Annotated in this window: 53 protein-coding genes and 2 pseudogenes (1 of these 55 running past the window's edge); 21 read left to right on the top strand and 34 right to left on the bottom strand. The window is 66.8% G+C overall.

The features are described 5' to 3' along the window. On the bottom strand, positions 1–141 hold the 5' portion of the coding sequence (locus ACTIF6_RS18425; RefSeq protein ID WP_086124740.1) for an RNA-binding protein. The gene continues 162 nt to the left of window position 1, outside the view; 141 of the gene's 303 nt are visible here — the first part of the coding sequence; its start codon is at positions 139–141; the stop codon falls past the left edge of the window. A 252-nt stretch (positions 142–393) separates the two neighbouring features. On the opposite strand from ACTIF6_RS18425, the gene ACTIF6_RS18420 reads away from it, so the two are divergent. Then, entirely contained in the window at positions 394–3,363 is a 2,970-nt protein-coding gene (locus tag ACTIF6_RS18420; protein WP_439589383.1) for a sensor domain-containing protein, read from the top strand. 94 nt (positions 3,364–3,457) lie between these two features. Here ACTIF6_RS18420 and ACTIF6_RS18415 read toward each other — a convergent pair whose 3' ends face one another. From ACTIF6_RS18415 to ACTIF6_RS18400, 4 genes are all read right to left on the bottom strand, one after another. After that, complete coding sequence (locus ACTIF6_RS18415) at positions 3,458–4,816, bottom strand: glutamine synthetase family protein (protein ID WP_439589382.1); 1,359 nt, start codon at positions 4,814–4,816, stop codon at positions 3,458–3,460. A 5-nt stretch (positions 4,817–4,821) separates the two neighbouring features. Beyond that, on the bottom strand, positions 4,822–5,880 hold the full coding sequence (locus ACTIF6_RS18410) for a cupin-like domain-containing protein (protein WP_439589381.1): 1,059 nt from the start codon (positions 5,878–5,880) through the stop codon (positions 4,822–4,824). Then, positions 5,877–7,121: an acyltransferase family protein gene (locus ACTIF6_RS18405; protein WP_439589380.1), complete on the bottom strand. Its 1,245-nt coding sequence runs from the start codon at positions 7,119–7,121 to the stop codon at positions 5,877–5,879. The genes ACTIF6_RS18410 and ACTIF6_RS18405 overlap by 4 nt, the downstream gene beginning before the upstream one ends. Before the next feature lie 102 nt (positions 7,122–7,223). Continuing rightward, positions 7,224–10,202: an L-glutamate gamma-semialdehyde dehydrogenase gene (locus ACTIF6_RS18400; protein ID WP_439589379.1), complete on the bottom strand. Its 2,979-nt coding sequence runs from the start codon at positions 10,200–10,202 to the stop codon at positions 7,224–7,226. 106 nt (positions 10,203–10,308) lie between these two features. On the opposite strand from ACTIF6_RS18400, the gene ACTIF6_RS18395 reads away from it, so the two are divergent. Together ACTIF6_RS18395 and ACTIF6_RS18390 are read left to right on the top strand one after the other, a co-directional pair. Next, positions 10,309–10,782, top strand: coding sequence for an Lrp/AsnC ligand binding domain-containing protein (locus tag ACTIF6_RS18395; protein ID WP_439589378.1), 474 nt, complete (start codon positions 10,309–10,311; stop codon positions 10,780–10,782). A 50-nt stretch (positions 10,783–10,832) separates the two neighbouring features. Beyond that, entirely contained in the window at positions 10,833–11,372 is a 540-nt protein-coding gene (locus ACTIF6_RS18390; protein ID WP_439589377.1) for a DUF3617 domain-containing protein, read from the top strand. Here the strand turns inward: ACTIF6_RS18390 and ACTIF6_RS18385 are convergent. Beyond that, entirely contained in the window at positions 11,356–12,072 is a 717-nt protein-coding gene (locus tag ACTIF6_RS18385) for a YggS family pyridoxal phosphate-dependent enzyme (RefSeq protein WP_439589376.1), read from the bottom strand. The genes ACTIF6_RS18390 and ACTIF6_RS18385 overlap by 17 nt on opposite strands. A 39-nt stretch (positions 12,073–12,111) precedes the next feature. Here ACTIF6_RS18385 and ACTIF6_RS18380 point away from each other — a divergent pair, with 39 nt between their 5' ends. From ACTIF6_RS18380 to ACTIF6_RS18370, 3 genes are all read left to right on the top strand, one after another. Further along, on the top strand, positions 12,112–13,155 hold the full coding sequence (locus ACTIF6_RS18380; protein ID WP_439589375.1) for a type IV pilus twitching motility protein PilT: 1,044 nt from the start codon (positions 12,112–12,114) through the stop codon (positions 13,153–13,155). Between the two features lie 22 nt (positions 13,156–13,177). After that, positions 13,178–14,314 carry a PilT/PilU family type 4a pilus ATPase gene (locus tag ACTIF6_RS18375; RefSeq protein ID WP_439589374.1) on the top strand — a complete coding sequence of 379 codons (1,137 nt, stop codon included), beginning with the start codon at positions 13,178–13,180 and terminating at the stop codon, positions 14,312–14,314. A gap of 103 nt (positions 14,315–14,417) precedes the next feature. Continuing rightward, positions 14,418–15,320 (top strand): NAD(P)-dependent oxidoreductase, encoded by a 903-nt coding sequence (locus tag ACTIF6_RS18370; RefSeq protein ID WP_439589373.1) that lies wholly within the window; start codon positions 14,418–14,420, stop codon positions 15,318–15,320. Between the two features lie 5 nt (positions 15,321–15,325). On the opposite strand, the gene ACTIF6_RS18365 is transcribed toward ACTIF6_RS18370, so the two are convergent. The 3 genes from ACTIF6_RS18365 to ACTIF6_RS18355 are packed head-to-tail and all read right to left on the bottom strand — an operon-like array spanning position 15,326 to position 17,025. Next, positions 15,326–15,973, bottom strand: a complete 648-nt coding sequence (locus ACTIF6_RS18365) for a BON domain-containing protein (protein ID WP_439589372.1) — start codon at positions 15,971–15,973, stop codon at positions 15,326–15,328. Next, the gene (locus ACTIF6_RS18360) at positions 15,970–16,590 is read right to left on the bottom strand and encodes an SIS domain-containing protein (RefSeq protein WP_439589371.1); all 621 of its coding nucleotides are present in this window, start codon (positions 16,588–16,590) and stop codon (positions 15,970–15,972) included. Before ACTIF6_RS18360 ends, ACTIF6_RS18365 begins: the two co-directional genes overlap by 4 nt. 27 nt (positions 16,591–16,617) lie before the next feature. Next, entirely contained in the window at positions 16,618–17,025 is a 408-nt protein-coding gene (locus ACTIF6_RS18355) for a YraN family protein (RefSeq protein ID WP_439589370.1), read from the bottom strand. Between ACTIF6_RS18355 and rsmI the strand changes: the two genes are divergently transcribed. Next, positions 17,025–17,942, top strand: a complete 918-nt coding sequence (gene rsmI, locus ACTIF6_RS18350) for a 16S rRNA (cytidine(1402)-2'-O)-methyltransferase (RefSeq protein ID WP_439589369.1) — start codon at positions 17,025–17,027, stop codon at positions 17,940–17,942. The two genes, ACTIF6_RS18355 and rsmI, sit on opposite strands and share 1 nt — an antisense overlap. Positions 17,943–17,945: 3 nt before the next feature. Here rsmI and ACTIF6_RS18345 read toward each other — a convergent pair whose 3' ends face one another. Continuing rightward, on the bottom strand, positions 17,946–18,296 hold the full coding sequence (locus tag ACTIF6_RS18345; protein ID WP_439589368.1) for a hypothetical protein: 351 nt from the start codon (positions 18,294–18,296) through the stop codon (positions 17,946–17,948). 144 nt (positions 18,297–18,440) lie between these two features. Here ACTIF6_RS18345 and ACTIF6_RS18340 point away from each other — a divergent pair, with 144 nt between their 5' ends. The 5 genes and pseudogenes from ACTIF6_RS18340 to ACTIF6_RS18320 all read left to right on the top strand — a co-directional run bounded on the left by ACTIF6_RS18340 (position 18,441) and on the right by ACTIF6_RS18320 (position 21,292). Then, positions 18,441–19,061, top strand: a complete 621-nt coding sequence (locus ACTIF6_RS18340) for a DUF502 domain-containing protein (RefSeq protein WP_439589367.1) — start codon at positions 18,441–18,443, stop codon at positions 19,059–19,061. Between the two features lie 66 nt (positions 19,062–19,127). Beyond that, positions 19,128–19,757 carry an intradiol ring-cleavage dioxygenase gene (locus ACTIF6_RS18335; protein ID WP_439589366.1) on the top strand — a complete coding sequence of 210 codons (630 nt, stop codon included), beginning with the start codon at positions 19,128–19,130 and terminating at the stop codon, positions 19,755–19,757. 51 nt (positions 19,758–19,808) lie between these two features. Beyond that, positions 19,809–20,834: a metal-dependent hydrolase gene (locus ACTIF6_RS18330; RefSeq protein ID WP_439589365.1), complete on the top strand. Its 1,026-nt coding sequence runs from the start codon at positions 19,809–19,811 to the stop codon at positions 20,832–20,834. A 155-nt stretch (positions 20,835–20,989) separates the two neighbouring features. Beyond that, a pseudogene (locus ACTIF6_RS18325) lies at positions 20,990–21,109 on the top strand (aquaporin); the annotation flags it as partial. A gap of 48 nt (positions 21,110–21,157) precedes the next feature. Beyond that, positions 21,158–21,292 (top strand): hypothetical protein, encoded by a 135-nt coding sequence (locus ACTIF6_RS18320; RefSeq protein WP_439589364.1) that lies wholly within the window; start codon positions 21,158–21,160, stop codon positions 21,290–21,292. A gap of 4 nt (positions 21,293–21,296) precedes the next feature. Here the strand turns inward: ACTIF6_RS18320 and ACTIF6_RS18315 are convergent, their stop codons facing one another. From ACTIF6_RS18315 to dinG, 3 genes are read right to left on the bottom strand one after another with little or no spacing between them, the layout of a single operon-like run. Continuing rightward, complete coding sequence (locus ACTIF6_RS18315; RefSeq protein ID WP_439589440.1) at positions 21,297–22,796, bottom strand: phospholipase D family protein; 1,500 nt, start codon at positions 22,794–22,796, stop codon at positions 21,297–21,299. A gap of 58 nt (positions 22,797–22,854) precedes the next feature. Further along, entirely contained in the window at positions 22,855–23,325 is a 471-nt protein-coding gene (locus ACTIF6_RS18310; RefSeq protein WP_439589363.1) for a CopD family protein, read from the bottom strand. 23 nt (positions 23,326–23,348) lie between these two features. Beyond that, on the bottom strand, positions 23,349–25,634 hold the full coding sequence (gene dinG / locus ACTIF6_RS18305) for an ATP-dependent DNA helicase DinG (RefSeq protein WP_439589362.1): 2,286 nt from the start codon (positions 25,632–25,634) through the stop codon (positions 23,349–23,351). Between the two features lie 226 nt (positions 25,635–25,860). Here dinG and ACTIF6_RS18300 point away from each other — a divergent pair, with 226 nt between their 5' ends. Further along, positions 25,861–27,237 (top strand): PQQ-dependent sugar dehydrogenase, encoded by a 1,377-nt coding sequence (locus tag ACTIF6_RS18300; RefSeq protein ID WP_439589439.1) that lies wholly within the window; start codon positions 25,861–25,863, stop codon positions 27,235–27,237. Positions 27,238–27,260: 23 nt separating this feature from the next. Here the strand turns inward: ACTIF6_RS18300 and ACTIF6_RS18295 are convergent. From ACTIF6_RS18295 to coxB, 4 genes and pseudogenes are all read right to left on the bottom strand, one after another. Beyond that, positions 27,261–27,977: pseudogene (locus ACTIF6_RS18295) on the bottom strand (cytochrome c oxidase assembly protein); the annotation flags it as partial. 47 nt (positions 27,978–28,024) lie between these two features. Then, positions 28,025–28,354: a hypothetical protein gene (locus ACTIF6_RS18290; RefSeq protein ID WP_439589361.1), complete on the bottom strand. Its 330-nt coding sequence runs from the start codon at positions 28,352–28,354 to the stop codon at positions 28,025–28,027. After that, complete coding sequence (gene ctaD, locus ACTIF6_RS18285) at positions 28,351–30,888, bottom strand: cytochrome c oxidase subunit I (RefSeq protein WP_439589360.1); 2,538 nt, start codon at positions 30,886–30,888, stop codon at positions 28,351–28,353. The genes ACTIF6_RS18290 and ctaD overlap by 4 nt, the downstream gene beginning before the upstream one ends. Next, positions 30,881–31,549: a cytochrome c oxidase subunit II gene (coxB, locus tag ACTIF6_RS18280; RefSeq protein ID WP_439589359.1), complete on the bottom strand. Its 669-nt coding sequence runs from the start codon at positions 31,547–31,549 to the stop codon at positions 30,881–30,883. The genes ctaD and coxB overlap by 8 nt, the downstream gene beginning before the upstream one ends. Before the next feature lie 84 nt (positions 31,550–31,633). Between coxB and ACTIF6_RS18275 the strand changes: the two genes are divergently transcribed. Further along, positions 31,634–32,119 carry a DUF2231 domain-containing protein gene (locus ACTIF6_RS18275; protein ID WP_439589358.1) on the top strand — a complete coding sequence of 162 codons (486 nt, stop codon included), beginning with the start codon at positions 31,634–31,636 and terminating at the stop codon, positions 32,117–32,119. Positions 32,120–32,136: 17 nt separating this feature from the next. Here ACTIF6_RS18275 and ACTIF6_RS18270 read toward each other — a convergent pair whose 3' ends face one another. Continuing rightward, positions 32,137–32,550: a CopD family protein gene (locus ACTIF6_RS18270; protein ID WP_439589357.1), complete on the bottom strand. Its 414-nt coding sequence runs from the start codon at positions 32,548–32,550 to the stop codon at positions 32,137–32,139. Positions 32,551–32,666: 116 nt separating this feature from the next. Here ACTIF6_RS18270 and ACTIF6_RS18265 point away from each other — a divergent pair, with 116 nt between their 5' ends. The 3 genes from ACTIF6_RS18265 (at position 32,667) to ACTIF6_RS18255 (ending at position 35,219) form a co-directional block, all read left to right on the top strand. Then, positions 32,667–33,764, top strand: coding sequence for a patatin-like phospholipase family protein (locus ACTIF6_RS18265; protein WP_439589356.1), 1,098 nt, complete (start codon positions 32,667–32,669; stop codon positions 33,762–33,764). Positions 33,765–33,807: 43 nt separating this feature from the next. Further along, complete coding sequence (locus ACTIF6_RS18260) at positions 33,808–34,431, top strand: BRO-N domain-containing protein (protein WP_439589355.1); 624 nt, start codon at positions 33,808–33,810, stop codon at positions 34,429–34,431. Positions 34,432–34,781: 350 nt separating this feature from the next. Further along, positions 34,782–35,219 (top strand): PRC-barrel domain-containing protein, encoded by a 438-nt coding sequence (locus ACTIF6_RS18255; RefSeq protein WP_439589354.1) that lies wholly within the window; start codon positions 34,782–34,784, stop codon positions 35,217–35,219. A 57-nt stretch (positions 35,220–35,276) separates the two neighbouring features. On the opposite strand, the gene ACTIF6_RS18250 is transcribed toward ACTIF6_RS18255, so the two are convergent. The 6 genes from ACTIF6_RS18250 to ACTIF6_RS18225 all read right to left on the bottom strand — a co-directional run bounded on the left by ACTIF6_RS18250 (position 35,277) and on the right by ACTIF6_RS18225 (position 41,582). Beyond that, complete coding sequence (locus ACTIF6_RS18250) at positions 35,277–36,746, bottom strand: aldehyde dehydrogenase family protein (RefSeq protein WP_439589353.1); 1,470 nt, start codon at positions 36,744–36,746, stop codon at positions 35,277–35,279. Between the two features lie 64 nt (positions 36,747–36,810). Next, positions 36,811–37,569, bottom strand: coding sequence for an SDR family NAD(P)-dependent oxidoreductase (locus ACTIF6_RS18245; protein WP_439589352.1), 759 nt, complete (start codon positions 37,567–37,569; stop codon positions 36,811–36,813). Positions 37,570–37,627: 58 nt separating this feature from the next. Beyond that, on the bottom strand, positions 37,628–38,890 hold the full coding sequence (locus tag ACTIF6_RS18240) for a TRAP transporter large permease (RefSeq protein ID WP_439589351.1): 1,263 nt from the start codon (positions 38,888–38,890) through the stop codon (positions 37,628–37,630). Continuing rightward, positions 38,887–39,483 carry a TRAP transporter small permease gene (locus tag ACTIF6_RS18235; protein ID WP_439589350.1) on the bottom strand — a complete coding sequence of 199 codons (597 nt, stop codon included), beginning with the start codon at positions 39,481–39,483 and terminating at the stop codon, positions 38,887–38,889. The genes ACTIF6_RS18240 and ACTIF6_RS18235 overlap by 4 nt, the downstream gene beginning before the upstream one ends. Before the next feature lie 61 nt (positions 39,484–39,544). Further along, positions 39,545–40,522: a TRAP transporter substrate-binding protein gene (locus ACTIF6_RS18230; RefSeq protein ID WP_439589349.1), complete on the bottom strand. Its 978-nt coding sequence runs from the start codon at positions 40,520–40,522 to the stop codon at positions 39,545–39,547. A 217-nt stretch (positions 40,523–40,739) separates the two neighbouring features. Continuing rightward, positions 40,740–41,582, bottom strand: a complete 843-nt coding sequence (locus ACTIF6_RS18225; protein WP_439589348.1) for a fatty acid hydroxylase family protein — start codon at positions 41,580–41,582, stop codon at positions 40,740–40,742. 159 nt (positions 41,583–41,741) lie between these two features. Between ACTIF6_RS18225 and ACTIF6_RS18220 the strand changes: the two genes are divergently transcribed. Continuing rightward, on the top strand, positions 41,742–42,371 hold the full coding sequence (locus tag ACTIF6_RS18220) for a TetR/AcrR family transcriptional regulator (RefSeq protein ID WP_439589347.1): 630 nt from the start codon (positions 41,742–41,744) through the stop codon (positions 42,369–42,371). Here the strand turns inward: ACTIF6_RS18220 and ACTIF6_RS18215 are convergent, their stop codons facing one another. Genes ACTIF6_RS18215 through ACTIF6_RS18170 form a run of 10 tightly spaced genes read right to left on the bottom strand, consistent with a single transcriptional unit; the run spans position 42,372 to position 53,470 of the window. Beyond that, positions 42,372–43,220: a helix-turn-helix domain-containing protein gene (locus ACTIF6_RS18215; protein WP_439589346.1), complete on the bottom strand. Its 849-nt coding sequence runs from the start codon at positions 43,218–43,220 to the stop codon at positions 42,372–42,374. After that, complete coding sequence (locus ACTIF6_RS18210) at positions 43,217–43,612, bottom strand: DUF2390 domain-containing protein (protein ID WP_439589345.1); 396 nt, start codon at positions 43,610–43,612, stop codon at positions 43,217–43,219. Before ACTIF6_RS18210 ends, ACTIF6_RS18215 begins: the two co-directional genes overlap by 4 nt. Positions 43,613–43,642: 30 nt before the next feature. Then, positions 43,643–44,449, bottom strand: coding sequence for an enoyl-CoA hydratase/isomerase family protein (locus ACTIF6_RS18205; RefSeq protein ID WP_439589344.1), 807 nt, complete (start codon positions 44,447–44,449; stop codon positions 43,643–43,645). Positions 44,450–44,483: 34 nt separating this feature from the next. Beyond that, positions 44,484–45,098 (bottom strand): UbiX family flavin prenyltransferase, encoded by a 615-nt coding sequence (locus ACTIF6_RS18200; RefSeq protein WP_439589343.1) that lies wholly within the window; start codon positions 45,096–45,098, stop codon positions 44,484–44,486. Further along, a complete protein-coding gene (locus ACTIF6_RS18195; protein WP_439589342.1) occupies positions 45,095–46,546 on the bottom strand; it encodes a UbiD family decarboxylase in 1,452 nt (483 codons plus the stop codon). Before ACTIF6_RS18195 ends, ACTIF6_RS18200 begins: the two co-directional genes overlap by 4 nt. 21 nt (positions 46,547–46,567) lie before the next feature. Next, complete coding sequence (locus ACTIF6_RS18190) at positions 46,568–48,145, bottom strand: AMP-binding protein (protein WP_439589341.1); 1,578 nt, start codon at positions 48,143–48,145, stop codon at positions 46,568–46,570. Between the two features lie 3 nt (positions 48,146–48,148). Further along, positions 48,149–48,670, bottom strand: a complete 522-nt coding sequence (locus tag ACTIF6_RS18185) for a (2Fe-2S)-binding protein (protein WP_439589340.1) — start codon at positions 48,668–48,670, stop codon at positions 48,149–48,151. Continuing rightward, positions 48,667–49,497 (bottom strand): FAD binding domain-containing protein, encoded by an 831-nt coding sequence (locus ACTIF6_RS18180; RefSeq protein WP_439589339.1) that lies wholly within the window; start codon positions 49,495–49,497, stop codon positions 48,667–48,669. Before ACTIF6_RS18180 ends, ACTIF6_RS18185 begins: the two co-directional genes overlap by 4 nt. Then, a complete protein-coding gene (locus tag ACTIF6_RS18175) occupies positions 49,494–52,463 on the bottom strand; it encodes a xanthine dehydrogenase family protein molybdopterin-binding subunit (protein WP_439589338.1) in 2,970 nt (989 codons plus the stop codon). Before ACTIF6_RS18175 ends, ACTIF6_RS18180 begins: the two co-directional genes overlap by 4 nt. Positions 52,464–52,495: 32 nt before the next feature. Next, entirely contained in the window at positions 52,496–53,470 is a 975-nt protein-coding gene (locus ACTIF6_RS18170) for a Bug family tripartite tricarboxylate transporter substrate binding protein (protein ID WP_439589337.1), read from the bottom strand. 145 nt (positions 53,471–53,615) lie between these two features. Here ACTIF6_RS18170 and ACTIF6_RS18165 point away from each other — a divergent pair, with 145 nt between their 5' ends. The 3 genes from ACTIF6_RS18165 to ACTIF6_RS18155 all read left to right on the top strand — a co-directional run bounded on the left by ACTIF6_RS18165 (position 53,616) and on the right by ACTIF6_RS18155 (position 55,275). Continuing rightward, positions 53,616–54,521 (top strand): LysR family transcriptional regulator, encoded by a 906-nt coding sequence (locus ACTIF6_RS18165; protein ID WP_439589336.1) that lies wholly within the window; start codon positions 53,616–53,618, stop codon positions 54,519–54,521. Positions 54,522–54,533: 12 nt separating this feature from the next. After that, positions 54,534–54,728 carry a hypothetical protein gene (locus ACTIF6_RS18160; protein ID WP_439589335.1) on the top strand — a complete coding sequence of 65 codons (195 nt, stop codon included), beginning with the start codon at positions 54,534–54,536 and terminating at the stop codon, positions 54,726–54,728. 229 nt (positions 54,729–54,957) lie between these two features. Next, positions 54,958–55,275 (top strand): DUF6980 family protein, encoded by a 318-nt coding sequence (locus tag ACTIF6_RS18155; protein ID WP_439589334.1) that lies wholly within the window; start codon positions 54,958–54,960, stop codon positions 55,273–55,275. The last annotated feature ends 188 nt before the right edge of the window (positions 55,276–55,463 follow it).

The raw sequence follows: 55,463 nt of genomic DNA, 5'->3' as shown, positions 1-55,463 counted from the left end.
GATGGCCTGCTTGGTGCCTTCGTGCATGGCGGTGAGGATGTCCAGACGCGTGATGCGCCCGAACTCGCTGCACAACTGGTGCAATGCGGATTTCAGGCTGGCCACATCGCTGTATTGCCTGAGTTCTGCGAGTGTGCTCACAATCAACTCCCTCCAGATTCGGTTCGGCTAAAGCAGAAAGGATGCTTTGGTGGGGCAAGTCCAAAGACTGCCGACAAGAGATGTTAGAGCAAAGACTACAAAATCTAACATTCCCGTTACAAATATCCCCCAAGCACGACCGCCACGTGCAGAACTTCACGGATCACCCGGCACCCGACGCCTCACGCCCACCCATCGCCTCTGTATGCTCAGCCAGATATCCCGCTTGTCCACCGATTCACACAGAGCTCCATGACCATGCGTCCAGGACCCGACATCAACCGCGCTCCCCTGGTCTCTGACCTCGCCTTCGAGCGCACCGGGTCGTTTCCCGCGTTCCATCAACGCGTGGAATTCGATCGGCTGGCCGAGCTGGCAGCGCATCTGGCGGGCACGGGGGCGGCGTTGCTGGTAGACGCTGCGCGCAAGCCCGCCGAGGTGATGGGCGCTCACGGGCTGGCGCCCGATGCGGCTCAGGCCGCCATCGCCGCTTGCGCGGACCTGATGGGTCCTTCCGCCACCGAGGGATGGAAGCGGGTCACCACGGACAAGGACCGCCCCCATCGCACAGACTGGCGCTGCGGCCACTGGCTACCGCTGCCGGCCTCAGCGACTTCTGCACAGACTGGCTTGCTGCTGCTGGATGCCGACACCAGCCGCGACGGCGAGGCTGCCACGCCTGCGCTGCGTGTGCTCGCCAGCCATGCCGCCGGCGTTGTGGCGCTGGCGCGCCGCTGCGAGCAGATCGAGCAATACAACGCCAACGTGCTGCGCGAGAGCGAGAGCCGTCTGAACCTGACCGAGCACACCGCTGGCGCAGGCAGTTGGTCGCTGCAACTGTCCACGCGCAAGGTGGTGCATTCCGACGAGTTCGCCACCATCCTTGGCCTGAGCGATCACGAGCAGGTCAAGGACCTGGAATCCATGGTGCAACGCTACACGCCCGAATGGCGCAGCGGTATCCGCCAGCGGCTGGAGCGCTGCGCGCAGAACGGCGAGTCTTTCGACGAGGAGATTCAGGTTCTGGTCGACGGTGGTACCCCGAAATGGGTGCGCACGGTGGGAACGGCGGTGCGACGCGCGGATGGAGAGATCGCGCGCATCCAGGGCGCGATCCAGGACATTTCGGCGCAGAAGCAGGCCCAGCAGGACACGCTGCGCCTGGCCATGCGCCTGACCACCACGCTCGCCAGCATCACCGAAGCCTTCGTCACACTCGACCGCCAGTGCTGCTTCACCTACCTCAACCAGGAGAGCGAACGTCTGCTGCAGAAAACCACGGCCGATCTGCTCGGCATGGAAGTGTGGCAGGACTTCAGCCCCGGCCTGGCACAACGCCTCAAGGACCAGCTCACCAAGTCGCTGCACACCAACCGCCGCGTCGAACTGGAAGATTTTTTTCCCACGCTGGGCAAGTGGCTGGAGGTGCGGGCATACCCCTTCGCGGAGGGGTTGGCGGTGTACTTCCGCGATGTGACGGAACGCCGCCGCTCGCAGGAGCAACTGATGCTGCTGGAAACCAGCGTCTCACGGCTCAACGACATCGTGGTGATTGCCGAGACCGGCGCAGCCAGCGACGACCAGGAGCCTCGCATCGTCTTCGTCAACGACGCCTTCGAGCAGCACACCGGCTACAGCCGGGCCGAGGTGCTCGGGCAGACGCCGCGCATGCTGCTCGAGCTCGACCCCGCCATCACCAAACTGCGAGAGCTTGCGCAGAGCCTGCAGCAGTCCAGGCAGGCCCGCACCGAGCTGATGGTGCGGCGCAAGAACGGTGCCATGTTCTGGGTGGAACTCGAGGTGGTCTCGGTGCAGGCCACCGCCGAGGACATCACCCACTGGGTGGCGGTCGGGCGCGACATCACGCAGCGCAAGACCGCCGAAGACATGATCCGCCACCTGGCCTTCTACGACGCACTGACCGACCTGCCCAACCGGCAGCTGTTGCTGGACCGCCTGCAGCAGGCCCTGGCCGCCAGCGCGCGCTCAGGCCAGCATGGCGCGCTGATGTTCATCGACCTCGACAACTTCAAGATCCTCAATGACACCCTGGGCCACCACATGGGTGACCAGTTGCTGCAGAAGGTCGCGCAGCGCCTGACCCGAAGCGTGCGCAAGACCGACATGGTCGCGCGACTGGGTGGCGATGAGTTCGTGGTGATGGTCGACGACCTGAGCACCGACCCGGAGGCGGCCGCCTTCAAGGCCACCGCGCTTGCCGAGAAGGTGCTCAACACCCTGCGCGAGCCTTTCCAGCTCACCGGCCACCAGCACTTCGCCACGCCCAGCATCGGCGTCACCTCGTTCAACGGCCAGCAGAGCGACGTGGGTGAACTGCTCAAGCAGGCCGACCTGGCGATGTACCAGGCCAAGTCGCTGGGCAGAAACACGCTGTGCTTCTTCGACCCGGGCATGCAGGCGACCGTGAGCGCCAACGCCACCGTGGGATCCGACCTGCGCGTGGCACTCAGCGAGCAGCAGTTCGTGGTGTATTACCAGCCGCAAGTGGACCGCGTGGGCGTGATCACCGGCGTGGAGGCACTTGTGCGCTGGCAACACCCGCAGCGCGGCCTGATGACGCCGGCCGACTTCATTCCCGTGGCCGAGGACACCGGCCTGATCCTGCCACTGGGCCAGTGGGTGCTGGAAACCGCCTGCGAACAGCTCGCCGCGTGGGCCGATCGCGCACAGACCGCCAACCTGAGCATCGCAGTGAACGTGAGCGTGCGCCAGTTCCGGCACCCCGACTTCGTGGACATGGTGATGGCCGCGATCACACGCACCGGCATCCGGCCGCACAAGCTCAAGCTCGAACTCACCGAGAGCCTGCTGGCCGACCGCATGGAGATCACCATCGACAAGATGGGCATGCTCAAGGCGCTGGGCGTCACGCTCTCGCTGGACGATTTCGGCGTGGGCTACTCGTCGCTCTCGGTGCTCAAGCGCCTGCCATTGGACCAACTCAAGATCGACAAAGGCTTCGTGGCCGACGTGCTCACCGACCCGAACGACGCCGCGATCTCACGCGCCATCATCGCGCTCGCGCAGAGCTTGAGCCTGCAGGTGGTGGCCGAAGGGGTGGAGACGCAGGAGCAGCGCGATTTCCTGGCCTATCAGGGTTGTGATCAGTTCCAGGGCCACCTGTTCGCCAAGCCGCTGCCCATCGAAGCGCTGGACGCGCTGCTGCAGAACCCGACCGCCGGAATGCTGGTTCTTTCATAGACTCGGCGGGCCCGGCGCCGGGCCGCTCCCAAGGCGGGCCCAGCCCCCTTGGGGGCAGCGACCCGCGCAGCGGCGGAGCGTGGGGGCTCATTCCCTAGACGTGTAAAAGAAGAAACCGCCGCTCCCACGGACTGATCACTTCGAAGTACTCGCGGTACTCCACTTCCTTGATCGCGCTGTAGGTCTGAATGAAGTGCTCGCCGAAGAGTTCGACCAGCGGCGCGCAGGCCATGAGCTTCTCTACCGCGTCGTCGAGGTGGCGCGGCAACTGGTGCGGCTGCTCGTAGGCACTGCCCTTGAGCGGCGCCGTGGGCTGGATGGCGTGCTTCATGCCAAGGTACCCGCACGCCAGACTGGCGGCAATCGCCAGGTAGGGATTCACGTCCACGCCGGCCAGGCGGTTTTCCACACGGCGCGCCTCGGGGCCTGAGTGCGGCACGCGCAGGCCGCAGGTGCGGTTGTCGTAGCCCCAGCTCAGGTTGATCGGCGCCGAGGTGAAGCGCGAAAGCCTGCGGTACGAGTTCACATACGGCGCAAAGAACGCGGTGGCCGCCGGCAGGTAGGTCTGCAAGCCGCCGATGAAATGCAGAAAGTGGTCGGAGGCTTCACCGTCGGCGCGGCTGAAGATGTTCCTGCCATCTTCGATGCCGACCACGCTCTGGTGAATGTGCATGGCGCTGCCGGGCTGGCCCTGCATGGGCTTGGCCATGAAGGTGGCGTACATCTGGTGGCGGATCGCCACCTCGCGGATGGTGCGTTTGAACAGGAACACCTGATCGGCCAGCGGCAGTGGATCGCCGTGATCGAGGTTGATCTCCATCTGCGCGGTGCCCATCTCGTGGATCAGCGTGTCGAGCTGGATGCCCTCGGCCTCGCACCAGTCGTACATCACGTCGAAGATGTCGTCGTACTCGTTGATCGCATCCATCGAGAAGCTCTGCATGCCTGCCTCGGTGCGCTTCGTGCGGCCCACCGGCGCTTTCAGCGGAATGTCCTCGTCGGGCTCGACCTGCACCAGGTAGAACTCCATCTCGGGCGCCACCACCGGCTTCCAGCCTTCGTCGGCGTACAGCTTGAGCACGCGGCGCAACACGTTGCGTGGCGAAAGCGCGAACGGCGCGCCATCGAAGGCAAAGCAGTCGTGGATGATCTGCGCCGTGGGCTCCTTGGCCCAGGGCACGGGGCGCAGGGTGTTCGGGTCCGGCTTGAGCAGCATGTCCGGGTCGGCCACCGAGGTGTAGTCCTTCTCCGGGTAATCGCCGGTTACCGTCATGGCGAACACCGCCTCAGGCAACCGCAGCCCCACCGAAGGGTCGTATTTGTGGCGCGGCACGATCTTGCCCCGCGCCTGCCCCGCCATGTCGGGGATGATGCATTCCACTTCGGTGATGCGCTGCTCGTCCAGCCATTGCTGGATGCGCTGGGCGTCGGCTTCCGGGCTGGGTGTGGTCATGGCGGTTACCAGTTGGTGATGCGGGGGTTGGCGAAGGAGTAGTGGTTCGGCACCGCCATGTTGGAGAACGAGAACGAGAGGCTCACGTCGAGCGAACGCACCTGATGCCACCAGCCCAGCGGCAGGAACACGGTCTCGCCGGGTTCCACCACGACGTCGAGCACGGTGGCCTGCGCAAAGAGCGGGTAGCGCGCCAGGTCGGGCTGGTCCAGGTCCACCGGGCTGTAGACGTCGAAATGGTTGTAGAGCAGCGGTGTCTGCAGCGGTGAGATGAAGCGCCAGCGCTTGCGGCCCACGATCTGCGTGTGGCACAGCATGATGGTGTCGTGGTGCAACGGGGTGACGGTGCCGGCCGGCCCGAACCAGAACGACGCACGCTGCACGAGCTGCGATCGGTCGCAGAACTCGGGCAGGGTGCCGATGTCCTGCAGCAACGGCGCGAAGCCGGGTTGGCTGAGCATTTCGTTGTTGGCGGTGAGGTAATAGTCGTTGGTCTCACCACCAGCGAGCACACGGTCCACGAAATCGGCCAGCCGTGACTTGCGCCGGTGATCGAACTTGTTGACCTCGTAGTTCGGATCGGCACTGCGTTCGGATTGCACCTCCACATCGAGGTGGCCAAAGCGTTGGCGCAGGTCCTGAGGCGACCAGCGGGCCAGAGCCGGCCAGTCGCGCGCCACGTCGGTCAGCACCACGGGGCGGCTGCCCATCACGTACTTGTCCAGGAACTCGCCCAGCGGCACGCGACTGCGTTTCTCCACGTGGCCATACAGCGGGTCGAGCTCATGCACGCGCTGCTGATTGGCCACCACCGATTCGAGCTTGGCCTGCAGCTGCTGGAACTTGCGCGCGGCCAGGAAAGCCGGGTCTTCTTCCATGGCACGAATGGCTGGCTCGCATTCGACCGGATCCAGACCCGCCTTCACCATGGTGTCGAGCATCGATTCGGGCGTGCAATCGCGCAGCCGGTTTTCGGCGATCCACTGGCGCCAACTGGCGTCGAGCGGGCGAAAGACGGTCGCGGACTCCAGGGGCCGGGGCGCAGAGGGAATGGTCGAATTCATGTGGGATGGACAAAGGGTGGATGCCCGCGCAACCGGCGCCGCCACGGCACTTCCACGAAGCGGTAACAAAGCACCGAGGCCCCCACCGTCGCCAACAGGCCGATGGCATGAACAAAGGGGGTGCCCAGGTCTCCGAGAAGCCTCATGCTCAACACCGTCACCACCGACCAGTGGATGATATATAGCGAGTAGCTGGCTTCGCCCAGCAGAACGAGCCTGGGATGCTCCAGAAGCGGGCTCAACCAGGTCGGCCCTGACGCCACCGCAAGGATCAGGCCCACGAACGGCAAGATGAAGGACGTGTGCTTGGTGGACACATCGAACAGCCACCACGCGGCACTTGGGCCGCTGTAGTCGGTGTTCATCACGCGCGCCACAATCAACAACAGGCACAAGCCCAGCAAGCCATTGCGCCCCGATGCCGTCTGCAACCCCGGCAGACCCCGGCGAGAAGCACCGGACTGCATCAGCAGGAAGCCATGCCCGGCCAGGCAGCCCGCGAGAAATTCGCTGTAGCGCAGGAGCGGGTTGTAGGTCAGCACCAGGTACTGCGTACCAGCCTCCACCCGCCAGAGGTAGTTCATCACGTAGAGGACCAGCGTGTAGAGCAGCGTGCCCATCAACGCTGCCACCGGCACCGCCCAGAGGTACCAGGCCACGCGCCGTCCTGGCTTGACCAGCACCGCGCAAAGCCATGGAAACGTGGCGTAGAAAAAGAACTCGGCGGCCACGCTCCATGCCGGGGTGTTCCAGAACATCGCAAAGGGCACGGAGGGCACCCAGGCTTGCAGGCCCACCGCGTTGAGCAACCACGAGGCCCAGTAGGTGTGAGCCACTTCGCCGAGCTGGCCCGCCGAGGCCCGCTCCAGCAGGTGCCACGGGGTGTCGAGCAACAGGCCCAGCAGGTAGACGGGATACAGGCGCGCCAGCCGGAAGCGCAGGAACCACCAGACCCGCTTTTCCGAGACACCACCGGCGAACCATTCGCGGTAACGGTAGGTGAGGATGAAGCCGCTGAGGACGAAGAAGAATGTGACGCCGAACTGCCCGCCGACGACCAGTTGCCGCAGCCAGTCGGGCATCGGGCCCAGCAGATCGCGGTAGTGCAGGATCACCACCGCCAGAGCGGCGAAGAAACGCAGGCTGGTCAGCGCCCGCAGCTCTGGCCGCTCGCCGCGCGATTCGCCCCCCGGGACCGGAAGGACGTCACCCCCCTCCGGCCCTCGAATGTGTTGTGCCAAGTTGCCCGCCCCCGAAAAAGGACCAGAAGCCGGGTAACCCCCGCCGCGCCGGCTTCAACGCCCAGCATGTTAACGGGCGCGAGGGCAAGGCACTCAGCCGACTCAGCGGGTGAACAGGCTCACGTTGCCGCCGGCGGCGGTGGTGTTGATGGTCAGCGTCTGTTCGGCGCAGAAGCGCATGAGGTAGTTCGGCCCGCCGGCCTTGGGGCCGGTGCCGCTCAGTCCCTCGCCACCAAAGGGTTGCACGCCCACCACCGCGCCGATCATGTTGCGGTTCACGTAGACATTGCCCACCCGGGCCGCGGCGGCCAGCGCCTGGGCACGGCTGTCGATGCGGGTCTGGATACCCAGGGTGAGGCCGTACCCCAGGGCGTTGATCTGTCCGATCACCGCCATCGGGTCGCCGCTCCAGCGCACCACCTGCAGCACCGGACCGAAGATCTCCTGCTTCACGTCGGCAATCGCCCCCACTTCGAACATCTGCGGGGCAATCAGGTTGGGCATGGCGTGCGACAGCCTGGAAGGGGGCAGCAGTGCGCGGTTCTGTGCATGCAGGCGCCCCAGGTGAGCGCCAATGCCTGTGAAGGCTTCGTCATCGATCACAGGGCCGAGGTCGGTGGCCAGGTCGGCGGGGTTGCCCACCACCAGCTCTTTGGCAGCACCCTGGATCATCTCGATCACGCCGTCGGCAATCGCCTCGTGCACACACAGCAGGCGCAACGCCGAACAGCGCTGGCCCGCGCTGCGAAACGCGCTCTGCACCACCGCATCGGCCACCTGCTCGGGCAGGGCCGTGCTGTCGACCAGCATGGCATTGATGCCACCGGTCTCGGCGATCAGCGGCACGATGGGACCGTCCTTGGCGGCAAGTGCGCGGTGGATGATGCGGGCCACCTGGGTGGAGCCCGTGAACACCACGCCGGCGATGCCCGGCTGCGCCACCAGTGCCGCGCCCACGGTCTCACCGGGTCCGTGCAGCAGCTGCACCGCGCCCACGGGCACACCAGCGGCGTGCAGCAGCTTCACGGCTTCGAGTGCGATGGCCGGTGTCTGTTCGGCCGGCTTGGCCAGCACGGTGTTGCCGGTGGCCAGCGCCGCGGCCACCTGCCCGATGAAGATGGCCAGGGGGAAATTCCAGGGGCTGATGCAGACCCAGGCGCCGCGCCCCTCCAGACGCAGCGTGTTGCTCTCGCCCGTGGGTCCGGGCAACGAAGTGGGTGCCATCAGGCGCTCGGCGTCATTGGCGTAGTAACGCAGGAAGTCGATCGCTTCTCGCACCTCGGAAACCGCATCGCCCCATGTCTTTCGCGCTTCTTTCACCAGCAACGCGCACAGACTCGGCAGTTGCAGCTGCATGGCATCGGCCGCTCGGCGCATCGTGGCGGCGCGCTCGGCAACGGGCGTGTGGTTCCAGCCCGCGAATGCGCGCACGGCACGCTCGCACGCAACCCGCACTTCGTCGATCGTGGCTTCGGGCACGCGGTTCACTGCCGTCATGGCGTGCGCATCCATCAGCGACTGGCGGTGTGCGGCCACGGCGAGGTCCAGGCCCTGGCTGTTGGGTCGGCTCTCGCCGTAGAGGCAGGGCGGTAGCGGGAGCCACGCGGCGTCGGGCGCATCGGGCTGCGACTGTTCCATGGGCGAAACCAGCAACTCATCCATGCCCACCGACTCATCGGCGAGCTGGTGCACGAAAGACGAGTTGGCGCCGTTCTCCAGCAGACGCCGCACCAGATAGGCCAGCAGGTCGCGGTGGGCGCCCACGGGGGCATAGACCCGGCAGCCCACGTGCGGGTGCTTCAGCACTTCGCGGTAGATCCCCTCGCCCATGCCGTGCAGCCGCTGCAATTCGAAAGGCACGCGCTCCTCCGAAGCCATCTGCAGGATGGCGGCAATGGTGCCCGCGTTGTGCGTGGCGAACTGCGGGAAGATGGCGTCAGACGCCACCAGCAAGGCGCGCGCGCAGGCGAGGTAGCTCACGTCGGTGTGTGGCTTGCGCGTGAAAACCGGGTAGGCGGCCAGGCCCAGTTCCTGCGCGCGCTTGATCTCGGCATCCCAATAGGCCCCCTTGACCAGGCGGCACATGAACTTGAGCTGGTGCCGGCGCGCCAGCGCGGTCACGTGTTCGATCAGTTCCACCGCACGCGTCTGGTAGGCCTGCAGGGCCGGGCCGAAACCTTGCCATTGGGGACACTTCTGCGCCACCCGCTTTGCCAGTGCCTCGAACACCGCGAGCGACAGCTCCAGGCGGTCGACTTCCTCCGCATCGATGGTGAGGTTGAGGTTGGCCGCAGCGGCCGCTTCGCACAGCGGCCACACGCGTGGCACCAGCTCTTCGAGCACGCGTTCGTGCTGCGTGTCCTCGTAGCGCGGGTGCAGGGCGCTGAGCTTGATGGAAATGCCGTCGTTCTGGCTGGGGTGAAGCGATGCGTCCGCCTCACGCGCAATCGCGGCAATGGCTTGCTGGTAGCTCGCCAGATAGCGCAGCGCGTCTTCATCGGTGCGCGCGCCCTCGCCCAGCATGTCGAAGCTGAAGCTCAGCTGGCGTTGCGCCTTCTTCGCGGAAGCCGCCTCCTTCATGCCTTCCTCGATGGTCTGCCCCAGCACGAACTGGCGACCCAGCAACTGCACCGCACGCAGCGTGGCTGCCACCACCGTGCGTGCCCCCAGCTTGGACAGCAGACCCGGTTCATTGCCCGCATCGGGCAGGAATTTCTTCGACATGGCGATCGCGGTGGACGACAGGCGCGCCAGCGTCGAGTCGGCCGCGCCATCGAAATCCGCCCGCCCCAGCTGGTCGGCCGTCAGCGCGATGGCGGTCTCGGCATCGGGCACGCGCAGCAACGCCTCGGCCAGGCGCATCAGGGCCAGACCCTCGGCGCTGGAGATCGGGTACTCCTTGAGCAGGCTCTCCATGGCCCAGAACGGCGGCGGGTTGCGGCGCACGGCATGCACCCAGGGCGCGGCCACATCGGCGGCAGCCGACCAGTCCAGCGCCCCCTGGAGCGAGGCAAGCCGGTGGGACAGCACCCCGGTTTCCGGGCGATAGGGCGAGGGAAGGACGTCGGATGGGCGTGGCATGAAAGGCTCCAGGAAATGGCCATGGGTTGTTAGTGTGCGTATGCTGAACGCGAAATCAATGAATTTTTCACCATTGAAATGCCATAAAACTGGATAATCAACATCCATGACTCTCGAGAAAGCCGACCTGGACCGCATCGACCTCAAGCTGCTCAAGCTGCTGCAGGCCGACGGTCGCATCACCAACCTCAAGCTCGCCGAAACGGTGGCCCTCTCGCCCACCGCCGTGCTGGCGCGCACGCAGCGGCTGCAGCGCGACGGCTACATCCTGGGCTACGAGGCTCGGCTCAATCCGCTCAAACTGGGTCGCGGAATGATGGTGTTCGTGGAGGTGCTGCTGGACCGCACCACACCCAATGTGTTCAACGAGTTCAAGGCCGCAGTGCACGTGCGCGACGAGATCATGGAATGCCACATGGTCGCCGGCGGCTTCGACTACCTGCTCAAGACCCGCATGGCCGACATGGCCGCCTACCGGGAATTCGCCGGCAACGTGCTCTGGCAACTGCCCGGTGTGCGCGAGACACGCACCTACGCGGTGATGGAAGAGGTCAAGGACAGCGCACGGCTGCCACTTTGACAAGCCGCCAGCTCGTCGCAAAATACCCGGTACCCCTTTCTGGAGACACCATGATCCGCCACGCTGCCCTGCTCTTCTGCGCCCTAGCGGCCACCCTCGCCCACGCCCAGAGCACCAAGCCCGGCCTTTGGGAAATGACGCAGAAGATGGGTGGCAGCGCGCAGATGGATCAGGCGATGGCGCAGATGCAGCAACAGATGGCATCGATGTCGCCAGAGCAGCGCAAGATGATGCAGGACATGCTCGCCAAGCAGGGCATGGCCATGCCCGCGCCGGCCGCCGGCGGCGGCATGACGGTGAAGATGTGCATCACGCCCGAGATGGCTGCCAAACAGGATCTGCCGGCGCAGACCGAAGGCGAGTGCACCACCACGGTCACCTCGCGCAGCGCCAATGTGGTGAAGATGAACTTCGTCTGCAAGAACCCGCCTTCGACCGGCGAGGGCACCTACACGTTCCAGAGCGACACGGCCTACACCATGAAGATGCTGATGAAGACCACCCACCAGGGCAAGCCGCAGAACGTCACCATGGACGGTCAGGGCAAGTGGTTGTCGGCGAACTGCGGCAACGTCAAGCCGTTGAAGTGAGTTTGTTCGACCGGCTGCCAAAGATCGAGCGGCCGACACGAACCATGGTCGAGCCGGCCGAGATGGCGGCCTCCAGATCGTCGCTCATGCCCATGGACAAGGTATCGATCTCGTAGCCACCTGCACGCAGTTCATCCCACAGCGCACGCGCACGCAGGAACACCTGGCTCTGCGCCTCGACGTCCTCCGTGGGTTCGGGAATGCACATGAGGCCGCGCAAACGCAAGCGCGGCAGCTGGCTCACTGCACGAGCGAGTGCAGGCAGTTCATCGGGAGCGACGCCCGACTTCGTCGAGCCGCCATCCACGTTGACCTGAATGCATACCTGTAGGGGTAGCAACTCGGTCGGGCGCTGCTCGTTCAGGCGCTCTGCGACCTTCAGGCGGTCCACCGACTGCACCCAATCGAAGTGGCTGGCCACCAGGCGCGTCTTGTTGCTCTGCATCGGCCCGATGCAATGCCACTCGATTGAAAAGGGCGCGGGGGACTCGCGCAGCACGAGGATTTTTTCCACCCCTTCCTGCACGTAGTTCTCGCCAAATGCGCGCTGGCCGGCGGCCTGCGCCTGACGAACGGCATCGGGGCCGAAGGTCTTGGAAACGGCCAGCAGCGTGACCTCGTTCACATCGCGGCCAGCCTGTCTACAAGCGCGCGAAACCCGCTCCCGTACGGTTTGGAGATTGCCTTCAATCGTCGTCATAATCAGCCGTCATTACCCAACCACAACACGGAACCCGGGATGGACATCACCCAACTGCTGGCCTTCAGCGTCAAGAACAAAGCGTCCGATCTTCACCTCTCCGCGGGTCTTCCACCCATGATACGGGTGCATGGCGACGTGCGACGCATCAACGTCGAGCCCCTGGACCACAAGTCGGTCCACGGCATGGTGTACGACATCATGAACGACAGCCAGCGCAAGCAATACGAAGAGTTCCTGGAATGCGATTTCTCGTTCGAGATCGAAGGGCTGTCTCGTTTTCGCGTCAACGCCTTCAACCACAACCGTGGCGCCGGCGCGGTGTTCCGCACGATTCCGAGCAAGATCCTCACGCTCGAACAACTCAACGCCCCCAGGATCTTCGGCGACCTCGCCCTGCGCCCGCGTGGCCTGGTGCTGGTGACCGGCCCCACCGGCTCGGGCAAGTCCACCACGCTGGCCGGCATGGTCAACCACTTGAACGAAACCGAGTACGGCCACATCCTCACGGTGGAAGACCCGGTGGAGTTCGTGCACGAGTCCAAGAAGTGCCTGGTGAACCAGCGCGAGGTCGGCCCGCACACCCTGAGCTTTGCCAACGCCTTGCGTTCGGCGCTGCGTGAAGACCCGGACGCCATCCTCGTCGGCGAAATGCGCGACCTCGAAACCATCCGCCTGGCCATGACCGCCGCCGAAACCGGCCACCTGGTGTTCGGCACGCTGCACACCTCGAGCGCTGCCAAGACGATCGACCGCATCATCGACGTGTTCCCGGCAGAAGAGAAGGACATGGTGCGCGCCATGTTGTCCGAATCGCTGGTCGCGGTGATCTCGCAGACGCTGTGCAAGAACAAGGATGGCTCGGGCCGTGTGGCCGCGCACGAGATCATGCTGGGCACCAGCGCCATCCGGAACCTGATCCGCGAAGCCAAGGTGGCACAGATGTACTCGGCCATCCAGACCGGCAACAGCGTGGGCATGCAGACGCTCGACCAGAACCTCTCGGAGCTGGTCAAGCGCAACGTGATCAGTCCGGCCGAAGCGCGCAGCAAGGCGAAGATTCCGGAAAATTTCCCCGGCTGATCAGCCAGGAAGGGCAGGACACATGGAACGCGACCAGGCATCCAAATTCATCAACGACCTGCTGCGCCTCATGCTCAGCCGGACCGGTAGCGACCTTTTCATCACGGCCGACTTTCCGCCCGCGATCAAGGTCGATGGCTCGGTCGTCAAGGTGTCGCCGCAGCCGCTGAATGCCACGCACACCCTGTCGCTGGCGCGCGCGATCATGAACGACAAGCAGGCGGCCGAGTTCGAGCGCACCAAGGAATGCAACTTCGCGATTTCACCGCCCTCCATCGGCCGCTTCCGCGTAAGCGCATTCGTGCAGCAGGGCAAGGTCGGCATGGTGCTGCGGACCATTCCCGCCGTGCTGCCCACCATCGACAAGCTGGGCCTGCCCCAGGTGCTCAAGGATGTGGTGCTCTCCAAGCGCGGCCTTTGCATCCTGGTGGGCGCCACCGGCTCGGGCAAATCGACGTCGCTTGCGGCCATGGTGGACTGGCGCAACGAGCACACGCACGGCCACATCATCACCATTGAAGACCCGGTGGAGTTCGTGCACCCGCACAAGAACTGCGTGGTCACGCAGCGCGAAGTGGGCCTGGACACCGACAGTTGGGAAGCCGCCTTGAAGAACACGCTGCGCCAGGCGCCCGACGTGATCCTGATGGGTGAGATCCGCGACCGCGAGACCATGGAACACGCGATCCAGTTCTCCGAGACCGGCCACCTGTGTCTGGCCACGCTGCACGCCAACAGCGCCAACCAGGCGCTGGACCGCATCATCAACTTCTTCCCCGAAGAGCGCCGGGCGCAATTGCTGATGGACCTGTCGCTGAACCTGCGTGCGCTGGTCTCGCAGCGCCTGGTGCCGCGTCAGGACAACAAGGGGCGCCATGCGGCGGTGGAGATCATGCTGAACTCGCCGCTCATCTCCGACCTGATCTTCAAGGGCGATGTGGCCGAGATCAAAGAGATCATGAAGAAGAGCACGCAGATGGGCATGCAGACCTTCGACCAGGCGCTGTTCAACGCCTTCGAGGCCAACCTCATCACGCTCGAAGACGCGCTGCGCAACGCAGACTCGCTCAACGACCTGCGCCTGCAGATCAAGCTCAACAGCCAGCGTGCAAAATCACTCGATCTGGCCGCGGGTACCGAGCACCTCACGATTGTGTGACCCCCCTGCGCCGCGCCTGCGGCGCGTCACCCCCTCAGGGGGCAATGCCTGCGGCCTGGCAGAGCCAGTTCCGCGGCATTTCTGTTTTTAGAAAGACCCTTCCATGTCCAACATTGCTGATCGCACTTACGAATCCACTCCTGCTCGCCGCGTCGCTTTTCTTGGCCTGGGCGTCATGGGTTATCCCATGGCCGGGCATCTGGCGCGGGCCGGGCATTCGGTGACGGTCTACAACCGCTCGGGCGGCAAGGCCGTGGCCTGGGTGGCAGCGTTCGGTGGTTCGAGCAAGTCCACGCCGCGCGAGGCGGCCCAGGGTGCGGACATCGTGTTCGCCTGCGTGGGCAACGACGACGACCTGCGCTCGATCACGCTGGGGGCCGACGGCGCCTTTGCGGGCATGTCGCCGGGCTCCGTGTTCGTGGACCACACCACCGCGTCGGCCGACGTGGCGCGCGAACTGCACCGCGCGGGCAAGGCGCTGGGCATTGCGTTCGTGGATGCGCCAGTATCGGGCGGTCAGGCCGGCGCACAGAACGGTGCACTCACCGTGATGTGCGGCGGGGACACCACTGCGTTCGAATCGGCGAAGCCGGTCGCCATGGCGTTCTCACGCGCCTTCACGCTCATGGGCGAGAGCGGCGCGGGCCAGCTCACCAAGATGGTGAACCAGGTCTGCATCGCCGGTCTGGTTCAGGGCCTGTCGGAAGCCATCGCCTTCGGCCAGAAGGCCGGGCTGGACATGAACCAGGTACTCGATGTGATCGGCAAGGGTGCCGCGCAGAGCTGGCAACTCGACAACCGGGGCAAGACCATGGTGGCCGACAAGTTCGACTTCGGCTTTGCGGTCGACTGGATGCGCAAGGATCTCGGCCTGGTGCTCGACGAGGCCAAGCGCAACGGTGCGCGCCTGCCCGTGACGGCGCTGGTGGACCAGTTTTACGCCGACGTCCAGGCCATGGGCGGTCAGCGCTTCGACACCTCCAGCCTCATCAAAAGGCTGAAGTAACCGCTTTACTTGGCGGGTGCCGGCTGCGTCTGCATGCCGGCGAGTTCGGCTTCGCTGACGATCTCGAAGGCGCGCACCACGCGTGCCACGCCGGAGATGTTGCGCGCGATGTCGGTGGCGCGGTCGGCTTCGCGCTGCGTCACACGGCCCATGAGATAGACCGTGCCGCGTTCGGTGGTCACCTTGAACGCACTGGCCGAGATGTCCTTGGCGTCCACCAGGCTGGCCTTGAGCCGGCCGGTGATCAGCGTGTCGGTGGCGCGTTCCTTGAGCGACGGGCTGGCGGTCACGCCCAGTTCGTTGATCACCTCCCTGACGTTCTCCACCTGCGACACGATCTGACCGACCTGCGTCTTGATCGCTTCGCTGGAGGCTTCGCCAGTGAGCAGCACGCGGCGGTTGTAGCTGGTCACGCCCACGCGCGCCCGACCTTCGCCGATCTGGTCGTTCACGCGGTTGCCTGCGCGCAATTCGATGCTCTGGTCGTCGAGCTGTGCGCCCGAGGTGCGGCGGTCGACGACCACGAGTGCACCGGTGGCGGCGCCTGCCACCATCAGGGGTGCGCAGGCGGACAGCGTGGCGCCCAGAGCAGCCACGGCCAGGCCGGTGGCCATCAGCCGATTCAAGGAGCGTTGGTGGCGAAACAGGTTCATGAGGAACTCTCCAGGTGAGGAATGGACGCGTCGGGCAGGCCCAGCAACTGGGCATCCACACCGTCGCAAATGCAGTGCAGCACCAGGTGATGCACTTCGAGAATCCGGGCCGGCAGGTCGTGTGGCACGCACAGATGCACGTCGGTGTCGCGCAGTTGCTGGGCGAGCTGGCCGCCGCGCGCGCCGGTCAGCGCCACCACGATCATCTCGCGCTCGTGCGCGGCTTCCACAGCGGCCAGCACATTGGCCGAATTGCCGCTGGTGGACAGTGCCAGCAGCACGTCGCCGGCCTGTCCGAGCGCGCGCACCTGGCGCGCAAACACCGAGCGGGCGTCGAAATCGGTGGCGATGCCGGTGAGCACGGCGGCATCGGACGAAAGTGAGAAGGCGGCGAGTTCGGGGCGCTCGCGGTCGTAACGGCCGATGAAGCTGGCCGCGAAATGCTGCGCCGCCGCCGCCGAAGCGCCATTGCCGCACGACAGCACCTTGCCCCCGCCGGTGACGCTGGCGAGCACCGCACCGATGGCCGCCTCGACCTGGGGTGCCAGCGCTTGCGCGCACTGGTATTTCAGGTCCGCACTGTCGATGAACTGTTGCTGGATGCGTTGCAGGAGCATGGCGCGATCATAGCGGTGGGGGATGTATCAAAATGCGGCCGATGCGTCAAAGGCCGCGCGCAGCCACTCGATGCGCTCGCCTTCGAGCAGCACCACATCGAAGCGGCATGGAGGTTCTGAGCCGAGCCGAAGCAAAAAGTGCCGCGCCGCGAACACCACGCGGCGCTGCTTGATGCCCGTGATGCTCGCACCCGCGCCACCCCGGCTGGCGCTGGCCCGTTGACGCACCTCGACGAACACCAGCGTGCCGTCGGGCTCGCGCATAATCAAATCGACTTCGCCGCCCCCGCGCCCGGGTGTCCGGAAATTGCGCTGCACCAGGGCGAGCCCGTGGCGCTTCAGGTGGGCCAGGGCGGCATCTTCGGCGGCATCACCCCGTACCTTGGTGGTCGACTCGGGCTGGGGCGACGGCCCCTGATTTCTGGAACTCCACATTGTCGGCAAGCACTCCATCCCTGTTGCAGGCCGCGCGCGAAGCTGCGGCGCACCAGCATTATCCGCAGGGCGCGCTCTACATGGTCGCCACGCCCATCGGCAACCTGGCCGACATCGGGCTGCGCGCGCTGCAGGTGCTCGCCATGGTGGACACCGTGGCCTGCGAGGACACGCGCCACACCGCGTCGCTGCTGCAAGGCTACGGTCTGCACAAGCCGCTGCTGGCCCTGCACGAGCACAACGAAGCCGAGGCGGCACAGACCGTGCTGCTGCGACTGCGCGAAGGCCAGCGCGTGGCCTATGTGAGCGACGCCGGCACGCCTGGCGTGAGTGACCCCGGCGCGCGGCTGGTGGCCGCCGTGAACGCGGCCGGCCTGCGCAGCGTGCCGGTGCCGGGCGCGAGCAGCATCACAGCCCTGCTCAGCGTGGCCGGTCACAGCGGCTGGGACGGGCGCTTCGTCTTCGCGGGCTTTTTGTCGAGCAAGGCCGCCGAGCGGCAGCGCGAGGTGCGTGAACTGGGTGAAGACCCGCGCGCCTGCGTGCTGCTGGAAGCACCCCACCGCATCGAGGCACTGGCCAAAGACCTCGGCGCACTCGGTGCGCGGCGGATCACGGTGGGCCGCGAGCTGACGAAGCAGTTTGAGGAAGTGGCGCAGTTGGCGGCTGAAGATTTCGCCACCTGGCTGCAGGCCGGCGCGCACCGCACGCGCGGTGAGTTCGTTTTGATGGTGCATCCCCTGACGCCCGATGCAGCTGCCGAGGGCGCAATGGACGCTTCGACCTCCCGCACCCTCGATCTGCTGCTGGCCGAACTGCCTTTGAAGACCGCCGTGCGCCTGTGCGCGGAGATCACCGGCCAGCCGCGCAACGCGCTGTACGACGCCGCGCTGGCCAGGCGCCAGGCCAGCGACGAATAGGTTTCAGTGAATGACGCGCGCCATGGGGTCCGGCCCATTGCGGCGCTGCGGTGCCTCCACCGGCTCAGGCACCTCGGTGGCCTGCACGTCGACCACATCACCCGTGGGACGCCGCGCGGCGCCACCGGTGGGCCACATGCCCTGCGTGTAACGCTGCGAGGTCTGCCGGAAACGGGTGAACACCACGGCAGGCGCCGGCTTGCGGCCGGTGATCAGGGCCCACAACGTGACGCCCAGCACCACCACCAGGGTGGCCAGCAGCAGGCTCAGCACGAACACCAGGGCTGCCAGTCCCAGCGCCAGCTTGAGCACGCCGCGCACCAGGCGGCCGAAGAAGTCGAGGATTTCGTTCATGGATGAGAGAGGCCCTGGGCCTGTAGGAGTTCCAGACAGATGCGGCCATTCTGCCGCTTTGCAAGCGGCGCCACCAGAAACACCCGACTGATATGCTCGTGCCTCACTGCGCAGAGCCTGCGCGCGCCTCATCCAGGTCCTTCCATGAAACCGATCTACCAGTATTTCTTTCGTGGCCTGATCACATTCCTGCCCGTGGCGCTCACCATCTGGGTGCTGTTCATCTTCGTCAGTTGGGTGGAATCGGCCGCCATGTGGCTGATCCGCCCCCTCATTGGCGATTTCTACCTGCCGGGCCTGGGCATCGTGCTGGGCGCGGCCATGATCGTGGGTCTGGGCTTCCTCATTTCGCAACCCGGCATTGCGCGCTGGATGGCCTTGTTCGAGTTGCCATTCACCAACCTGCCGGTGGTCAAGAGCATCTATTCCTCGCTCAAGAGCTTCGCCGACTACTTCTCGCCGCACAAGAAGGAAGCCCAGCAGCAGGTGGTGGTGCTGCGCATCCCCGGCAACGAGATGTCCATCGTCGGCCTGGTCACGCGCCAGAACATGGATGGCCTGCCGCCGGGCCTGGCCGAACTCGATCAGGTCGCCGTGTACCTGCCCATGGGCTACATGATCGGTGGCTACACCATCTTCGTCCCGCGCACCTGGATCACGCCCATCGACATGTCGGTGGAAGAAGCCATGCGCTCGTCGCTGCTGGCGTGGATGGCAACCTCGCGCAGTCCCGACGCCCCGGGGCCTGACCGCCCGACCGCCTGAGGCCGGGTCGCTGGAACTTGCGCGCGGCGGCGCCTTCCAAACCCCACACCTCCAGCGGAACCGCCCATGAAGCTCATCACCTCCTCCCGTCGCCGCCTGCTCATCGCCAGCGCCACCACCCTGGCCGCGCCCACATGGCTGCCTTCTGCCATCGCGCAGGCGAAAAACCTGCGGCCCACGCCCAGCCAGACCGAAGGCCCGTTCTACCCGGTGAGCCTGCCCGCCGACAGCGACGCCGACCTGCTCAAGAACGGCAACGCGGTCTACGGCAAGGGCCAGCCCGCCTGGGTGGAAGGCACGGTCACCGACCTCGCTGGTGCGCCGGTGTCGGGTGCGGTGGTGGAAATCTGGCAGTGCGACCACGCCGGCCACTACCACCACCCTGGCGACGGTGGCCGCGCAGACCCTGCTTTTCAGGGCTTCGGCAAGGTGACCGTGGGCCGCGATGGCCGCTACCGCTTCCGCACCCTCAAGCCGGTGCCCTACTCCGGCCGCACACCGCACATCCACGTGAAGGTGCGGCTGGACCGCATGGAACTGCTCACCACCCAGCTCTATGTGCAAGGCGACCCCGGCAACGAGCGCGACGGCATCTGGCGGCGCATGAACGAGGAAGCCCGCGCCGCCGTGACCGTGCCGTTCACGCCAGGCAACGACGGGCTGCGTGCCACTTTCCCCATCGTGGTGCAGGCCTGAACAAGCCCCTGTCATCCAGGGTGTGACCCGGCGCGGATAAGCTCTCGCGCCATGGATTCATTGACCCAGATTGCCCTCGGCTCGGCCGTGGGCGTGGCCGTGATGGGCCGCCGAACCGCTGCATGGAAGGCGGCCCTGTGGGGCGCCATTGGCGGCACGCTGCCCGATCTCGACGCCTTCGTCGACCACGGCGACGCCATCCTGAACATGACGCTGCACCGTGCCGAGAGCCATTCGCTCATCGTGCTCACGCTGTTCGCGCCGGTGCTGGCCTGGATCGTCTCGCGCGTGCATGGCGAGGCCGCGCTGTTCCGGCGCTGGTGGCTGGCGATGTGGCTGGTGCTCATCACCCACCCGTTGCTCGACACCATGACGGTGTACGGCACGCAGCTGCTGCGGCCGTTCAGCGATTACCCCTTCGGCGTGGGCAGCATCTTCATCATCGATCTGGCCTACACGCTGCCGCTGATCGTGGGCGTGATCGCCGCGCTGCGGTTGAAGTCTGCGCGGGGCCTGGCCTGGAACGCCGCCGGTCTGGTGCTCAGCACGCTCTACCTGGCATGGAGCGTGGGGGCACAGCACCACGCCGCGCAGGTGGCGCAGGCTTCGTTGAAGGCCGAAGGCATTGCCGCGGAGGGCCTGCTGGTCACGCCCGCGCCGTTCAACACGCTGCTCTGGCGTTTCGTGGCGACCACGCCCACGCACTACCGCGAGGGCTACTACTCGCTGCTGGACGACACACCCGACATCCGGTGGACGGTGCACGAGCGCGGCGCGGAGTTGCTGGCACGACACCGCGACGAACCCTACCTCGCGCGCATGGCGGCTTTCACCCATGGTTTCTTCAGCGTGTCGGAAGCCGACGGCCACCTGTACGTAACCGACCTGCGCATGGGCCAGGAACCGCACTACACCTTCCGTTTCGATCTGGGCACCGACGCGGCACGGGCCAACGGCGGATACCGCCCCACGCTGAATGGCTCGCGCCCCGACCTCGGCACCGCGCTGCCCGGCCTGTGGCACCGCATGCTGGGCAACCGCCCGCGCCCGCCGGCCACAGCAGCCAACCCGGGCTAGCCGACACCCGCCGCGAAAGCTGTCAGCCACCGGCACATCGCTGGTGCTGCACAGGGCCGTGCCGGACGCGTCAATCCATTGTGAATTCGCTTGTGCCGCTTGTGCGGCCCATCGCACAGGCATATCGTCCGCTGCCTCTCGACAAGGTGAGCGGTGTGGAAAACAGCAATCTTCAAAAATGGTCCGCCAAGTTCCTCGGCACTTTCTGGCTGACGTTCGGCGGCTGCGGCAGCGCGGTGCTGGCAGCGGCCTTTCCCGAACTGGGCATCGGCTTGGAGCACTCACCGGGCGGCTAGGGCATTGCGGCTGCGCTGCTGATCGAAGTGCTGCTGACCGCGTTGTTCGGCCCCTCCATCGCGCTCGATCAGCTCTGGCTGTTCTGGGTGGCACCCATTGCCGGTGCCGCGCTCGGCGCGCTGATCTGGCGCACCCTGCTGGCCCATCGCCACGACGACTGAGGGTTCAGAGCAGCCACTCGATCGGCAGCACCGAGAGCAGGCCGATCCAGACGCTGCGCACCAGCGTGCTGCCCGGCTCCCGCTTGTGGCGCAGCGTCTGGCCGTCGCGGCGCTCGGTCCACACCAGGCCACCACCTTCGTCGAGCTTCACCTCGTAGGCGCTGGCCGGAATGTCGCGATCGAATGCCTGGGTGACCGCCTGTGCCAGCACGGGGCTGTCGATGATGAAGCCGAGTTCGGTGTTGAGATGGGCCGAGCGCGGATCGAAGTTCATCGAGCCCACGAACACGCGCTGGCCATCGATGGCGAAGGTCTTCGCGTGCAGGCTGGAGCCGGAACTGCCGAACACGCCGGCGCCGCCGCCCTGTGGCTGCGCACCCCGCCGCATCTCGTGCAGCTCGACACCGGCGCGCAACAGGTCCTTGCGGTAGCGCGCGTAGCCCGAGTGCACGGCCGACACATCGGTGGCCTCCAGTGCGTTGGTGAGGATGCGCACACGCACGCCCCGGGCTGCGAGCCGGCTGAAGACATCCACGCCCGCGGCGGTGGGCACGAAGTAAGGCGACACCAGGTCCAGTGAGGCCACGGGCGGGCGGGCCAGCACCTGCTGCAGCTGGTGCGTCAGCAGGTCTTCCTTCTCCGCCAGCCCCAGGCCCTTGCGCGGGTCGTCGCTCACCATATCGACCCTCGCCCATTGCGGCAGATGCCCCCCGGCCAGCAGGTCGGCCACGAAGCGCGATTCGCGCAAGGCCTGCAGGTAGCGCGCGGCGCGCGGGTCGTCTTCCGCGTGGGGCACCGGTGCCGGTGCCGTGCCTTCGGGCGCCACGATGCGGTCGATGGGATAGGCGGACGCACTGGCCCAGTAACGATCGAAATCGGCCGACAGCTCCGGCAACACAGCACCTGTGGCCAGCACATCGAGGTCGGCGAACAGCACGCCGTCGGTGGCGCCGAAGTACTCGTCACCCACGTTGCGCCCGCCCATGATGGCGGCCTGGCCGTCCGCGATCAGCGCCTTGTTGTGCATGCGCCGGTTCGCGCGGCTGAAGTGCGTGAGGTAGCCCAGGGCCTTGGGCCGGCGCACAGAGAACGGATTGAACAGCCGCACCTCGATGGCGGGGTGCCGGTCCAGCGCGAGCAGCTTCGCGTCCATGGACACGCCGTTGTCGTCCAGCAGCAGGCGCACGCGCACGCCGCGTTCCGCCGCCTCGCTCAGCGCGTCCAGCAGCAGGTTGCCGGTGATGTCCTCGCGCCAGATGTAGTACTGCACGTCCAGCGTGCGCTCGGCGGCACGCACCAGCAGCACGCGAGCGGCGAACGCATCCCGCGCGTCGGCGAGCGGCAGGATGCCGGACAAGCCAGGCCGGGCCTGAGCCTGGGGCATCAGGGCTCGGCCCAGTGCGGTGTCGGCGGTCTCGGCCCGCTTGAGGGCATGTGATTCGGACCGCCCTTCCAGCGAGGGCAGGGCGCAGCCCTGCAAAAGGGCGGACAGCAACGCGATCATCCAGAGGCCTGGCCTGAGGGAAAGCATGGAATGCACACCCATGGCCGTGCGGTGCGCACTAAGCCATCAGCAGCGTCACGCAGATGATCACGATGCCGATGCACAGGTTGACGAACACCCAGGTGCGGATGGAGGCCATCGCCACGCCACCAGCGGGCCAGTCACTGGCATCCACGGCGCGCGTGAAGCGCTTGAACAGCGCGAAGCGGATGTGGCCAAAGATCGCGACCATCACGATGCCCAGCGTCGCCATGATGGTCCAGTCCAGCGGCATGTTGAAGGCGAGGCCGGCCTGCACCGTCTCCTTGGCCATGCGGCCGATCATCCACAGGCCGGTGACCAGCACCACCAGCGAAGCCCACAGCACCACCGAAAAGAAACGCTTCATCACGGTGTGCAGCAGGCGCAGGCGCACCGGCGGCTCCAGCGTCTGCACCGAGGGACGCAGGAAGAAGTGCGCGAAGGCCATGCCGCCGACCCACAGAACGACGGCCAGGATATGGATGAGCTTGAGGAGGGAGAAGATCATGGGACGGGCTTTCTCGTGGGGGTTCAGACGTCGAGCAGCGCGCCGTCGATGCGGCGCTGCTGCAGGCGATAAGGCGGCAGGCCCTTGAGCATGCGCCGTCCATAGGATTGGCGCAACAAACGGGCATCGTAACAAACGACCACCGCTTCGTCGGTCTCGCTGCGCAGAGCACGGCCGGTCCATTGCAGCAGGCGTGCGCCGGTGGCGGGCACCACGAGTTCGCTGAACGGGTCGCGGCCCTGGCCCTTGAGCCAGTCGGCGCGCGCCTGGCCCACCGGGTCGCTGGGCGAAGCGAACGGCAGCTTGGTGATGAACACCCACTCGCACAGCTCGCCCGGCAAGTCGAGCCCCTCGCCGAACGATTGCAGCCCGAACAGGATGGACGCGCCGCCGGCCTGCACGCGCTCGGCATGGCGGCGCAGCAGCAGCGTGCGCGAAGACTCGCCCTGCACCAGCACCTGATCGCGCAGCGCGCTGTGTTCGCCGCGCTCCAGCAGGGCCTGCGCCTGGCGCATCTGCACGCGCGAGGTGAACAGCACCAGGGCGCCGCGCTTCACCTCGCGCAGGTCGACCATCAACGCCGCAAGCATCTCGCGCGTGTAGGCATCCACGTTCTTCGGGTCGGCCTCGGTCTGCACCACCACCAGGCGGCCCTGGCGCGCGTGGTCGAACGGGCTCTGCACCTCGCGCGCGGCCACGGCGTCGTCGAACGCCAGGCCCGACTCGGCCAGGAAGTGGTCGAAATTGCCGCAGGTGACGAGCGATGCCGAGGTGACCACCGCAGCGCGCACCTGGCTCCAGAGGTGGCTGCGCAGCAGGCTGCCGGGTTGCAGCGGGCAGGCGTGCGCGGTGAGGGTGACCAGGCCATGGCTCACGCCTGCTTCCAGCCACTTGGCCAGCGGCGGCTGGCCGTCGCTGCTGTCCTGCAGCCACAGCGCCGCCGTTTCCTGCGCGCTCTGCAGGCGCGGCGCGAGCACGCCCAGGCGGCTGTAGAGCTTGGCGCAGCGCGCGGCATCGCCGGGGTTGTCGCGCGCGTTGGCCTTGAGCTGTGTGGCCAGGGCTTCGAACACCTTGAGCAACGCGCTCGCATGCACGTGCAGTTTCTCCACCGTCTCGCGCCAGCCCGTGGGGAGCTGGCCGCTTTCAAAGCGGTCGACCACGGGCATACCGGCGTCGTTGAAGCCGCCAGCACGCGGCGGCGTGCGCGCGGCCGTGCGGCCGGTGAGTTCGTTCCACGCGGGCAGTGAACCCATGCGCTGCATGCCCAGCCGTGCCAGCTCGGTCTGCGCGCTCTTCAGTTCCTTCGCAAGCGACGCCACGTCGGCGGTGGGCGTGTGTTCCAGCGCGCCGGCCACCTCTTCTACCGCGCGAGGCAGGCGGTCGAGCCAGCGGCCGTTCATGAGGTCCATGGACGCGGTGAACTGCCCCTGCGCCACGCCGGGCAGGTGGTGTGCCTCGTCGAACACCACATAACAATCCTGCGGCGCCGGCAGCGCGTGCAGGCCCAGCGTGGAGAGCAGCAGGTCGTGATTCACCACGATCACCTGCGCCTGCGCCAGCCGCGCGCGCGCCTGGTAGTAGCTGCAACTGTTGTAGCTCGGGCAGTGGCGCGCGGTGCAGCTGTGGCGCTCGGCCGCCACGGGGCCCCACAGGCTGCCTTCGGGCGGGTCGTCGAGCCGGTCGCGGTCGCCGTCCCAGGTGCCGCCGTCCAGCTCATTGGCCCACTGCACATACTGCACGCCGCGCTCTTTCCAGCGCGCGCTGGCATCCGCACTCGGCGCGCTTTCATCGCCTTCGAACAGGTCGGCGCTGGCCGCGTCGCCGCCGCTCAACTGGTCCAGCTTCAGCCGGCACACGTAGCGCCCGCGCCCCTTGGCCAGCGCGAAGCTGAAGGGCTGCGGCAGCACCGCAGCCAGCGCAGGCAGGTCTTTCGCCATGAGCTGCTCCTGCAGCGCCACGGTGGCGGTGGAGATGATCACGCGCTTCTGCTGCGCCAGGGCCAGCGGGATCACGGTGGACGCGTAAGCGGCCGACTTGCCCACGCCTGTGCCCGCCTGCACCACCGCGATGCCGCGCGCGGGCAGCGCCGCGTCGCCACTCACCGCGCCGTCGCCCGGCGTCACGCCCGAGAGCGTGTGCGCAATGTGCGCCGCCATCTCGCGTTGGCCGGGCCGCGCGCGGTAGCCCGGCGCGCGGGCCACCACGTGATCAAAGGCCGCCAGCGCAATGGCCTCGCGCGCCAGCGGGCCGCCGGGCAAGGCTTCGTTGGGGGGTGTGGCGGCGGCGTCGGGCTCCAGGGCGATGGACATGCAGGCTTCAGAGGGCAAAGCGCGATTGTCCCAGACCATGCGCCCACCCTTCGGCCCGTTGGTTGCTCAGCGCACAGACGCAGCGCGGCAAGGGTCTTAGTTTCAACCCGATCCCCCATGACCACCCATGACCACCCAGGAGCACACGATGGTCTCGCCACCACACCACCACAACAACACGCACGCACGGTCCCTTCCCCCGGTCCTCTTCGCCGTCGGTACCCTGATGCTGCTCACTGCCTGCGGCGAGACCGCCAGGCTGCAGGTGGACACCGGCTACGGTGCCGACCCGCAACTGCCCGAACCCGTCACCACCATGATCCCGACCGTGAAGGTGGCACCCGCACAACCCTGGCGCGAGGGCCAGACGCCCACGGCCGCTGCCGGCACCACCGTGCGCCAGTTCGCGGGGCAGCTCGACCACCCGCGCTGGATCCACGTGCTGCCCAACGGCGACGTGCTGGTGGCCGAGACCAATGCGCCCAAACGGCCCCTGCGCGATGAACTGCTCGGCATCAAGGGCAAGGTGATGGGTTTCGTGATGAAGCGCGCCGGTGCGGCCACGCCGAGCGCCAACCGCATCACCCTGCTGCGCGACGCCGATGGCGACGGCACCGCCGAGACGCGCTCGGTATTTCTGGACAACCTGAACTCGCCTTTCGGCATGGCACTGGTGGGCAACGAACTCTTCATTGCCAACACGGACGCGATCGTGAAGGTGCCCTACCAGACCGGCGACACGAAAGCGAGCGGCCCCGTGACCAAGGTGGCCGATCTGCCCGGCGGCGACCTGAACCACCACTGGACCAAGGGCCTCATCGCGAATGCCGATGGCAGCCGCCTGTATGCGTCGGTCGGCTCCAACAGCAACGTGGCCGAGCACGGCATGAACCATGAAGAAGGCCGCGCCGCCATCTGGGAGTTCGACCGCGCCACCGGCAAGGGACGCGTCTTTGCCAGCGGCCTGCGCAACCCCGTGGGCATGGCCTGGCAAGGCAACGTGTTGTGGACATCGGTCAACGAGCGCGACGAACTCGGCTCCGACCTCGTGCCCGACTACATGACCTCGGTGCGCGACGGCGGCTTCTACGGCTGGCCGTACAGCTACTACGGCCAGCGCGTGGACACGCGGCCGCAGCCACCGCGCCCCGACCTCGTGGCCAAGGCCATCAAGCCCGACTACGCGCTGGGCAACCACACCTCGTCGCTGGGACTGAGCTCGGCGCAAGGCAACAGCCTGGGCGGCGGCTTTGCACCCACCGGCATGTTCGTCGGCCAGCATGGCTCGTGGAACCGCAACCCACCGAGCGGCTACAAGGTGATCTACGTGCCCTTCTCGGATGCCCTGCCTAGCGGCCCACCAGTCGACGTGCTGACCGGTTTCCTCGACGACAACGGCAAGGCACTGGGCCGTCCGGTGGGCGTGGCCATCGACCGCAAAGGCGCGTTGCTCGTGGCCGATGACGTGGGCAACGTGATCTGGCGCGTGGAAGGCCCGAACACGCTCACCACCACGCCGGCGCCACTGCCGGGTGCCGAGCCCGTGCCAGCAGCGGAGCCGGCGGCGTCGATGCCCGAGCCCTCCGCATCGGCACCCGGCTGAGGCGGCGAACCCAGCCAGCGGAACGCTGCCCAGGCCGCCACCAACAGGTACACGAAACCGCCCGGCACCCACATCAGCAGGCCGGCCATCTGCTGGTCGGCCAGTGCCGATTGCGCTGCGCTGTACAGCGGCCCTTCCGCAAACACGAGCAAGGCACCGAGCATGCCGGTGTGTGTCGCGGTGAGCAGCAGCGCCCCGGCCGAGGCCAGCGTGCCGGCGCGGCCCGGGCGCAGCACCGACCACCAGAACAGCCAGCCGCTGAACAGAAAGCTGGCGTGTTCCAGCACGTGCCACAGCGGCACTTCCAGCGCGGCCACATACGGGCCCGGTGCGTGCCAGAACCAGATGGCCAAGCCATGCACCAGCGCGCAGGCCATGGGGCGGCGGCTGGCACGATGCAGGCCGCGCCACAAACGGTCGATGCGTGCGCCGAACACCGCACGCCACTGCGGCAATGGTCGCGCCAGCACCAGCAGCGGCGCCACCACCGCGATCAGCAGCATGTGCTGCACCATGTGCCAGGCGGCGCTGCTTTCGGCCATTTCGTCCAGCGGGCCGAACAGCGCGATCCCCGTGATGAGCATGGCGCCATGGAACACCGCGCGCGCGCCACTGGCAGGCCGCCGCCGCGAAGCCCCGACGGCATAGGCCAGCCAGGCGAACAGGAACAGGGTCTGCGTGAACCACAACGGCGCCTGCTCGATGCCACCAGCTTCGACGCCGTGTGCGAAAGCCGTCATGGGCACCGCGCTCCACAAGCCCGCGAGCGCCACTGCGCGAAACGACTTCACATGCATGGTGTCATCACCACCGCCGGCAGCGCCACCAATGCCGTGGACAGCGCTGCGGTGGCGTAGAGCGCCGTGGCCGCGCGGGCGATGAAGCGCCGCCGCGCCTCCTTCGTCACCACACGCGATGTGGACCAGGCCGCGAACGCAAATGCGACGGTGCACGCAGCCGCCAGCAGCAGCACGGCGATGTTGAGCCAGGTCCACGCACCCTGCGCGGGCGAAGGCGGCGCGATGGCACAGGCCACGGCGAGCCCGCCGTAGGTGGCGCAAAACCAGGCGAACCACGCCGTGAGCCCCACCACCAGGTGCAGGGCATGCGGCTTCACGACGCGGCTCCAAACGCCAGCGGCAGCATCGCCATGACGCCCCAGGCCAGTGCCGTGGCGAGCACGCAGAACTGCCACAGCATGGCCACCACGCCGGGCTCGTAAGGCGCCTGCAGGCTCACGCGGCCGTGGTGCACGCGCAGGGCCTGCAGCGCCGCGAGTACCGTAGCCAGTGCACCGTGCAGCAACAGGAACAACAAGGTGAACGCCAGCACCGAGTCGTGCGCGCTCTGCGTGGGTTGCAGCCCGGCGGTGCCCAGCACCCACAGCAGCACCGCGCAGGCGGCCGCGCCACCAGCAGCGGCACCCCAAAGGCTCGGCTTCAAACCCGCATCGCGGCCGCTGCGCAGGCACTTCACCGCGCGGCGCAACCCCCACAGCCCCGCGCCGAACAGCACGGTGGCGACCAGCAGCGGCCAGGTGCCCAGCGGCGAGGCGGTGGTCACAAAGCCCTCCGGCACCACCGTCCACAAATACAACCAGCCAAACAGCAGCGACGCATACAGCGCCGCGTCGGCGAGCATGGTCATGCCCATGCCCCACAGGCCCGGTCCGTCGAAGGTTCGCGTGTGCAGCTTCAGGCCACGCGGCAGGTCGCGCGCCTCGCCCTTCACGGCGCTGGGATGCGCGCCGTTCTCCCACGACCAGCGCAGCAGCACGACCGCCGCCACCAGCGCCAGCCCCACCGCCGCCGGGTACTGCTTGAGCAACAGCGAGATGCACAGCAGCGCGAGCACGCCACCCGCCACCAGCGGCCACCACGAGTTGCCCGGCAGGTGAATGACTTCGCGCACGCGCCCGCTCACCGGGTCCACGCCCATGGTCTCCCGCCGGCCGTGTGTGGCGTGCGGCAGCGCATGCTGGCCGGTGGCGATGGTCTCGGGCAGATCGGGCGAGTCCCACAGCGGGTGCAGCGTGGTGATGCGCGGCAGGCTGGCGAAGTTGTAGGAGCGCGGCGGCGTGCCGCTGGCCCATTCCAGCGTGCCGGCGTTCCACGGGTTCAGGGGCGCCTTGCGGCCCTGGCGCCAGTGCAGCACCAGGTCGAGCAGCAGCGCGGCAATGCCGAAGGCCATGACGAAGCTGAACACCGACGAGATCAGGTTCGGCAGGTCCCAGCCCAGGCCGGCGTCGTAGGTGTACACGCGCCGCGGCATGCCGAGCAGGCCAGTCCAGTGCATCACCAGGAAGGTGCCGTTGAAACCGATGAAGGTGAGCCAGAAGCCGGCCTTCGACAAGCGCTCGGAAGGCAGGCGCCCACTGAAATGCGGCAGCCAGTGGTAGATGCCCGCGATCAACGGAAACAGCATGCCGCCGATGAGCACGTAGTGGAAATGCGCCACCACGAAGTGCGTGTCGTGCACCTGCCAGTTGAACGGCACGAAGGCCAGCATCACACCCGTGAGGCCACCCACCACGAAGATCATGAGGAAGCCGGCGATCCACAGCATGGGCACGCTCCACACCGGCCGCCCGCTCCAGAGCGTGGCGATCCACGCGAACAGCTGCACGCCGGTGGGCACGGCCACCAGCATGCTGGCCACGGCAAAGAACGCCTGCGACAACGCCGGGATGCCGATGGCGAACATGTGGTGCACCCACAGCCCGAAGCTGATGAAGCCGGTGCCGATCATCGACACCACCACCCAGCGGTAACCCACCATGGGCCGGCGCGCGTACACCGGCACCAGCATGGACACCACGCCCGCCGCCGGCAGGAAGATGATGTAGACCTCCGGGTGGCCGAACAGCCAGAACAGGTGCTGCCACAGCACCGGGTCGCCGCCGCGCGTGGGGTCGAAGAACGACCAGCCGGCCGCGCGTTCGAGCTCCAGCAGCAGGCTGCCCAGGATCAACGGCGGAAAGCCCACGATGACCATCATCGAGGTGATGAGCATGGACCACGCGAAGACGGGCAACTGGTGCAGGCCCATGCCGGCCGCGCGCGCGCGCAGGATGCTCACCGCAATGTCGATGGCCGCCGCCAGGGTGGCGATCTCGATGAAGGTGATGCCGAGCAGCCAGAAGTCCGCGCCCATGCCGGGCGAGTAGGTGTTGCTGGAGAGTGGCGTGTACATGAACCAGCCCGAGTCGGGAGCCAGGCCCACCAGCAGGCTGCTGGTGAAGATGATGCCGCCGAACAGGTAGCACCAGTAGCCGAACGCCCCCAGGCGCGGAAACACCAGGTCGCGCGAGCCCAGCATCTTGGGCAGCAGGTAGGCCGCCAGGCCCTGCTGCATGGGCACCGCAAACAGAAACATCATCATGGTGCCGTGCATGGTGAAGGCCTGGTTGTAGGCCTCCGGTCCCATGAAGCCCTGCCCTGGCTGCGCCAGCTGGGCGCGCAGCAGCATGCCCAGCAGGCCGGCGATGAGGAAGAACACCGCGCCCGTCACCGTGAATCGCTTGGCGATGCTGGTGTGGTTCACCGCGCTGAGCGCACGCCAACCTTTGGGGTTGCCCCACACCGCTTCCATTTCCGCATGCAGCTCGGCGGCATCGCGTGGAGGGGGGACCGTGGTGGTGGACTCAGTCATCGCTGGCGCTCTGGCCCGGCGCAATCTCGCGCGTCATTTCCCAGATGTCGTACTCGTCCTGCGGCATGGCGATCACCTTCATCGCCATGTGCGCGTGGTTCAACCCACAGAACTCGGCGCACTGGCCGCGAAACGTGCCTGGCTGGTCGGCCTGCAGGCGCACCACGTTGGTCCTTCCCGGTATCGCGTCGATCTTGCCGCCCAGGCGCGGCACCCAGAAGGAATGGATCACGTCGTCGCTGCTCACGTGGATGTCCACCGGCTTGCCCACCGGCAGGCGCAGTTCGTTGACCAGGCGCACGTCGCTGCCCGGGTAGTGCAGCGCCCACGACCATTGCCGCGCCGTGACGTCGATGCGCAGCGGCGCCACGGCCGGCCCGCCCGCGCCCGTCCATGAAGCCGGCAGCGGCAACTGGTGCATGCCCGCTGGCGTGCCGAACACCATCAGGGCCGCGATGGCCACCGAAGGCAGCACGATGCCGCCACCCACGATCCATCGCAGGTTGTGGTTCTCACCCACATCGCCAGCGCGCGCATGGCGGCCGTTCATGGCCAGCATCCACGCCACCACCACACCCACCGTGACGAGCACCGAAACGCCGAGCATCCACCACCACACCTGCGCAATGGCGTGCGCCGAAGGCCCGGCAGGATCGAGCATGGACTGCGAGCCCGCGCAGCCCGACAACAGCGCGCATGAAACCCCAGCGCCACTCGCGAACAGCGATGGCGTGACAATGCGCCCATGAGCACGTCGCGCACCACCCGCCCCAGCACCGAACCGATCCTGAGCCGCGCCGCGATTGCCGGGCATCCGATTCACCCGATGCTGATCCACTTCCCGGTGGCCGCGCTGCTGGCGCTGGTCGGCACCGACGCCGCCTACCTGTATGGCGGCGATCCTTTCTGGGCGCGCGCCGGCCTGTGGCTGGCCGGCGTGGGCGCGCTCGGTGGCTGGGTGGCCAGCATCGCGGGGCTGATCGACCTGCTCAGCGTGGCGCAGATCCGCCGGCTCGTCACCGCCTGGGGCCACGCGCTCATGGCGGTGATGATGCTGTCCGTGGCCACGCTGAACTGGCAGCTGCGCCTGGCCGACGACCCCGGCACCCATGTGATGCCCTGGGGCATGGGCCTGAGCCTGCTCACCGCCGCGTTCATCTCGCTCGCGTCCTACCTCGGTGGCCGCCTCGTGTATGAGAACGCCGTGGGCGTGCACACGGACGAGCAGTGACGGCGCGGCGCGGCTGGTCATGCCGGCTTGCGCAGCACCAGCCACGCCACCGCCAGCAGACAAGCCACCAGCAAGACCAGAATGAAGCGGCTGGCCGGGCGCAGGCCGCCCAGTTCACCGCGCTCGGTGCGCAGCACCAGCAGGCCACAGGCCCCGTGCCCCAGCACCAGCAGGCCCACGAAGCCCAGCTTGAACATCAACCACGGCGCCAGCGGCCCCTGCGTGGCAAACACCAGCGTGCCCGAGGCAATGGCCAGCAGCGCGGCCGGCGTGGCCAGCCCGATGAACACCTGGCGCGGCCACAGGCGCGGCAAGGCCGGTGAAGTCGACGATGCCGGCGCAGCGGCCGACACCAGCATCAAGGGCAGGTACAGCAATGCACCACACCACACGATGACGGCGCCGATGTGCAGCAGCTTGAGCCAGGGCATGGCTCAGCCCGAGGGTAGACAAGTCATGCGCACCAAGTAGGCACACCCGCAGCGCGGTTGTCTGTGCCCTAGCGAACGTTTGAAGGGATGGGCCATTCATGCTGCAATGCACCACCATGACCCAGACCACGCCCCGCACCCGGAAAAAACCCACCTCCGCCACCCGGCTCCCGATCGACCTCGCCCTGCAAGGCGGTGGATCGCACGGCGCCTTCACCTGGGGCGTGCTCGACCGCCTGCTGGAAGACGACACGCTGGAGATTGCCGCCATCAGCGGCACCAGCGCGGGCGCCATGAACGCCGTGGCCCTGGCGGCGGGCCTCATGGACGGTGGCCGCGAAGGCGCGCGCCGCGTGCTGCGCCGCTTCTGGGAACGCGTGGCCGAACTCTCGCCCTTCCACAGCCTGCAGACCAGCCCGCTCGGCACCCTGCTGGGCCCCGCCAACGAATGGCTGGCACCCTTCATGAAGCCGTGGACCGAACCCATCAAGCAGGCCACCAACGCATTGAACAGCCAGTGGTCGCCATACCAGCTCAACCCCCTCAACTTGAACCCGCTGCGCGACATCCTGCGCGACACGGTGGACTTCGACCGCGTGCGCCAGTGCCACAAGACGCAACTCTTCGTGGCCGCCACCCAGGTGCGCACCGGCGCGCTGCGCATCTTCGGCCAGCATGAGCTCACCGCCGACATGGTGCTCGCCTCCGCCTGCCTGCCCCTGCTGTTCCAGGCCGTGGAGATTGATGGCGAAGCGTATTGGGACGGCGGCTACGCCGGCAACCCTTCGCTGCTGCCCCTGGTGGAAGAACGCCGCGCCGACGACCTGCTGCTCGTGCAGATCAACCCCACCCAGCGCGAAGCCGTGCCATCGAGCGCCCGCGACATCCTCGACCGCATCAACGAAGTCACCTTCAACGCCAGCCTCATCAAGGAGATGCGCACCCTCGCGCTGATGAAGCAACTCATCGGTGACAGACCCGGCAAGGACAGCCCCGAACTCTTCAAGCAGCTGCAACGCCTGCGCGTGCACATGATCGATGGCGGCGCTTCACTGTCCACCCTGGGCGCGGAGAGCAAGACGAATACGCAGTGGCCGTTTTTGTCTCGACTGCACGAGCTGGGGCGTGAGTCGGCGGCGGGGTGGTTGAAGGCGCACCGGCGGGATCTGGGGAAGCGGAGCAGTTTCGAACTGGGGAGGGTATTGGAAATTTGAGCAGCGAGAATCGATCTTTTCCATGCGTTGAAAGAACGATCGGATGAAGACCCCACCCACTCAGTTTGAAGGTCATGACATACGGCGTCTGTATGACGAGGACACCGAAAGCTGGTGGTTCTCCGTCATTGACGTCGTGCAGGTACTGACTGAAAGCAGCAATGCCCGCCGTTACTGGTCCGATCTCAAGCGCAAACTGGCTCAAGAAGCTGGCTCAGAGCAACCGTACGAGAAAATCGTACAGTTGAAATTGCCCTCTCCAGACGGCAAACAAAGACTCACTGACTGCGCCAACGCAGCCACCCTGCTGCGGGTGGTTCAAAGCATTCCCAGCCCCAAGGCCGAGCCCATCAAGCTGTGGCTCGCCAAGGTGGGTTACGAGCGCATGCAGGAAATGGCAGACCCATCCCTCTCTATGGACCGGGCACGCCAGAACTGGCAACAGCACGGCCGCAGCGACAAATGGATCCAGCAGCGGATGACAGGCCAGGAAACCCGCAACAAGCTGACCGACTACTGGCGCGAACACGACATCAAGGAAGGCCAGGAGTTCGCCATTCTGACCAACATCATTCACCAGGAATGGTCGGGCGTCAGCGTCAAAGGGCACAAGGCCATGAAGGGGCTGAAGAGCCAGAACCTGCGTGACCACATGACCGAGGCCTAACTGATCTTCACCGCGCTGGCCGAACTGTCCACCCGCCAGATTGCCGAGAACAGCGACGCCACGGGCATGGAGGCGAACCAGACCGCTGCGGTAGCGGGTGGCGGCATTGCCAAACGGGCACGCCTGCAGCTTGAAAGCCAAACTGGCCGACGCGTGGTTTCAGGCGAGAACCACCTTGCGCCACCGACCAAGAAGGCGCTGAAGCCACCTCGGAAAACTTGATCCAGAGTATCGCAAGGGGGAAGAGTCGACTATATCGACACCGCGTGTGCTGCCGAACAGACCGCAGCGTGACCAGTGCCCAGACTGTGTGATCCATCCATTCACACATTCGCAGGAGCACCCCCACCATGAACTACGAAGAACGCGATTCCCTCGGCATCTACGTGCGCGGGAAAGTCCTCGAAGGCAAGATTCCCCCACAAGGACCTGGCCCCCATCTGATGGGCGCCGACACCCTGCTGGGCAACGACGTCTACAACACCCAGGAAGAAAGCCTGGGCGACATCAAGGAAATCATGCTCGACATGCGCAGCGGCCGCGTGGCGTACGCTGTGCTGTCGTTCGGTGGCTTCCTGGGCATGGGCGAAAAGCTGTTCGCCGTGCCTTGGTCTGCCCTGAGGCTGGACACCGCCAACAAGCGCTTCGTGCTCGACGCGAGCAAGGAACGCCTGAAAGACGCGCCCGGCTTCAACAAGGACAGCTGGCCTGACATGGCCGATACCACCTGGGAAAAGGGCATTCACGACTACTACGGCACGCGGCCGTATGTGGACCCGGGGCGCTGAAGCCTTCCACGAGCGGCGATGACGCGGCGCGGCCTCACGTGCCTCGTCAATACGACTTCACGCCGGTGCCGTGCTCGGCTTCACACGTCCGATGTCTTCATACACGTGCTTCGTCTCGAGGAATTCCAGCATCGCTTCGGCCCCGTGCAGGCGGCCGTAGCCGCTGGCCCCGAAGCCGCCGGTTTCCGCTTCGGGCAGCAGCTTGTTGTGGGTGTTGATCCACACTGTGCCGCTGCGCAAGGCACGCGCCACCCGGCGCGCACGCGCGCCGTCATGCGTCCACACGCTCGCCGAGAGTCCATACCGCGTAGCGTTGGCCCGGGCGACGGCCTCGCTCTCTTCACGGAAGCTCTCGAGGTTGAGCACCGGGCCGAAGAATTCCTCCTGCACGAAGGGCGAATCAAGCGCGTCGACCTGGATCAGGCTGGGGCGGATGAAGGCGCCGCGTGCAAGACGGCCGTCCAGAGCCTCGCCACGCACGATCACTTCCCCGTGCTGGTGCGCTTGGTCGACCAGGCGCGCGATGCGGTCGCGATTGGCAATGTCGATCTGCGGTCCCATCATGCTGTCCGGCTCGGTGGCCGGTCCCACCTTGATGCTGCGGAACTGCGCCGAGAGCGCCTCCCGCAGGGGCTCGATCAGGCTTTCGTGCGCCAGCACCCGGTCGAGCGCCGTGCACTGCTGGCCCGCGGCAATCGTGGCGGCGGCCGCCAGCTGCGCAGCGATGGCTTTCGGGTCCGCATCGGCAAACACGATGGCGGGCGCCTTGCCGCCAAGTTCCAGGTTGAGGCGCTTGAGCGTCGGCGCGGCACTGGCCATGATGCGCTGGCCGACCCCCACGCTGCCGGTGAAGCTGATCACGTCGACGTCGCGGGACACCACCAGTGCCTCGCTCGGCTCGCTGCCGGTGCAACTGTAGAAGTTGACCACGCCCGTCGGGAGGAGAGGGACCTCGGTCAGGCAGCGCAGCAGTTCGGTCTGGAACAGCGCCGACTGCGGCGCCATCTTGATCACGCTCGTGCATCCGGCAGCCATCGCCGGCGCCAGCGAGCGCACCAGCAGGATCGCTGCGGCATTCCAGGGCACGATGATGCCGGCCACGCCGGCCGCTTCGCGGCTGAGCACGGACAGGGCGCCCGGCTCGACCTCGGTGGTGCGGCCGAAGATGGTGCGTGCCAGCCCCGCATAGAAGCGGATCTCTGACACGGTGCCAGCCAGCTCGGCTTGCGCCGGCTTCAACAACTTGCCTGTTTCCTGGGCCAGGAGCAGCGCAAGTTCATCGGCTCGACGCTCGACGCGGCTTGCGAACTCCAGCATGACTGCCGCACGCAAGCGCGGCGCATGGGCCCAGTCGCTGTGCTCGAAGGCGCGGCGCGCGGCACCGATGGCGGCCTCAGCGGTACCGATGTCGGCGTCGGCGAACTGGCCGAGCAACATGCCGGTGGAGGGGTCGATGCTGTCGGCGACGGCCCGGCTGGCGACCGGCGTCCATTGGCCGTCGATCCAGGGTTGCGCGATGGGGGTCATGTCTGTTTTCTCTACGATGAGGCCGCACTGCGGCCATTGCGATTCAGGCAAGTGCCGGCGGCCATCAGTGCATGACCGAGCCGCCGTCCACCACCAGGGTCTCGCCCGTCATGAAGGCGCAGGCGTCGGAGGCGAGGAACAGCAGCGGCTCGATCAGGTCTTCCGGGGTCTGGTCGCGCTTGATGGCGCGACTGGCGAGCACGGGGCCGGTCAGCTTCTCGCGCATGTCGGTGTTCTGGATCACCCCTTCGCTGAGCACCAGGCCGGGCGCCAGCGTGTTGACGCAGATGCCGTCACCGCCGACTTCGCGTGCCAGCGCCCGGGTCAGCGCCAGGATGGCACCCTTGGAGGTCACGTAGTGCAGCAGGTTCGGCGTGCCCTTGAACGGTGTGCCGGAAGAAATGTTGACGATGCGTCCGTAGCCTCTGCGGCGCATGAACGGCACCACGGCCTTGGCGCAGACGAAGGGCCCGCGGACGTTGACCGCCATCACCTTGTCCCACTCGGCCACGTCGATGTCGGAAAACGGCTTCAACTGCAATGAGGCATACACCGCCGCGTTGTTGACCAGGATGTCGATGCGACCGAAATGCTCGTTGACCGCCTCGGCCATCGCCAGGACCGACGTCTCGTCGGCGACGTTCACCTGGACCGCCATCGCACGACCTCCGTCGGCCTCGATGTCCCTGGCCAGCGACGTACCGTCGAGGATGTCGGCGATGGCGACGCACGCGCCTTCGGCCGCCATCGCGCGCGCGTAGGCAGCACCTATCCCTTGCGCGCCGCCGGTGATGATGGCGACACGATCTTTGAGCTTCTGCATGGACTTCTTCCGTTGAATGAGGAGATGGAGGGCGCCGCAGAGGCGACGCCCGGACCGGTTAATCGATGAATGCGGTCACCAGATACGGCTGCCAGCACAGCAGGATCAGGATCAGCAGCGTGGCCACCAGGAACGGCATCAGCGGGCGCAGGATTTCGGCCGACGTCGCGCCGGTCACGCGTGACGCCACGTAGAGGGCCGTGCCGACCGGCGGCGTCAGCAGGCCCAGCGTCAGGTTGATGCAGATGACCACGCCGAAGTGGTAGGGGTTGATGCCATACACCTGGGTCGCCACTGGCAGCAGGATGGGCACCAGCAGGATCAGGGCGGCGATGCCGTCGATCACGGTGCCGATCGCCAGCAGCAGTGCGGTCACCAGCAGCATGAAGACGAAGGGGTCGCTGGTGGTCTGCTGCAGCAGCACCGCCAGTTGCTGTGGAACCTTCTCGAACACGATGACCCAGCCGAAGACGCCGGCCGCGGCCACCAGGACCAGCACCACCCCGCTGTTGAGCGCCACCCGCAGCAGCATGTCACCGGTGCGATCGAAACGGATCTCCCTGTGCGCGAAGATGCCGACCAGCACGGCCGTCAGGGCGCCCACCGCCGCGGCTTCAGTCGGCGTCGTGACCCCGCCGAGGATGCCGCCGATCATGACGACTGGCACCAGCAGCGACGGGATGGCGGCCCCGATGTTGCGCAGCTTCTGCTGGCGTGACAGGCGCTCGCCCGGCGGGTAGTTGTAGCGGTAGCCGAGCAGCGCGATCACGCCGATGAAGGCAAGGGTCATCAACAGGCCGGGCACGATGCCGGCGATGAACAGGTCGCCGATCGAGATCTGGGCCAGCACGCCGAAGACCACGAACATCATCGATGGCGGTATCACCGGGGCGAGCAGGGCGCCGGCGCAGGTGGTGGCCGTCGCGAAGCCGCGCGAGTAGCCCTTTTTTTCCATTTCCGGCACCAGTACCTGCGCCATCACCGCGACCTGCGCATTGGCCGACCCCATGATGGAGGCGAGGAACATGTTGGCCAGGATGTTGATGTAGGCGAGCCCGCCGCGCAGGTGGCCCACGAACACCGAGGCCAGCGCCACCAGCCGGCGCGTGATGCCGCCTTCGTTCATCAGTTCGCCCACCGCCAGGAACAGCGGGATGGCGAGCAAGCCGTAGTTTTCGAGGCTGGCAAAGAATTGCTGCGGAAACGACTGGTAAAGCACCAGGTTGCCGCTGGCATAGATGTAGGCCAGCGCGGTCATCGCCAGCACCAGCGCGATGGGGACGCCGAGAAACAGCAGGGCAGTGAAGACGGCCGTGATCATTGGATCGCTCCCCTGTCGCCGGCCGCCGGGGCCGGCACGCCGCACGGCAGGGCCGCCTCAGCCGGCGTGGCCATGGTTTGCAGCAGGTTGGAGAGCGCATGCACGCTGATGGAGACAGCCACCAGCGGCATGACCAGCCAGAACCAGAACTTGGCGACCCCGAGCGTGGCCGTGGTGTCCTGGTACATGAAGTTGAAGGTCTGGCCAGAGAACTCGCGCAGGTCGAAGCCAAGGCGCATCAGCGTCATGGGGTCGAACCAGCGGTGGCACAGCACCAGCAGCGTGATGCCGAACACCAGCACCAGCAGATCGATCAGGATTTTCATTGCCTTCATCAGAAAGGGCGGCACCGCATCGACCAGCATCGTGACGGCGACCGCATCGCGCGTCTTGAGGGTCAGCGACATGGCGATCATCGCCAGCCACACCATGATCAGGATGGACAGTTCGTCCATCCAGTAGATCGGGCTGCGCATGGCGCGACCGGCCACGTTGGCCAGGATCATCAGCGGCAGCGCCAAGGCGAACAGGCGCAGCACGCCGCGTTCTGCTTGGGCGATCCGGTCGCTCAGGTTTGTAATGATTTTCAGCACGGCAGGTCTCCGGCGTGAAGCGGCACAGGGGCGCGGCGCGCCCCTACGCTGCCTCGGGCCCTTACTTGATGGCTGCAGCCTCGCGGCGCAGATCGGCCAGCACCGGCGTGCGCTTGAGCCAGATGTCTTCCCACTGCTTGAGCGTGTCGCCGAAGAACTCGGGGCCGACCTTCACCACCTTGACCTTGGTGCCCTGCACGCTCTTCTCCATCTCCTGCTCCACTCGGACGTACGTATCGAACAGACCGTTGAGGTGCTTGCGCGCGGCGCCTGCGACCAGTTCGCGATCGGCCGGGGTCATGGTCTGCCACAGGCGGCCGGAGACCAGGCCCACGACCGGGAACATCATGTGGTTCGACTGCAGCAGCGTGTTGCCGCGCTCGTAGAACTTCATGCGGAATACCAGTTCCATGTCCGCGTCCACGCCATCCACCTGGCCGTTGGCCAGCGAGTCGTAGACGTCGGTCAGTGGCATCGGGGTCGAAGCCGCTCCCAGCAACTGGTAGAAGTCGCGCACCGGCGGGAACGGCGTGATGCGCATCTTGCGGCCCTTCAGGTCGGTGACGGCGTTGGTGGGGAAGCCATTGAGCATCAGCCGCATCGAGGCCACGCCGTAACCAACCCCCACCGCCCCGACTTCACGCGGCAGGCGCTCGAGCATCTTCTGCGCGGTCGGGCCGTTCAGCAGCACGCCGGCCTGCCTCACGTCCTTGACGAGGTAGGGCGCAAACAGCGCGCTGTATTCGGGCACGCGGTTGGTGATTTCAGCGGCGGTCATGAAGGCCATGTCGAGCGCGCCGGTCTGCAACTGCTGCAGCATCTGCGCCTCGTTGCCCAGCTGGCCAGACGGGAAGATCGTGACCGAGTACTTGCCATTGGTCTTTTGCTTGAGCTCTTCGCCCATCGCAACAGCGGCCTTCGACCATTCGTGGCTGGCCGGCACGATGAGGCCCAGGCGCATTTCCTTCGCATGAGCTGCCGCGCCCATGGCGAGTCCGGCGGTGGCGGCGAGGATGGTGAGCAGTTTGTTGAATTTCATGTGTTGTCTCCTTCGTTCGAGGTGTGGGGGGCTCTCAAATTTCCTGGGATGGTTGCCACCGGTGGGCATGCCTGCATGCCCACCCGCAACGCATGCCGCACTCTACGAGCCGGCGCCGCGCACCGCATTGACAGAAGCTCCGGCTTTTTGCCATGGAGTCTGGATCGATGTGCAGTAGCAGCATGGGTTCGCGACCGGGGGGCAAAAGGCCACCCGACTAGCCGAGCCTGGCGTCCTGCAAGCCGGGCGCCTCGTGCGGGACGGCGTCGGCGGCGTCCTTGCCGACCGGCTGCGCCTGGCCGGCGCGCTGAATCTGCTGGGCTCGCAGTCTGGCCTGGTCTTCCTCGTTGCGCGCCTCGTCCGACATGCCATTGAACAGCGTGCCGAGCAGGCCCTTGTTCAAGTCGCTGGTGCCGAACAGCGCATCGCAGATGGGGAAGGTGAGGTTGAAGTTGCGGGTGTGCATGAAGTCAGGGTTATGATGAAGTACATGCATGCGCCGTACCGTGTTGACCAGCGGCATGCGATCCAGAATCGGGTGCTCGAGGTGCGACAAGGTATGCAGGCCTTCGTACATCAGGAAGTACGACGCCATCGTCAGCATGGCGATGTACCCCGCGTTGGCCGACCACAGGTTGCCGATCAGCAGGGCCGCCGGCAGGGCCGCCAGCACAAACAGCACGGGCGCAAACGGCGGAAACAGCAGCGCGCGCCACTCCTTGTGGCCGTTGTAATCGAGCGTCTTGTGGGAGAAGAACTGGTGGTGGGTCGCGACGTGGCGCTTGTAGGCCGGCTTGATCCAGCTCTTGGGGCTGTGCAACAAGTAGCGGTGCCCGGCCCATTCCGCCCAGTTCCCGAACAGAAACATCGGAACCACGACGAACAGCCATTCCTGCCAGGTCGTGTTCTGCAGCTGCGCTGCGCAATACCAGACCACACCGATGGTGAATGCCAGCGTGAAGCCCAGGTGCAGCTCGCCGCGGTACCAGCCGGGGGTGTCTTCCACGTACTGCTTCCTGTAGGACAGGGACCGTGCAACGATTTCCTCTTCGCGATTCATGATGGCTCCTTTCATTTCGGACAGCAATCCGGCGCGGACGCACCGGACTGGCCTTTCGGCAGTGATTTAAGTATACTGCCTTAGTTAATTCTACACACTTAACTAACCATGTCAACATTGAAACCCGTGCGCTCGGACGGAAGGGAAACGAAGGTCCGGATGAAGGCCGTCGCACAGCGCCTGTTCGCACAGCACGGCATTGACGGCGTCACGGTGGCCGATATCGTTGCGGCGGCTGGGCAGCGCAACAAGGCTTCGCTGCAGTACCACTTCGGATCGAAGGACGAATTGATCGGCGAGCTGCTGGTCGACGGCGCGCAGAAGGTGGATGCCTTCCGCCTGGCCCTGCTCGACCAGATGGCCGCGGACGGTGGTCCGCGCCATGTGCGTGATGTGCTGGACGCCTTCGTCCGGCCGGTGTACCAGCTGACGGTGACGGAAGCCGAAGGCAGCACCTACCTGCGCTTCCTGTCGAACGTGCAGCTCACGCATCGCGAGCTTTTCCGCGCTCACATCGGCGCCAAGTGGAGTACCGGCTATCGCCGCTGCCTCGAGCATTTCCGCCAGCTGCTGGCCCACATCCCTGCCCCGGTGCTGGAACAGCGCATGTCACTGGTGGCGATCTACACGACGACGGTGTTCTCGATCAAGGAAGCGCCGGCTGACGACGCGCCCGCGTCGTCACGCCTGTGGACGCGCAAATTCACACTGGACAACATCGTCGACACCTTCGAGGCAATGCTGGTCTGTGCTCCTTCTGCGGGAACACTGGAAAAGCTGAAGTCGTAGTCAATACACCTGCACCACGCGCCGGTACTCGCCGGGCGTCACACCGATCTGGCCACGGATGAAGCGCGTGAAGTGGCCCTGGTCGGGGAAGCCCAGGTCTTCCGCGAGGCGCCCGAGGCTGGTGCGATCGTCCGCCTGCGCCAGCCGCCGGCAGGCGGTTTCGGCACGCAAGGTGTTGACGTAGACGTGTGGCGTCATCCCGGTACAGCGGCGAAAGCGCACGAAGAACTGCGCGCGCGACAGATGCGCGGAGGCAGCCAACCGGTCTGCATCCAGTGCCTGGCCCAGGTGATCGCCGATGTGGTTGAGCGCGCGCTGGATGCGCGAATCGGGCAGTCGCAGCCCTTCCGGCCGCATCAGGTCCTGGATGCTCTCCCACGCCGAGAACTGTTCGCTGACCGCCAGCATCAGGTCGAACAACGCGATCTCCAGGCGCTCCTGCTTCATCGGGATCGGCGACATCAGGTCACCGATCAGGTCGTCCGCCAGCTTGCGGATGCGGGGCGTGATCTGGACGCAGGGCCGCGGGAAGAATCGGGGATGGGCCGCCAGGCGCAGCGGGTCGTGCAGCGTCGCCAGCCACCTGGGTTCGATGTACAGCGCCAGGTAGACGGTGCGCGGAAAGTCCGGCTCGCTGTAGAAGTAGTGCGGCTCCCAGGCATTCACCAGGATGGCGGTGCGGTCGGTGACCGGGAGCCGCTCCTCGCTGACGTAGAACGCGGAATCGGCGCCGCTGGCTTTGAAGATCACGTGGCACTGCGAGTGCGCATGCGAAACCAGCGGGGTATCCATGTCGAGCAGTGCCAGGCGACCGAATCCGCCCTGCGCGATCCTGAGTGCTGTCGTCATCGATCCTCCTGAAGGAACGTGGCCGTCGCTTCACCGATGCGGCTGGTCGGAGCCATGGATCTGCAGGGCCGCCATCGAAGAAAGCCAGTCGCACAGCGCGTACAACTCGGCTGCTCGGCTTCCAGTTCTGCCCGGGCAATGAGGGTACGAAGTGCCTGCGCACTTTCCGGCTGGCCTGGAGCGAAGCCGGGCGGATCTTCCAGGGCCCGATGCAATCGCCGCAGGGGCAAGATCACTTCGAAGCGCCAACCGGCGATCTGCGATTCAGCGGAGGCGACTTCGTCTGGCGTGAGTGATCGTCCGAGCCGCAAGGCCGAGTACCCCTGAAACAGATGCAGCACGATGTCCAGCCCATGCGCATCCTGCCTGCTGACGGGCTTTACATCGGTCATGGGAGGCAGCACTTCGAATCCGAACGACGTTCAGGAACCGATGAACATGGGATTGCGCTTGCCGTGGAAGGCCTCGACGCCCTCGCGGAAGTCATCGGAACTGCGCAGCCGGCTGTAGCAATGGCCTTCCAGCTCGATGGCCACGGTCAGCGTCGAGTCTTCGGTGTCGTTCAGCAGCTTCTTGGCGGTGCGTTGCGCAATCGGCGAGAAAGCGCGCAGCTCGTCCACCAGGCGATCGGTGGCCGCTTCCAGCTCGGCATCGGGCACGCATTCGGTGGCCACGCCCCACTCGTACGCCTGCTGGCCCGGAATTCGGCGCGAGCGCATCACGATGTCCTTCGTGCGGGTGATGCCCACCATCTTCTGCAGGCGTGCCGATCCGCCGGAGCCGGGGATCTGGCCCAGCTTCTGTTCGGGCAAGGCGTAGCGCGTGGTTTCGGTCACCAGGCGGAAGTCGCAGGCCAGCGAAATCTCGAAGCCGACGCCGAAGCAGTAGCCCCGGTTGGCGGCGATCACCGGCTTGCTGCAACGAGCGGGGGCGGCGATGTTCCAGGCCAGCTTGGAGACGTGCTCCGGGGAGGCTTCCAGGAAGCCCTTGATGTCGCCACCACTGGAGAAGTGCTCGCCTTGCGAACGCAGCACGATCACCCGCACGGCCGGGTTCTCGTCCAGCGACTCGAACACCAGCCGCAGCTGGTCGCGCTGGGCCATGGAGATGATGTTGTAGGGCGGGCGGTGCAGCACGATGTCTGCGCGCTCGCGCGCGGCGTCGATCTGGACGCTGAAGCCGTCCAGCTTTTCGAGCAGGGTTTGGGCCGGGTGGGTCAGTTGGGTCATGGAGGTCTCTTGTTGATCGATGGGTGAAGGGGATTCAGGGATTGGGCATGCGCACCAGGGCGGCCGGCTGAGGCTGGCGCAGGCCCTCCCAGCGTTTGACGAGATCGCTGTGCTCGACGTCGAACAGGTCCAGCACGCGGCCGACGGTGTGGTTGACCATGTCATCGAGCGACGCGGGACGGACGTAGAACGCCGGCACGGGCGGGAACACGATGGCGCCCATCTCCGTCACGGCGACCATGTTGCGCAGGTGCGCCAGGTTCAGGGGCGTCTCGCGCGCCAGGAGCACCAGGCGGCGCCGTTCCTTCAGCACCACGTCTGCGGCGCGACTGACCAGGTTGTCGGCCAGCCCATGCGCGATGCCGGCCAGTGTCTTCATCGAGCAGGGCGCCACCACCATGCCGGCGGTGTGAAAGGATCCACTGGAGACGGCGGCGCCGATGTCCTTGACGCTGTGCACCTCGTCGGCCAGGGCCTCGATCTCGCTGCGCTTGAGGTCCACCTCCTGAGCAGCGGTGAGCGCTCCGGAGGCGGACAGCACCAGGTGCGTCTCCCAGCCGGGCAGCGTGCGCAGCACCTGCAGCAGGCGGATGCCGTAGATGGCGCCACTGGCACCGGTGATCGCCACGATCAGGCGCTTTGTGGTCATCTTTGCACCTTGCCGGTGTCGAAGTCGACGCGGGCCGATGTGTCGATCAGCGCGTCCAGGTCCTCGGTGTCCTCACCCGGCACGCGCACCTTGGTGAAGACATGTTCGTGGTAGACCACCGGCCGGGTGGCGTCCAGGCCCATCTTGGCGCTCATGCCCTGCACGTGGGACGGCGGCGCGCTGTTCTCGCCGAATTCCTGGCCCACCGTGGTGGAAGGATCAAGCACCGAGCCTTGCGCCCCGGCGATCACGACCAGGTCCCGGTCCGCCTGAAAGCGCGTGGCCACCGCCCATTCCACCTGCAGCGGGTCGTGCACCTCCACGTCGTCGTCCACCACCACCACCTGCTTGATGTCGTAGTGCGCGCCGAACGCAGCGCAGATCACGTTCTTGGGCTGGCCCTCGTGGGTCTTCCTGATCTTGACGAACAGGTGGTAGCGGCCCACACCACCTATCGACAGATGGACGTCCAGCACGTTGGGGAAGCTGCGCTGCAGGTGGGCCAGCAGCGTCGCCTCGCGCGGGATGGAACCCAGCAGGAGGTGCTCCATCTCGGCGGGCACGATCGTGTGGAAGACCGGATCGCGGCGATGGGTGATGGCGTCCACCTGGATCACCTCGCGGTGCTCGCGCGCGCTGTAGTACTTGGGAAACTCGCCGAAGGGGCCTTCCAGCTCCTTCACGCCCGGCAGGATGCGTCCTTCGATCACCACCTCGGCGTCGGCCGGCACGCGCACATCACTGGTCAGGCACTTGACCACGCGCAGCGGGGCGCCGTGCAGGGCGCCGGCGATCTCCAGCTCGTCGCAATCGAGCGGCGCAATGGCCTGCGAGGCCAGCAGCGTGAGCGGATCGACGCCGATCACCACCGCCACTTCCAGCGGCTGCTGGCGCGCTTCGGCTTCCTTGTAGAAGGCCCAGAGGTGGCGCGGCAGCATCAGGATGGCCATGCGCTCCTTGGAGTGGACCTGGATCCGGTTGATCGAAACGTTCTGCGCCCCCGTCTTCGGGTTGCGGGCGATCACCAGGCCGGCGGTGATGTAGGGGCCGTTGTCGTGCTCGCTGTGGGTGGGGATGGGCAGCACCTCGCGCGGATCGACGCCCTTTTGCACCACCTGCTGGCAGAGTGCCTCGCCCGTCGGCACCTCCCGCCAGGGCAGCGGGTTCTCGGCGGCTTCGCGGAAGCGCTGCAGCAGTTGCGACTCGGTCACGCCCATGGCTTCGGCGATCCAGCCGCGGCGCGACATGAAGCCCGACACCACCGGCATGTCATGCCCGCCGGGCCGGGGGAAATAGGCCGCCTGCCGGCCGTCGAGCCGCTTGGCGATGGCGGCCAGCTGGTGTTCGAGCTTCACACCTTCGCGGATGACGGCCAGGCGGCCGGTGTCGGACAGATGGGCGAGCCAGTGGCGCAGGTCGGTGGAAAGGGCGGGGGCGGAGGTGGTCATGGACGTGCGGGTGAAGTGGGATCAGGCGGAACGGTTTTCGCCGGCCGGCAGGGGCGTGTACTCACCCGCCACGAGCTTGCGGCGCAGCACCTTGCCGACGGGGGATTTGGGAATTTCGGCGACGAACACGTACTCGCGCGGCCGCTTGAAGTTGGGCAGGTCGGAGCTGCGGCAGTGCGCGTCCAGCGCCTGCGCATCCAGCGCTGCGCCGCCGTCGCGGGTGGTGACGAAGGCCACGACCCGCTGTCCCCAGCGCTCGTCCGCCAGGCCGGCCACGGCCACTTCTCCGACGCCGGGACACAGCGAGATGACGGACTCGATGTCGACCGGCGAGATGTTCTCGCCGCCGCTGATGATCATGTCGTCCACCCGGCCGGTCACGAACAGGTCGCCGTCCTCGTCGAGGTAGCCGGTGTCGCCGGTGAAGTACCAGCCGCCGCGCAGGGACTTGGCGTTGGCGTCCTCGCGTTTCCAGTAGCCCTCGAAGGCTTCGTCGCCGCGCAGGTCGGCAATGATCTGGCCCTCCACCCCGGAGGCCACGCGGTCGTCGACGCCGGATGCGTCCAGGCGCACCACGCGCAGCCGGGTGTTGATGCCGGCGCGGCCGGCGCTGCCGGGCTTGTCCAGCGCCTGCTGGTCGATCGAGAAGGTGTACACCTCCGAGGAACCGTAGTGGTTCACGAAGAGTTCGGGCTCGAAGGCCGCCTGCAGGCGCTTGAGCAGCGCGTCGTGCATGGGGGCGCCGGCAAAGCCCAGTTTCTTCACCGAGGCAATGTCGGGCCCGGGGCCGCTGCCGTGCCCGGCGCGCTCGCGCTGCGTCAGCAGGTCGTGGTAGAGCGTGGGCACCAGGTACAGGCAGGTCAGGCGCTCGGCCTCGATCAGGGCCAGCGCCTCCTGCGTGTCGAAGCGGGGCATGCACACGAACACGCCGTCGACCAGGGCCATGGCGAGCAGGGAGCGCACGCCCATCGTGTGGTACAGGGGCATCACGCCCAGCGTGCGTTCACCGCGGCGGTAAAGGTTCTGCGCCACATGCGCCAGCGCTGCGGCGCGCTCCTGGCGGTGGCGGCGCGGCACGCCCTTGGGTTTGCCGGTGGTGCCCGAGGTGTAGAGCATCAGCGACAGGTCCTCGGCATCGGCCGCGGTCTGCAGGGGCGACGCCGGGCCGGCCAGCAGGGTCTCCCAATCGCAGGTGGCATCGCTGCCTTCGAGCAGGCCGACGCCGATGCGCGGCAGCTCGCGCGCACCGCCGCTGGCACCGGTGGCCTCCTCGCTGGAGGCGTCGAAGAACACGGCCTTGGCCTCGGCGTCGGCCAGGCAGTAGTCGATCTCGTCGGCCTTGGCGCGCCAGTTCAACGGCACGATCACCACGCCCAGGAACTGGCAGGCCCAGTGCAGCGTGGCCGCCTGGTGGCGGTTCTGCAGCACCGACAGCAGCCGGTCACCCCGGCCCAGTCCCAGGCGCTGCAGGCCGGCCACGGTGCGGCCGATCTGCTCGTGCCACTGCGCATAGGTGAGACGCACGCCGCTGTCCACCAGGGCAAGCGCGCGCGGGCTGCGTTCGACGCTTTGCAGGAAGGTCGTACCGAGGTCGAGCATGGATCAATCTCCGATGTGGGGGGCGTTCGCGGCCTGGCGGCGCAGCGACGCGGTTTCGAGCACCGCCGCCACGATGGGCGTGTAGCCGGTGCAGCGGCAAAGGTGGCCCGACAGCATGTCGCGCACCTGGGCTTCGCTGGGATCCGGGACTCGCTTCAGGTAGTCGTCGCAGCTCATGAGGATGCCGGCGGTGCAGAAGCCGCACTGCAGGGCGTGGTGGCGCTTGAAGGCCTCCTGCAGGTCGGACATCGGCCCGGCCGCATCGCACAGTCCTTCGACCGTGTCGACGCGGCGGCCGTCGACCTGCAGCGCCAGCGTGAGGCAGGAGCGGCCGGCCACGCCATCGATCTGCACGGTGCAGGCACCGCACACGCCGTGCTCGCAGCCCACGTGCGTGCCGGTCGCGCCCAGGCCTTCGCGCAGGAAGTCCGACAGCAGCATGCGCGGCTCGCAGGCGGCGCTGCGGGCCGCGCCGTTGAGCGTCAGGCGAACGGTGTGCTGGCGGTCGTGGCTGCACTGCTTCATCGGGAGGTCTCCGTGACTTGGGCGATCACCTGCGCGCCGAGCTGGCGCACGAGGTGGCGGCGGAAGGTGGCGCTCGCATGCGCGTCGTCCTGGGCTTCGAGCTCCCAGGCGAAGTCGTTGAGGGCGGCGTCCAGCTCGGCGCCGCGCAGGCCGGCCGGCCACTGCGCCAGACGCGGCCGGTCCGCCACGCCGCCGATGGCGAGACAGAGGCCCCGCGCGTCGACCACGGCGGCGGCCGAAACAATGGCGAAGTCGCCATGGCGGGCCGAGAACTCCGTGAAGGCGCTGCGCTGGCCGGGCTGGGTCAGCGGGAAGCGCACCTGCTCGACCAGTTCGTCGGGCGCGCGCGCCGTCATCAGCATGCCCTGGAAGAACTCGCTCGCGGGCAGTGTGCGGCGCTTCCTGGCGTTGCGCAGCACCACCTCGCCGCCCAGCGCCAGCAGCACCAGCGGGATCTCGGCGCTCGGGTCGGCGTGGGCCACCGAGCCGCACACGGTGCCGCGGTTGCGCACCTGGAAATGCGAGATGAAGGGGAAAGCCTGCGCCAGCAGCGGCACTTCCCTCGCCAGGGTCGCGCGCCATTCCACGCTGGCTTGCGTGGCTGCCGCGCCCACCGCCAACATGCCGCCTTCGCTGCGCACAAAGTCCAGTTCGTCGGTGCGCGAGATGTCGATCAGCACGCTGGGCTGCGCCAGCCGCATGTTGAGCACGGCCATCAACGACTGGCCGCCGGCCAGGATCCGCGCCTCGGGACCAAGCGCCTTGAGCTGCTGCACGGCCTCGTCGGCGGTTTCCGCGCGCACGTAGTCGAAAGCCGCCGGCTTCATCGCGCCCCTCCCAGGCGGGCGAGCAGGCGCCCCCACCATGAGCCCGAAGGCGTGGCACCCTTGCCGCCCGCCTGCCGGCCGAGTTGTTCGAACAGTTGGCGCAGCACGATCCTGGCCGCGCCCTCCAGCATGCGGCCGCCCACCGCTGCCACCTTGCCAGAGACCTCGGCCTCGTAGTCGTAGCGCAGCAGCGTGCCGCCATCCCTGGGCTCGAGCGTGACCAGGCCGTTGCCCCTGGCCGCACCCATGCTGGACAGGCCGGAACCGGCCAGCCGCAGGCGGTGCGGCGGCTCCAGGTCGCTCAGCGCGATCTCGGCCGCATAGCGCGCCTTGATCATGCCCACACCCACCGTCACGTCCGCGCGGTAGCGGTTGGGGCCGGTCTGATGCAGTGCATGGCAGCCGGGGATGACCTTGGCCAGGGCTGCCGGGTCCAGCAGCACGGCGAACACCGCCTCGGGCTCGGCCGGCAGCAGGATCTCGCCTTGCGCCGCCAGGGCCTTGCCGGCCTTGCCGCCCGCAGGCCGGACCGGCCCAGCGCCCCGGGAGGGCGGCGGGTCGTCCATGCCCAGCAGGTCCATCACGCGCGAGGGAGTCAGCGGCAGCGTGACGTCGGCCACGCCGAGCGCGTCGGCCACGGCGTTGGCGATGCAGGGCGGCGTGCTCATGTTGTTGCCCTCGCCCAGTCCCTTGGCGCCCAGCGGCGTGAACGGGCTGGGCGTTTCCAGGTGCACGATGACCGGGTCGGGCACCTCGCAGGTGGTGGGCACCAGGTAGTCGGCGAAGGTGCCGGACTGGAAGCTGCCGTCGCTGCCATAGCGGAACTCTTCCATCAGCGCCGCGCCCAGTCCCTGGGCGAAGGCGCCGCGGATCTGGCCGTCGGCCAGGGCCGGGTTCAGGAGGGTGCCGGCATCGTGCGTGGTCACGTAGCGGTCGATGCGGACGCGGCCGGTGGCGCGGTCCACCTCGACGGCGCAGATGTCGAATGCGAAGCCGTAGGCCGCCGACGTGTTGACGCGGTCGTCCTCGTCCGGGGCGGTCAGCTGCGGCGGCGACCAGAAGGCCGTCTCGCGCAAGCCCACGGGCTCGCCCTCGGGCAGCAGGCCGGGCGCCCAGTGCGGGCTGGCCGCCAGCCGGCCAAAGGGCTGGCCGCGCTCGGGCGCGTCCTTGGGGTAGACCTTGCCGCCTGAAAAAACAATCTGGTCGGGTTCGCATCCAAACTGCGCGGCGGCGATTCGCGCGAGCTTGTCGCGCAGGCGCTGGCAAGCAATGTGCAGCGTGCCGGCCACGGCTCCGGCGAAGCGGCTGGAATAGTTGCCGGCTGCGACCGACCAGGCGTCCTTGGCGGTGTCGAATTCGGTGTTCACCGACACCTCGTCCGGATGGACGCCGAACACGTCGGCCGCCAGCTGGGCGCACACGGTGCGATGGCCCTGGCCGGCCGGCGCAGAGGCGATGACCACGGTCAGACCACCCAGCGGGTCGATGCTCACGGTGGCGGCGGCGATGGCGCCGTTCTTGGGACCAGCCTTGGCGCGCTGCTCGCGTGGCAGCACCGTCGTGATGTAGCCCATGTTGGAGACCGAGGGCTCCACGATGGCTGCGAAGCCGATGCCGTACAGCCGGCCCTCGGCGCGCGCGGTCGCCTGGCGCTGGCGCAGCTCGTCGAGGCGGCCCTCTTGCAGCGCCAGCTCCAGGGCGAGCTGGTAGTCGCCGGAGTCGATCAGCGCGCCGGCGGCGGCCCGGTAGGGAAACGCGTCGCGGGGAATGAAGTTGCGCCGGTACACGTCCAGCGGGTCGAGGTTCAGTTCGACCGCGATGCGCTGCACCAGGCGCTCCAGCGCAAAGTACACCTGTGGCCCGCCGAAGCCGCGCACCAGGCCGGTGGGCGTCTTGCTGGTCAGCACCACCCGGTTGCGCACGCTGAGGTTGGGGATGGCATAGGCGCCGGTCAGGCAGCCGTGCATGCGGTAGAAGGTGGCGGGCTCGGGCGCGCGCAGGTAGCCGCCGCAGTCGTCCAGCTGATCCAGCGACAACGCGGTGATGCGGCCGTCGGCTTCCACCGCCGCAGCCGCATGGCACAGGCGGCCGGTGGCCGAGGTGGCGGCGGTCAGGTGCTCGAGCCGGTCTTCCACCCATTTGACGGGAGCGCCGGCCTTGCGCGCCGCCAGGCACATCAGCACGGCCGGGTTGAGCACGGCCTGCTTGACCCCGAAGCTGCCGCCCGAATCCGGGAAGGTGCGGTGGCGCAGCTGGTTGCCCGGCACCTTGAGCGCCATCGCCATCACGGTGTGCAGCGAGAACGGCCCCATGAAGTTGGACTGCACGTCATAGCCCTCCTGATCGGAGAGGAACTCCGCCACCACCACCGCGCATTCGATCGGGGTGCAGGAGTTGCGCGGGTATTCGACCGTGAGCGCAACCCGGTGCGGTGCGCTGGCGAAGGCCTGTTCGGGGTCGCCGTAGCGGAAGCTGCGGTCGCTCACCACGTTGCTGCCGACCTTCTCGTGCAGCACCGGGGCGCCTTCGGCGATCGCGGCGCGGATGTCCACGACCGGCGGCAGGGTCTCGTACTCGGCTTCCAGCAGTTCCAGCGCGTCCTCGGCGAGGTAGCGGCTCTCGGCGACCACCACCGCGACCGGCTCTCCCACGTAGCGCACCTTGTCCACGGCCAGGGCCCACAGTTCCATCGGCGCCTTCACGCCAACGATGAAGGGCTTGGACCAGCGTTGCACGTCCGCGGCGGTCAGGACGGTGCGCACGCCGGGCAGGGCCATGGCCTTGTCGGCACGAACCGCCAGCAGCCGGGCGTGGGCATGCGGCGAGCGCAGCACCGCAGCGTGCAGCGTGCCGGCGCGCACGGGCGCGTCGTCACCGAAACGACCGCGGCCGGTCAGCAGCGGGCGGTCTTCGACGCGCTGCGCGCGGCGGCCCAGGTGGGGGGAAGCGGTGGGTGTTTCAAGCATGGGGGAAGCGGATCCGACCGGTGCCCGGCCACTCATTCCACCGTGATGTTGCGGTCGCTCACGACCTTCTTCCACAGGGCCATCTGGCCATCGATGAAGCTGCGGAATTGCGCCGGTGTGCCGCCGTCGGGCACGACGCCCTGTGCGGCGAAGGCCTTCTTCACCTCGTCCTCGAGCAGCATCCGGTTGAGGTCGCTGTTGAGCTTGTCAACGACGGGCTGCGGGGTGCCGGACGGCACCACGAAGCCATGCCAGGACGAAACCTCGTAACCGGGGATTCCGGCTTCTGCGGCCGTGGGCACGTCGGGCAGCAGGGGCGAGCGCTTCGGCGCTGCGATGGCGAGCGGGCGCACGCGGCCCGATTGCATGAAGGGCATGGCGTGAGGCAGCAGATCCAGGGCCACATCGAACTGGCCACCGGCCAGGTCGGTCAGCATGGGGGTGCTCCCCTTGTAGGGAATCTGGCGCATCTGCGTGCCCGTGGCAGTTTCGAACAGCGCCATTGCCAGGTGGTTCGAGGAACCGGCGCCCGAGGAGCCATAGGTCAGCACATTCGGCTTGGCGCGGGCTGCGGCAAGGAGCTCCGCAGCGGCGCGGTACGGACCCTGCGCGTGGGTCACCAGCAGCATGGGCGAGCGCCCCGCCAGCAGCACCGGCGCGAAGGCCTTCTGCGTGTCGTAAGCGATGTTCTTGTACAGCCAGGGGTTGGCGGCGTAGGGGAACTGCACGACCAGGATGGTGTGGCCATCGGCCGCTGCGCTGGCCACTTCCTTGGTGCCGATCATGGTGCCGGCGCCCGGCTTGTTGTCGACGATCACCGGCTTCTTCCAGTAGTCGCCCAGGTGCTTGGCCGCGAGCCGGCCGAGCGTGTCGTTGAAGCCGCCGGCCGGATAAGGCACGACGATGCGCACCGGCTTGGTGGGGTACTCCTGGGCCTGGGCGGCACCGGTGCCGAAGGCGGCGAGCACCGCGAGCATTTGCAGTGCCTTGCGAGGGGTTGCGACCATGGAAGTTGTCTCCGTTGTTTGAGTGTTTTCAGAGCGCTCGGGGGCAGGACTGCTCAGTGGAGGGCGAGTCTAGGAGTCGGGTGGTATCAGGTCAATTAACGTTTTATGATGGGTAAAATCAGATTAAGTGATACCTTGGACGACCATGGAATTCCGGCAGATCCAGTACTTCATCACCCTCTACGAAGACGGTTCAGTGACCCGCGCGGCACGCCGCCTGCACATCGTCCAGTCGGCACTCAGCATGCAGATGGCCAAGCTCGAGGCGGAGGTGGGACAGCGTCTCTTCATGCGCACGCCGCAAGGCATGCAGCCCACCCCCGAAGGCCGCCGCCTTTACCGCCTGTTCCTGCCGGTCGTCACGGGTTACCAGCGCGCGCGCGAACAGGTGGTTGAAGCCACGGGCGAGCTGAGCGGGGAGGTGCGCTTCGGGATGATCGCGACCATCGCGCAGGGCGTCCTGGTCGACGCGATCCTGGAGTTCTCACCGGCCCATCCGAAGGTCGAGCTGTCGATGACGGATGGCTTCAGCGGCGACCTCATCGATGCGGTGGCGCTCGGCCAACTCGATGCCGCTGTCATCAACAAGCCGCGGCGGGCGCTGACGCTCAAGAGCGAAACCATCGCCGACGAGGATCTGCTTCTGGTCATGGGGCCGGCCCACGCAGACGTGCCTGCTTCCTTGAGTTTCAGCGGCATGTCGGCCTTGAAGCTGGTGTTTCCCACGCGCCGGCATGGTCTGCGCGGGATCATCGAGAGCTTCGCCGAAGCGGAGGACGTCCATCTGAACCCCAGCCTCGAGATCGATTCCATCAGCGCCATCCTGAAGCTGGTGCGCGAGAGCGATTTCTGCACGCTCCTGCCCCATGTCGCCGTGCGCGGCCTGCTCGAACGCGCGGAAGTGAAGGTGCATCGCTTCGTCTCACCTCGATTGAGGCGCCAGATCGTGGCCGTGACCGACCCGAGCAGGCCACTCAATCCTGCCGCCGTCGCCTTCCTCTCCGTCCTGCGCCGCCATCTGGTGGGGCTGGGAACCTTGGGACCCGGGTGAGGCAGCCAACTCATGAACTACGAAGAACGCGACTCGCTTGTCATCTACACCGCGAACAAACGCTTCGTGCTCGACGCCAGCAAGGACCGCCTGAAGGACGCGCCCGGCTTCAACCAGGACAGCTGGCCTGACATGGCCGATACCACCTGGGAAAAAGGCATTCACGATTACTACGGCACGCGGCCGTATGTGGACCCGGGGCGCTGAAGCCTGAAATACCCTGCGTGGCGTGACTGAAGGCGCACCGGCGGGATCTGGGAAACGGAGCAGTTTCGCACTGGGGAGGACTTTGGAGATTCAAGCGACGAGAATGATGCTTCGAACGATGGCGGCGGTTGCCAAGGCTTTGGGGGCAGCCGTGAGGACCGACGTGGACGACGAACCCTTGAAGTGGTAGCCACCCACCACGGCCGGCAATAGAAACAGGAGAAATGAAATGCGATCGCAGTGTTGCCAAAAAATGACCGATCAGGTCGAGTTCACTTGTGAGCAGCATCCAGATGTTTTCGATTGTCCAGATGCATTGGTTTTCTTCTCAGCGAAGTTTGATGAATACGGACTCATCATTCACGATGGAGGTCCAAGCTTCGTTCCGATTGCGTTCTGTCCATGGTGTGGCAGCGCTCTACCACGGTCGCGGCGCAACCAATGGTTCGCCGAGTTGAGGGCTCTGGGCTTCGACGATCCCACGGAACAGGAGATTCCTGAGCCCTATCGCACCGATTCATGGCACCTGAACCGGCTTGATCACTAGGGCCTGTGGCTCGGCCTTCACCCTTTGGCGATCACCACATCCGCCATGGGCCGGGCCACGCAGGGCAGGCAATAGCCCTCTTCCTTTTCATCGGCACTCAGGCCGGGCCAGTGTTGATTCATCAGCACAACTGAGCCAGTGATCACGTCGAATATTGAGCCACTGGGTTGATGGGTTTTCTGGCTACT

The sequence above is a fragment of the Hydrogenophaga sp. genome (genome assembly GCF_051860785.1).
Classification (GTDB): Bacteria; Pseudomonadota; Gammaproteobacteria; order Burkholderiales; family Burkholderiaceae_C; genus Hydrogenophaga.
Note: the sequence above shows the minus strand (reverse complement) of the source record. Positions and strands in the feature narration are given on the sequence as shown.

Excerpts from the sequence above, each read along its gene's own strand:
- ACTIF6_RS18420 (WP_439589383.1), top strand. The coding sequence starts at position 394 with ATGACCATGCGTCCAGGACCCGACATCAACCGCGCTCCCCTGGTCTCT.
- ACTIF6_RS18415 (WP_439589382.1), bottom strand. The coding sequence starts at position 4,816 with ATGACCACACCCAGCCCGGAAGCCGACGCCCAGCGCATCCAGCAATGG.
- ACTIF6_RS18410 (WP_439589381.1), bottom strand. The coding sequence starts at position 5,880 with ATGAATTCGACCATTCCCTCTGCGCCCCGGCCCCTGGAGTCCGCGACC.
- ACTIF6_RS18400 (WP_439589379.1), bottom strand. The coding sequence starts at position 10,202 with ATGCCACGCCCATCCGACGTCCTTCCCTCGCCCTATCGCCCGGAAACC.
- ACTIF6_RS18395 (WP_439589378.1), top strand. The coding sequence starts at position 10,309 with ATGACTCTCGAGAAAGCCGACCTGGACCGCATCGACCTCAAGCTGCTC.
- ACTIF6_RS18390 (WP_439589377.1), top strand. The coding sequence starts at position 10,833 with ATGATCCGCCACGCTGCCCTGCTCTTCTGCGCCCTAGCGGCCACCCTC.
- ACTIF6_RS18385 (WP_439589376.1), bottom strand. The coding sequence starts at position 12,072 with ATGACGACGATTGAAGGCAATCTCCAAACCGTACGGGAGCGGGTTTCG.
- ACTIF6_RS18380 (WP_439589375.1), top strand. The coding sequence starts at position 12,112 with ATGGACATCACCCAACTGCTGGCCTTCAGCGTCAAGAACAAAGCGTCC.
- ACTIF6_RS18375 (WP_439589374.1), top strand. The coding sequence starts at position 13,178 with ATGGAACGCGACCAGGCATCCAAATTCATCAACGACCTGCTGCGCCTC.
- ACTIF6_RS18370 (WP_439589373.1), top strand. The coding sequence starts at position 14,418 with ATGTCCAACATTGCTGATCGCACTTACGAATCCACTCCTGCTCGCCGC.
- ACTIF6_RS18365 (WP_439589372.1), bottom strand. The coding sequence starts at position 15,973 with ATGAACCTGTTTCGCCACCAACGCTCCTTGAATCGGCTGATGGCCACC.
- ACTIF6_RS18360 (WP_439589371.1), bottom strand. The coding sequence starts at position 16,590 with ATGCTCCTGCAACGCATCCAGCAACAGTTCATCGACAGTGCGGACCTG.
- ACTIF6_RS18355 (WP_439589370.1), bottom strand. The coding sequence starts at position 17,025 with ATGTGGAGTTCCAGAAATCAGGGGCCGTCGCCCCAGCCCGAGTCGACC.
- ACTIF6_RS18345 (WP_439589368.1), bottom strand. The coding sequence starts at position 18,296 with ATGAACGAAATCCTCGACTTCTTCGGCCGCCTGGTGCGCGGCGTGCTC.
- ACTIF6_RS18340 (WP_439589367.1), top strand. The coding sequence starts at position 18,441 with ATGAAACCGATCTACCAGTATTTCTTTCGTGGCCTGATCACATTCCTG.
- ACTIF6_RS18335 (WP_439589366.1), top strand. The coding sequence starts at position 19,128 with ATGAAGCTCATCACCTCCTCCCGTCGCCGCCTGCTCATCGCCAGCGCC.
- ACTIF6_RS18330 (WP_439589365.1), top strand. The coding sequence starts at position 19,809 with ATGGATTCATTGACCCAGATTGCCCTCGGCTCGGCCGTGGGCGTGGCC.
- ACTIF6_RS18315 (WP_439589440.1), bottom strand. The coding sequence starts at position 22,796 with ATGATCGCGTTGCTGTCCGCCCTTTTGCAGGGCTGCGCCCTGCCCTCG.
- ACTIF6_RS18310 (WP_439589363.1), bottom strand. The coding sequence starts at position 23,325 with ATGATCTTCTCCCTCCTCAAGCTCATCCATATCCTGGCCGTCGTTCTG.
- dinG (WP_439589362.1), bottom strand. The coding sequence starts at position 25,634 with ATGTCCATCGCCCTGGAGCCCGACGCCGCCGCCACACCCCCCAACGAA.
- ACTIF6_RS18300 (WP_439589439.1), top strand. The coding sequence starts at position 25,861 with ATGCTGCTCACTGCCTGCGGCGAGACCGCCAGGCTGCAGGTGGACACC.
- ctaD (WP_439589360.1), bottom strand. The coding sequence starts at position 30,888 with ATGACTGAGTCCACCACCACGGTCCCCCCTCCACGCGATGCCGCCGAG.
- coxB (WP_439589359.1), bottom strand. The coding sequence starts at position 31,549 with ATGCTCGATCCTGCCGGGCCTTCGGCGCACGCCATTGCGCAGGTGTGG.
- ACTIF6_RS18275 (WP_439589358.1), top strand. The coding sequence starts at position 31,634 with ATGAGCACGTCGCGCACCACCCGCCCCAGCACCGAACCGATCCTGAGC.
- ACTIF6_RS18270 (WP_439589357.1), bottom strand. The coding sequence starts at position 32,550 with ATGCCCTGGCTCAAGCTGCTGCACATCGGCGCCGTCATCGTGTGGTGT.
- ACTIF6_RS18265 (WP_439589356.1), top strand. The coding sequence starts at position 32,667 with ATGACCCAGACCACGCCCCGCACCCGGAAAAAACCCACCTCCGCCACC.
- ACTIF6_RS18260 (WP_439589355.1), top strand. The coding sequence starts at position 33,808 with ATGAAGACCCCACCCACTCAGTTTGAAGGTCATGACATACGGCGTCTG.
- ACTIF6_RS18255 (WP_439589354.1), top strand. The coding sequence starts at position 34,782 with ATGAACTACGAAGAACGCGATTCCCTCGGCATCTACGTGCGCGGGAAA.
- ACTIF6_RS18250 (WP_439589353.1), bottom strand. The coding sequence starts at position 36,746 with ATGACCCCCATCGCGCAACCCTGGATCGACGGCCAATGGACGCCGGTC.
- ACTIF6_RS18245 (WP_439589352.1), bottom strand. The coding sequence starts at position 37,569 with ATGCAGAAGCTCAAAGATCGTGTCGCCATCATCACCGGCGGCGCGCAA.
- ACTIF6_RS18240 (WP_439589351.1), bottom strand. The coding sequence starts at position 38,890 with ATGATCACGGCCGTCTTCACTGCCCTGCTGTTTCTCGGCGTCCCCATC.
- ACTIF6_RS18230 (WP_439589349.1), bottom strand. The coding sequence starts at position 40,522 with ATGAAATTCAACAAACTGCTCACCATCCTCGCCGCCACCGCCGGACTC.
- ACTIF6_RS18225 (WP_439589348.1), bottom strand. The coding sequence starts at position 41,582 with ATGAATCGCGAAGAGGAAATCGTTGCACGGTCCCTGTCCTACAGGAAG.
- ACTIF6_RS18220 (WP_439589347.1), top strand. The coding sequence starts at position 41,742 with ATGAAGGCCGTCGCACAGCGCCTGTTCGCACAGCACGGCATTGACGGC.
- ACTIF6_RS18215 (WP_439589346.1), bottom strand. The coding sequence starts at position 43,220 with ATGACGACAGCACTCAGGATCGCGCAGGGCGGATTCGGTCGCCTGGCA.
- ACTIF6_RS18210 (WP_439589345.1), bottom strand. The coding sequence starts at position 43,612 with ATGACCGATGTAAAGCCCGTCAGCAGGCAGGATGCGCATGGGCTGGAC.
- ACTIF6_RS18205 (WP_439589344.1), bottom strand. The coding sequence starts at position 44,449 with ATGACCCAACTGACCCACCCGGCCCAAACCCTGCTCGAAAAGCTGGAC.
- ACTIF6_RS18200 (WP_439589343.1), bottom strand. The coding sequence starts at position 45,098 with ATGACCACAAAGCGCCTGATCGTGGCGATCACCGGTGCCAGTGGCGCC.
- ACTIF6_RS18195 (WP_439589342.1), bottom strand. The coding sequence starts at position 46,546 with ATGACCACCTCCGCCCCCGCCCTTTCCACCGACCTGCGCCACTGGCTC.
- ACTIF6_RS18190 (WP_439589341.1), bottom strand. The coding sequence starts at position 48,145 with ATGCTCGACCTCGGTACGACCTTCCTGCAAAGCGTCGAACGCAGCCCG.
- ACTIF6_RS18185 (WP_439589340.1), bottom strand. The coding sequence starts at position 48,670 with ATGAAGCAGTGCAGCCACGACCGCCAGCACACCGTTCGCCTGACGCTC.
- ACTIF6_RS18180 (WP_439589339.1), bottom strand. The coding sequence starts at position 49,497 with ATGAAGCCGGCGGCTTTCGACTACGTGCGCGCGGAAACCGCCGACGAG.
- ACTIF6_RS18175 (WP_439589338.1), bottom strand. The coding sequence starts at position 52,463 with ATGCTTGAAACACCCACCGCTTCCCCCCACCTGGGCCGCCGCGCGCAG.
- ACTIF6_RS18170 (WP_439589337.1), bottom strand. The coding sequence starts at position 53,470 with ATGGTCGCAACCCCTCGCAAGGCACTGCAAATGCTCGCGGTGCTCGCC.
- ACTIF6_RS18165 (WP_439589336.1), top strand. The coding sequence starts at position 53,616 with ATGGAATTCCGGCAGATCCAGTACTTCATCACCCTCTACGAAGACGGT.
- ACTIF6_RS18160 (WP_439589335.1), top strand. The coding sequence starts at position 54,534 with ATGAACTACGAAGAACGCGACTCGCTTGTCATCTACACCGCGAACAAA.
- ACTIF6_RS18155 (WP_439589334.1), top strand. The coding sequence starts at position 54,958 with ATGCGATCGCAGTGTTGCCAAAAAATGACCGATCAGGTCGAGTTCACT.